General features: G+C 57.7%; 60 protein-coding genes, 1 tRNA gene, 1 other RNA gene and 2 pseudogenes (2 of these 64 cut by a window edge). 49 read left to right on the top strand and 15 right to left on the bottom strand.

The features are described 5' to 3' along the window. From AO240_RS10405 to AO240_RS10380, 6 genes are all read left to right on the top strand, one after another. Window positions 1-743, top strand: the 3' portion of a protein-coding gene (locus AO240_RS10405) for a helix-turn-helix domain-containing protein (protein ID WP_099236464.1). Its footprint begins 61 nt before the window's first position; the window shows 743 of its 804 coding nt (coding positions 62-804); its start codon lies beyond the left edge, outside the window; it ends in the stop codon at window positions 741-743. Beyond that, the gene (locus AO240_RS10400) at window positions 727-1524 is read left to right on the top strand and encodes an ATP-binding protein (RefSeq protein WP_099236463.1); all 798 of its coding nucleotides are present in this window, start codon (window positions 727-729) and stop codon (window positions 1522-1524) included. Before AO240_RS10405 ends, AO240_RS10400 begins: the two co-directional genes overlap by 17 nt. Beyond that, window positions 1521-2894, top strand: coding sequence for a replicative DNA helicase (locus AO240_RS10395; RefSeq protein ID WP_099236462.1), 1374 nt, complete (start codon window positions 1521-1523; stop codon window positions 2892-2894). Before AO240_RS10400 ends, AO240_RS10395 begins: the two co-directional genes overlap by 4 nt. Beyond that, window positions 2891-3178 carry a hypothetical protein gene (locus tag AO240_RS10390; RefSeq protein WP_099236461.1) on the top strand — a complete coding sequence of 96 codons (288 nt, stop codon included), beginning with the start codon at window positions 2891-2893 and terminating at the stop codon, window positions 3176-3178. Before AO240_RS10395 ends, AO240_RS10390 begins: the two co-directional genes overlap by 4 nt. Then, window positions 3175-3561 carry an antiterminator Q family protein gene (locus AO240_RS10385; RefSeq protein WP_099236460.1) on the top strand — a complete coding sequence of 129 codons (387 nt, stop codon included), beginning with the start codon at window positions 3175-3177 and terminating at the stop codon, window positions 3559-3561. Before AO240_RS10390 ends, AO240_RS10385 begins: the two co-directional genes overlap by 4 nt. Before the next feature lie 247 nt (window positions 3562-3808). Beyond that, window positions 3809-4042, top strand: a complete 234-nt coding sequence (locus tag AO240_RS10380; RefSeq protein ID WP_143505355.1) for a hypothetical protein — start codon at window positions 3809-3811, stop codon at window positions 4040-4042. 141 nt (window positions 4043-4183) lie between these two features. Here AO240_RS10380 and AO240_RS10375 read toward each other — a convergent pair whose 3' ends face one another. Then, window positions 4184-4372: a hypothetical protein gene (locus AO240_RS10375; protein WP_099236458.1), complete on the bottom strand. Its 189-nt coding sequence runs from the start codon at window positions 4370-4372 to the stop codon at window positions 4184-4186. A 432-nt stretch (window positions 4373-4804) separates the two neighbouring features. Here AO240_RS10375 and AO240_RS28535 point away from each other — a divergent pair. Then, window positions 4805-4890: transfer RNA gene (locus AO240_RS28535), tRNA-Ser, on the top strand. A gap of 134 nt (window positions 4891-5024) precedes the next feature. Further along, window positions 5025-5240 carry a hypothetical protein gene (locus AO240_RS10370; protein WP_054919610.1) on the top strand — a complete coding sequence of 72 codons (216 nt, stop codon included), beginning with the start codon at window positions 5025-5027 and terminating at the stop codon, window positions 5238-5240. A gap of 96 nt (window positions 5241-5336) precedes the next feature. Here the strand turns inward: AO240_RS10370 and AO240_RS10365 are convergent, their stop codons facing one another. Both AO240_RS10365 and AO240_RS10360 read right to left on the bottom strand, forming a co-directional pair. Next, window positions 5337-5765 (bottom strand): transcriptional regulator, encoded by a 429-nt coding sequence (locus AO240_RS10365; protein WP_099236457.1) that lies wholly within the window; start codon window positions 5763-5765, stop codon window positions 5337-5339. Between the two features lie 53 nt (window positions 5766-5818). Next, window positions 5819-5998 carry a type II toxin-antitoxin system HicA family toxin gene (locus AO240_RS10360; protein WP_099236456.1) on the bottom strand — a complete coding sequence of 60 codons (180 nt, stop codon included), beginning with the start codon at window positions 5996-5998 and terminating at the stop codon, window positions 5819-5821. A 90-nt stretch (window positions 5999-6088) separates the two neighbouring features. Here AO240_RS10360 and AO240_RS10355 point away from each other — a divergent pair, with 90 nt between their 5' ends. The 4 genes from AO240_RS10355 (at window position 6089) to AO240_RS10340 (ending at window position 7794) form a co-directional block, all read left to right on the top strand. Further along, window positions 6089-6460 carry a chemotaxis protein gene (locus AO240_RS10355; protein WP_099236455.1) on the top strand — a complete coding sequence of 124 codons (372 nt, stop codon included), beginning with the start codon at window positions 6089-6091 and terminating at the stop codon, window positions 6458-6460. Beyond that, window positions 6460-6810 (top strand): hypothetical protein, encoded by a 351-nt coding sequence (locus AO240_RS10350; protein ID WP_099236454.1) that lies wholly within the window; start codon window positions 6460-6462, stop codon window positions 6808-6810. Before AO240_RS10355 ends, AO240_RS10350 begins: the two co-directional genes overlap by 1 nt. Next, the gene (locus AO240_RS10345) at window positions 6807-6998 is read left to right on the top strand and encodes a hypothetical protein (protein ID WP_099236453.1); all 192 of its coding nucleotides are present in this window, start codon (window positions 6807-6809) and stop codon (window positions 6996-6998) included. The genes AO240_RS10350 and AO240_RS10345 overlap by 4 nt, the downstream gene beginning before the upstream one ends. 352 nt (window positions 6999-7350) lie before the next feature. After that, complete coding sequence (locus tag AO240_RS10340) at window positions 7351-7794, top strand: proteasome subunit beta (protein WP_099236452.1); 444 nt, start codon at window positions 7351-7353, stop codon at window positions 7792-7794. Here the strand turns inward: AO240_RS10340 and AO240_RS10335 are convergent. Beyond that, the gene (locus tag AO240_RS10335) at window positions 7781-7981 is read right to left on the bottom strand and encodes a hypothetical protein (RefSeq protein WP_099236451.1); all 201 of its coding nucleotides are present in this window, start codon (window positions 7979-7981) and stop codon (window positions 7781-7783) included. The two genes, AO240_RS10340 and AO240_RS10335, sit on opposite strands and share 14 nt — an antisense overlap. 59 nt (window positions 7982-8040) lie before the next feature. Further along, window positions 8041-8250: a hypothetical protein gene (locus AO240_RS10330; RefSeq protein WP_256585919.1), complete on the bottom strand. Its 210-nt coding sequence runs from the start codon at window positions 8248-8250 to the stop codon at window positions 8041-8043. Between the two features lie 75 nt (window positions 8251-8325). Between AO240_RS10330 and AO240_RS10325 the strand changes: the two genes are divergently transcribed. From AO240_RS10325 to AO240_RS10225, 21 genes are all read left to right on the top strand, one after another. Further along, window positions 8326-8781 carry a structural protein P5 gene (locus AO240_RS10325; RefSeq protein WP_099236450.1) on the top strand — a complete coding sequence of 152 codons (456 nt, stop codon included), beginning with the start codon at window positions 8326-8328 and terminating at the stop codon, window positions 8779-8781. Then, window positions 8778-9233, top strand: a complete 456-nt coding sequence (locus tag AO240_RS10320) for a lysis protein (protein ID WP_099236449.1) — start codon at window positions 8778-8780, stop codon at window positions 9231-9233. The genes AO240_RS10325 and AO240_RS10320 overlap by 4 nt, the downstream gene beginning before the upstream one ends. A 39-nt stretch (window positions 9234-9272) precedes the next feature. Further along, window positions 9273-9836: a hypothetical protein gene (locus AO240_RS10315; RefSeq protein ID WP_099236448.1), complete on the top strand. Its 564-nt coding sequence runs from the start codon at window positions 9273-9275 to the stop codon at window positions 9834-9836. Beyond that, entirely contained in the window at window positions 9826-11508 is a 1683-nt protein-coding gene (locus AO240_RS10310; protein WP_099236447.1) for a terminase, read from the top strand. The genes AO240_RS10315 and AO240_RS10310 overlap by 11 nt, the downstream gene beginning before the upstream one ends. Beyond that, a complete protein-coding gene (locus tag AO240_RS10305; RefSeq protein WP_099236446.1) occupies window positions 11505-11858 on the top strand; it encodes a hypothetical protein in 354 nt (117 codons plus the stop codon). The genes AO240_RS10310 and AO240_RS10305 overlap by 4 nt, the downstream gene beginning before the upstream one ends. Continuing rightward, the gene (locus tag AO240_RS10300) at window positions 11851-14184 is read left to right on the top strand and encodes a hypothetical protein (RefSeq protein ID WP_099236445.1); all 2334 of its coding nucleotides are present in this window, start codon (window positions 11851-11853) and stop codon (window positions 14182-14184) included. The genes AO240_RS10305 and AO240_RS10300 overlap by 8 nt, the downstream gene beginning before the upstream one ends. 189 nt (window positions 14185-14373) lie before the next feature. Continuing rightward, complete coding sequence (locus tag AO240_RS10295; protein ID WP_099236444.1) at window positions 14374-15315, top strand: hypothetical protein; 942 nt, start codon at window positions 14374-14376, stop codon at window positions 15313-15315. 47 nt (window positions 15316-15362) lie between these two features. Continuing rightward, the gene (locus tag AO240_RS10290; protein WP_099236443.1) at window positions 15363-16301 is read left to right on the top strand and encodes a hypothetical protein; all 939 of its coding nucleotides are present in this window, start codon (window positions 15363-15365) and stop codon (window positions 16299-16301) included. Window positions 16302-16364: 63 nt separating this feature from the next. Further along, window positions 16365-17045, top strand: coding sequence for a hypothetical protein (locus AO240_RS10285; protein ID WP_099236442.1), 681 nt, complete (start codon window positions 16365-16367; stop codon window positions 17043-17045). 3 nt (window positions 17046-17048) lie between these two features. Continuing rightward, window positions 17049-17747, top strand: coding sequence for a DUF6682 family protein (locus tag AO240_RS10280; RefSeq protein ID WP_099236441.1), 699 nt, complete (start codon window positions 17049-17051; stop codon window positions 17745-17747). Next, window positions 17744-18289, top strand: a complete 546-nt coding sequence (locus tag AO240_RS10275) for a hypothetical protein (protein WP_099236440.1) — start codon at window positions 17744-17746, stop codon at window positions 18287-18289. Before AO240_RS10280 ends, AO240_RS10275 begins: the two co-directional genes overlap by 4 nt. Beyond that, window positions 18286-19902: a hypothetical protein gene (locus AO240_RS10270; protein WP_177445808.1), complete on the top strand. Its 1617-nt coding sequence runs from the start codon at window positions 18286-18288 to the stop codon at window positions 19900-19902. Before AO240_RS10275 ends, AO240_RS10270 begins: the two co-directional genes overlap by 4 nt. Then, on the top strand, window positions 19902-21665 hold the full coding sequence (locus AO240_RS10265) for a DUF1983 domain-containing protein (RefSeq protein WP_099236439.1): 1764 nt from the start codon (window positions 19902-19904) through the stop codon (window positions 21663-21665). Before AO240_RS10270 ends, AO240_RS10265 begins: the two co-directional genes overlap by 1 nt. After that, entirely contained in the window at window positions 21662-21943 is a 282-nt protein-coding gene (locus tag AO240_RS10260; RefSeq protein WP_099236438.1) for a hypothetical protein, read from the top strand. The genes AO240_RS10265 and AO240_RS10260 overlap by 4 nt, the downstream gene beginning before the upstream one ends. Next, the gene (locus AO240_RS10255) at window positions 21940-22776 is read left to right on the top strand and encodes a hypothetical protein (protein WP_099236437.1); all 837 of its coding nucleotides are present in this window, start codon (window positions 21940-21942) and stop codon (window positions 22774-22776) included. Before AO240_RS10260 ends, AO240_RS10255 begins: the two co-directional genes overlap by 4 nt. A gap of 17 nt (window positions 22777-22793) precedes the next feature. After that, window positions 22794-24611, top strand: coding sequence for a GDSL-type esterase/lipase family protein (locus tag AO240_RS10250; protein WP_099236436.1), 1818 nt, complete (start codon window positions 22794-22796; stop codon window positions 24609-24611). A 10-nt stretch (window positions 24612-24621) separates the two neighbouring features. Continuing rightward, entirely contained in the window at window positions 24622-25086 is a 465-nt protein-coding gene (locus AO240_RS10245) for a hypothetical protein (protein ID WP_099236435.1), read from the top strand. Beyond that, window positions 25083-25799, top strand: coding sequence for a hypothetical protein (locus AO240_RS10240; RefSeq protein ID WP_099236434.1), 717 nt, complete (start codon window positions 25083-25085; stop codon window positions 25797-25799). The genes AO240_RS10245 and AO240_RS10240 overlap by 4 nt, the downstream gene beginning before the upstream one ends. Window positions 25800-25801: 2 nt before the next feature. Continuing rightward, complete coding sequence (locus AO240_RS10235) at window positions 25802-26218, top strand: hypothetical protein (RefSeq protein ID WP_099236433.1); 417 nt, start codon at window positions 25802-25804, stop codon at window positions 26216-26218. Window positions 26219-26221: 3 nt separating this feature from the next. After that, on the top strand, window positions 26222-26470 hold the full coding sequence (locus tag AO240_RS10230; protein WP_099236432.1) for a bacteriocin: 249 nt from the start codon (window positions 26222-26224) through the stop codon (window positions 26468-26470). A gap of 44 nt (window positions 26471-26514) precedes the next feature. Continuing rightward, entirely contained in the window at window positions 26515-26733 is a 219-nt protein-coding gene (locus AO240_RS10225; RefSeq protein WP_099236431.1) for a hypothetical protein, read from the top strand. Between the two features lie 94 nt (window positions 26734-26827). On the opposite strand, the gene AO240_RS10220 is transcribed toward AO240_RS10225, so the two are convergent. Next, on the bottom strand, window positions 26828-27199 hold the full coding sequence (locus tag AO240_RS10220; protein ID WP_099236430.1) for a hypothetical protein: 372 nt from the start codon (window positions 27197-27199) through the stop codon (window positions 26828-26830). Between AO240_RS10220 and AO240_RS10215 the strand changes: the two genes are divergently transcribed. From AO240_RS10215 to AO240_RS10205, 3 genes are all read left to right on the top strand, one after another. After that, the gene (locus AO240_RS10215; protein WP_099236429.1) at window positions 27164-28402 is read left to right on the top strand and encodes a hypothetical protein; all 1239 of its coding nucleotides are present in this window, start codon (window positions 27164-27166) and stop codon (window positions 28400-28402) included. The genes AO240_RS10220 and AO240_RS10215 overlap by 36 nt on opposite strands. Beyond that, window positions 28402-31533, top strand: coding sequence for a hypothetical protein (locus tag AO240_RS28925; protein ID WP_099236428.1), 3132 nt, complete (start codon window positions 28402-28404; stop codon window positions 31531-31533). Before AO240_RS10215 ends, AO240_RS28925 begins: the two co-directional genes overlap by 1 nt. A gap of 310 nt (window positions 31534-31843) precedes the next feature. Then, on the top strand, window positions 31844-32353 hold the full coding sequence (locus AO240_RS10205; RefSeq protein WP_099236427.1) for a hypothetical protein: 510 nt from the start codon (window positions 31844-31846) through the stop codon (window positions 32351-32353). A gap of 233 nt (window positions 32354-32586) precedes the next feature. On the opposite strand, the gene AO240_RS10200 is transcribed toward AO240_RS10205, so the two are convergent. Beyond that, complete coding sequence (locus AO240_RS10200; RefSeq protein WP_099236426.1) at window positions 32587-33051, bottom strand: hypothetical protein; 465 nt, start codon at window positions 33049-33051, stop codon at window positions 32587-32589. A 261-nt stretch (window positions 33052-33312) separates the two neighbouring features. Here AO240_RS10200 and AO240_RS10195 point away from each other — a divergent pair, with 261 nt between their 5' ends. Then, window positions 33313-33792, top strand: coding sequence for a MarR family winged helix-turn-helix transcriptional regulator (locus AO240_RS10195; protein ID WP_218244383.1), 480 nt, complete (start codon window positions 33313-33315; stop codon window positions 33790-33792). Window positions 33793-33862: 70 nt separating this feature from the next. Beyond that, entirely contained in the window at window positions 33863-35059 is a 1197-nt protein-coding gene (locus AO240_RS10190) for an FAD-dependent monooxygenase (RefSeq protein ID WP_099236425.1), read from the top strand. 177 nt (window positions 35060-35236) lie between these two features. On the opposite strand, the gene AO240_RS29305 is transcribed toward AO240_RS10190, so the two are convergent. Continuing rightward, a complete protein-coding gene (locus AO240_RS29305) occupies window positions 35237-36292 on the bottom strand; it encodes an aspartyl protease family protein (RefSeq protein WP_371918618.1) in 1056 nt (351 codons plus the stop codon). Window positions 36293-36657: 365 nt separating this feature from the next. On the opposite strand from AO240_RS29305, the pseudogene AO240_RS10180 reads away from it, so the two are divergent. The 3 genes and pseudogenes from AO240_RS10180 to AO240_RS29295 form a co-directional block, all read left to right on the top strand. Next, window positions 36658-37218: pseudogene (locus AO240_RS10180) on the top strand (transposase); the annotation flags it as partial. A 265-nt stretch (window positions 37219-37483) separates the two neighbouring features. Beyond that, window positions 37484-38257, top strand: a pseudogene (locus tag AO240_RS29300) (CHASE3 domain-containing protein); the annotation flags it as partial. Continuing rightward, window positions 38252-39115, top strand: a complete 864-nt coding sequence (locus AO240_RS29295; RefSeq protein WP_371918617.1) for a methyl-accepting chemotaxis protein — start codon at window positions 38252-38254, stop codon at window positions 39113-39115. The pseudogene AO240_RS29300 and the gene AO240_RS29295, both read left to right, overlap by 6 nt. 668 nt (window positions 39116-39783) lie before the next feature. On the opposite strand, the gene AO240_RS10170 is transcribed toward AO240_RS29295, so the two are convergent. From AO240_RS10170 to smpB, 5 genes are all read right to left on the bottom strand, one after another. Further along, the gene (locus AO240_RS10170; RefSeq protein ID WP_099236422.1) at window positions 39784-40062 is read right to left on the bottom strand and encodes a hypothetical protein; all 279 of its coding nucleotides are present in this window, start codon (window positions 40060-40062) and stop codon (window positions 39784-39786) included. A 122-nt stretch (window positions 40063-40184) separates the two neighbouring features. Continuing rightward, window positions 40185-40581, bottom strand: a transfer-messenger RNA (tmRNA) gene (gene ssrA / locus AO240_RS10165). A 103-nt stretch (window positions 40582-40684) separates the two neighbouring features. Continuing rightward, window positions 40685-40963 carry a hypothetical protein gene (locus tag AO240_RS10160; protein WP_099236421.1) on the bottom strand — a complete coding sequence of 93 codons (279 nt, stop codon included), beginning with the start codon at window positions 40961-40963 and terminating at the stop codon, window positions 40685-40687. Window positions 40964-41061: 98 nt separating this feature from the next. Beyond that, the gene (locus AO240_RS10155) at window positions 41062-43908 is read right to left on the bottom strand and encodes an FAD-binding and (Fe-S)-binding domain-containing protein (RefSeq protein WP_099236420.1); all 2847 of its coding nucleotides are present in this window, start codon (window positions 43906-43908) and stop codon (window positions 41062-41064) included. 78 nt (window positions 43909-43986) lie between these two features. Continuing rightward, complete coding sequence (gene smpB / locus AO240_RS10150) at window positions 43987-44469, bottom strand: SsrA-binding protein SmpB (RefSeq protein WP_003235073.1); 483 nt, start codon at window positions 44467-44469, stop codon at window positions 43987-43989. 168 nt (window positions 44470-44637) lie between these two features. On the opposite strand from smpB, the gene AO240_RS10145 reads away from it, so the two are divergent. Both AO240_RS10145 and AO240_RS10140 read left to right on the top strand, forming a co-directional pair. Continuing rightward, on the top strand, window positions 44638-45072 hold the full coding sequence (locus tag AO240_RS10145) for a type II toxin-antitoxin system RatA family toxin (protein ID WP_099236419.1): 435 nt from the start codon (window positions 44638-44640) through the stop codon (window positions 45070-45072). Continuing rightward, complete coding sequence (locus AO240_RS10140) at window positions 45065-45367, top strand: RnfH family protein (RefSeq protein WP_099236418.1); 303 nt, start codon at window positions 45065-45067, stop codon at window positions 45365-45367. The genes AO240_RS10145 and AO240_RS10140 overlap by 8 nt, the downstream gene beginning before the upstream one ends. 63 nt (window positions 45368-45430) lie before the next feature. On the opposite strand, the gene AO240_RS10135 is transcribed toward AO240_RS10140, so the two are convergent. Beyond that, window positions 45431-45970, bottom strand: coding sequence for an outer membrane protein assembly factor BamE (locus AO240_RS10135; protein WP_099236417.1), 540 nt, complete (start codon window positions 45968-45970; stop codon window positions 45431-45433). Between the two features lie 98 nt (window positions 45971-46068). Between AO240_RS10135 and fur the strand changes: the two genes are divergently transcribed. Then, window positions 46069-46473 (top strand): ferric iron uptake transcriptional regulator, encoded by a 405-nt coding sequence (gene fur / locus AO240_RS10130; protein WP_024077449.1) that lies wholly within the window; start codon window positions 46069-46071, stop codon window positions 46471-46473. A gap of 84 nt (window positions 46474-46557) precedes the next feature. Here the strand turns inward: fur and recN are convergent, their stop codons facing one another. After that, the gene (gene recN, locus AO240_RS10125) at window positions 46558-48231 is read right to left on the bottom strand and encodes a DNA repair protein RecN (protein WP_099236416.1); all 1674 of its coding nucleotides are present in this window, start codon (window positions 48229-48231) and stop codon (window positions 46558-46560) included. 253 nt (window positions 48232-48484) lie between these two features. On the opposite strand from recN, the gene grpE reads away from it, so the two are divergent. From grpE to carA, 5 genes are all read left to right on the top strand, one after another. Next, window positions 48485-49045 carry a nucleotide exchange factor GrpE gene (gene grpE / locus AO240_RS10120; protein ID WP_058412561.1) on the top strand — a complete coding sequence of 187 codons (561 nt, stop codon included), beginning with the start codon at window positions 48485-48487 and terminating at the stop codon, window positions 49043-49045. A gap of 104 nt (window positions 49046-49149) precedes the next feature. Beyond that, entirely contained in the window at window positions 49150-51066 is a 1917-nt protein-coding gene (dnaK, locus tag AO240_RS10115) for a molecular chaperone DnaK (RefSeq protein WP_099236415.1), read from the top strand. Window positions 51067-51383: 317 nt separating this feature from the next. Further along, the gene (dnaJ, locus tag AO240_RS10110; protein ID WP_058412559.1) at window positions 51384-52508 is read left to right on the top strand and encodes a molecular chaperone DnaJ; all 1125 of its coding nucleotides are present in this window, start codon (window positions 51384-51386) and stop codon (window positions 52506-52508) included. Window positions 52509-52518: 10 nt separating this feature from the next. Continuing rightward, entirely contained in the window at window positions 52519-53325 is an 807-nt protein-coding gene (gene dapB, locus AO240_RS10105; protein ID WP_099236414.1) for a 4-hydroxy-tetrahydrodipicolinate reductase, read from the top strand. A 259-nt stretch (window positions 53326-53584) separates the two neighbouring features. After that, a protein-coding gene (carA, locus tag AO240_RS10100; protein WP_099236413.1) for a glutamine-hydrolyzing carbamoyl-phosphate synthase small subunit crosses the window boundary here: on the top strand, window positions 53585-53918 show its start. The gene runs 803 nt beyond the window's last position; 334 of the gene's 1137 nt are visible here — the first part of the coding sequence; its start codon is at window positions 53585-53587; its stop codon lies off the right edge, out of view.

The following is a 53918-nucleotide window of genomic DNA, read 5'->3' as shown; positions in this document are numbered from 1 at the left end:
GGCACGTGCTGCTGTGCCTGGCCAACTACGCCGATCAGTCAGGGCGCGCTGCATTCCCTGCCGTTTCGAGTCTTGCACTTGATACCGGTCTGGCCCCGCGCACCGTCCAATACCGGCTTCGTGAACTGGAGACGATTGGGCTGATCAAGCGTGGAAATCAGGCCGTTGCAGCCGCTTATATCTCCCAGCGCGATCGTGTTCCTGTCTGCTACGACATTGACCTTTCACGGGGTGCACAGGATGCACCCCGCTCTGAACGGGGTGCACCTGACGACGCAACGGGGTGCATGCCAGAACAGAACGGGGTGCACGCCACGACAGAACGGGGTGCACCGTGTGCACCCAATCCACCCATTAACCACCCATTAACCATCCTTAACCAAAAAGAAAGCGCCAAGGCACCGGAGAGGGGTGGAAAGGGCAAAGCTCAGAAGTTCGACCCATTGACTGCAAAGCCGGCCAACGCATCGGACCAAGCCTGGGCTGACTTCTGTGAAATGCGGAAGGCCAAGCGTGCGCCGCTGACCCTGCGTGCTTGCGAACTGATCGCCAAGAAGCTGGCCAACCACCCGGAACCCGATGCGGTGCTGGATAAGTCCACTACCAGCAGTTGGTCGGACATTTACCCGGAATCGGTGCTGCCTGGTGCTGGCGCCAAGAACGGCAAGCCATCCGCATTCAACAACCTTCCAAATCACACCCCGGATATGTACCAAGGAGACGGCAATGGCCCAGCGTTCTAATTTCCGCCGCCAACCTGAGCAGCGCGTCTTCGCCGGTGAGTGCCCAGTCCACGGTTCGATTGATCGTTCCGAGGTCGAGCAGTTCGACGGCTCGATGGCTACTCGTCCGTGCAAGCAATGCCAGTACTACGGGCTGCGCGTAGCGCCGCAGGGCAGCGAAGAACATTCGCAGGCGCTGGCTAACATGCAAGCCGAAAGCGTCAACGGCGCGCTTGTGGGCTCTGGCATCACACCTCGGTTTGCCGATAGCACTTTCGCGACCTACAGCGGCACCACCCCGGCGATGGCCCAGGCGCTGGAAACCTGCCAGGCCTACGCCGACAACTTCGGCGAGCACTTCCAAGCCGGCCGCAACCTACTGCTGTGCGGCAACGTCGGCAACGGCAAGACGCACCTGGCCAGCAGCATCGTCCAGCACGTCGTTCGCCAGCACCGGGCCGTGGCGGTGATCACCACCGCCGCCGAGATCATCCGCGTGTTCAAGCGCTCGATGGTAAGAGATGCCGGTTACACCGAGGGTGACGCAATCAACGAGCTGGCCAGCTTTGACCTGCTGGTGATTGACGAGGTCGGCGCCCAGGCAGGCACCCACTACGAGCTGTCGGTCCTGCATGAGGTTTTTGATCGCCGGTACAACCTGATCCGCCCGACGGTGGTGGTGTCTAACCTCAACGCCCAAGGCCTTAGCCAGTACATCGGTGAGCGCGCCCTTGACCGGCTGCGCGAGAACAAGGCGCTGCTGGTCGGCTTCACTTGGGAATCGGCGAGGGGACGCGTATGAACGACTACCGCGAGCTGTACAGCGATGAGGCTGAACACGCGCTGCTTGGGTCGCTGATGCTGGACGGCGAACTGTTCGACTCAATCACCGCGGCTGTAACCACGGCAGACTTTCACGATCCGGAAAACGCGGCGCTGTTCCAGGTGATGCTTGACCTGCACGCCACCGGTGTCCCCGTAGACCCCGTCACCCTTCACGACTTCAAACCGGTCTTGCCGAGTGGCGGCACAACCATTGCTTACGCTGCGGAACTGGCGAAGAACACGCCCAGCACCGCCAACTGGAAGGCATATGCTCGGACAGTGACCGAGCGGGCAGTACTTCGGCGCTTGGTTGACGCCGCCGACGCCGTGCGCGATTCGGCGAACGAAAACCGGCCAGTGGCTGAGATTATCGCCAGCGCCCAGCAGGCCATGGCCGATCTACGCGACCTAGATACCGGAGAGCCCGATTACAAGCGAATCGATGAGGTCGTTAGCCGCAACATTGACATCATCGACGCCAAGTACAACGGGAGCGTGCAGTCGGGACTTTCCACCGGCCTGGTCGATCTGGACAAGCTGATCCGTGGGCTGCGCAAAAAAACCGTGACGATCGTTGCCGGCCTACCGGGCAGCGGCAAGACAACGCTCGGTCTGCAGATCGCCCAGCATATCGCCTGTACCGGTCTTGGCGTCGGCATGGTGTTCTCGTTGGAGATGCCCGAGGAGGAGTTGGCCAACCGCGCGCTCGCTTCACTTGGCAGCATAGACCTGCAGCTGCTCGACAACGGGAAGCTGGAGGACGACGACTGGCCGCGCCTGACCTCCGCAGTCAACAAGATCATGGATAAGCCGCTCTATGTCAGCGACAAGTCGGGTCTGACCGTACCGCGGATCAGAAGCATCTGCCGACAGGTCAAGTGCAAGCACGGTCTCGACGTGGTGGTGATCGACTACATCGGCCTGATTGGCTCCGACGGCAAGGCGTTCAACCGCACCGCGGAACTGGGCAAGATCTCGACGGGCATCGTCAACATCGCCAAGGAGCTTGAAGTGCCTGTGATCCTGCTGGCCCAGCTCAACCGGGATTCAACTAAGCGCCCGGGCAAGAAACCGATCGCCTCCGACCTGCGCGACTCCGGCCAGATCGAGGCTGACGCCCACTGCATCATCCTGGTCCACCGCGACATGGACAGCGAGGAGGGCCAGAACGGTGCCACTGAGTTGCTCATGCCCAAGTGCAGGCACGCACCAGTGGGTTCATGCATCGTTCAGCAGCAGGGCAAGTTCGCCCGCTTCGTCAACTTTGCGGGCCGTGAGCCCACCCAGGAAGAGGTGGAGATCAACCGCCCCTTCGCCGATCAGTACAAAGGGAGGAAGAATTCATGAGTAACGTCACGGCGGCATTACCGCGCAAGAGTATGAGCGACCTGGAGCGGCGCTTTCTGAAGATCGCTGGTGAGGAGCTGGCCAAAGTCAAGGTCGGCGGGCCGAGCGCTCTGGCTTACCTTCTGGATATGGTTGCGAGCTGGCACGGCAGCCGGGCTCAGATCGAGTTCCATGACTTCGGGCAGCGCTGGTTGATTGAGGGCAACGCAAAGAACAAACCTGCTGACCGGTTGCTGCGCGACCTGTTTGGCCTGAGTGATCCAGATCCGAGGAAAGCAGCATGAAGAAGCGCACGTACGTTGATAAACCTCTGGGCGATACCGAGTGGCTGCTGGAGCAGTGGGGCTCTTGGCGGATGGCGGGGATGGGTGTTCCTCGGTACGTCTCTCAAATCGCGGCGGTTATGGACCAATTCAATCCGCAGCCCAGTACTCAAACCTACGTCATCAATGACGATGTCGCACTTATCGTGGATGGCACGCTTGCCAGGCTTACCAAGCGAGAGCAGCAGATGGGGGACTTTGTTTGGTTTTACTTTGGGGCGAAATGGCCAGCCAATCGCATCGCGAGAGAGAGTGGGATGTCTGAGCGCAAGGCATGGGAGCTGATCAAGGCTGGCGTGGCCTGGATCGACGGAGCAATGGATCGTTCTTCCGATGAGGCTTAAAAAGTCTTTCCGTACGGATAAAGACCTGTTTTTATAGCAGCGTGTCCAGCTTGCAACGTCACGAGACACACAATGGCCCCAGCCTGTGTGCTGGGGTTTTTTGTCGGCGACTCTTCGCTTACAGTGATGCTGGAGTGCAATTACCCGCTCATCACTGAGGCTAGAACGCATGGAAAGGAACCTAAATTTAGCGCTGAGTATCTTGCAGACCGTGGCTAAACACCAAGATCTAGCAGGCATTTCATCAATGCTGCTGATCAACTCGTTAATGGGCACCCAAAACGGCATACAGGCTATCCAGTGTGATGGCTACATTGATTTGATTCATCACCTAGATCTACTGGTGGGCGCGGGATATCTTCTTTGCCATGGGCGCAACCCCAGTCTAATCGGCGATGAGGTTGGTTGTTCAAACGAGCCAACGTTTTATCATTTGACATGGGCAGGCCACGATCTTCTGGATGCGCTGAGCTCTAGATAGCGGAATCACCCTGTTAAAACAGCCTTAAAGCCTAGCCATTACGCTGGGCTTTTTGGTTTCTGGAGGCTGTATGGAAAAGCTTGATATGGAAGTGAGCGTAGAGGGTGTTTAGGACCTGGTACGCCCACTCGTCTAAGCTAGTCACTTGAACATTTTCCCGAGTTGCCGCTTCAAGTCTTCCGTGACCTTGTCGCCAACAGCCTTGATGACGTTACCGTAAGTTTCGACGGCGCCACATTTGCCGCAGGTGATTTTCGAGGAGTTTGTCGGTCTGGCCGGAACCTCGAACTGGTCACTGCCGCACTTCTTGCACTTAACGCTTACCTTCATCGCTGATGCTCCCTGGTTCGTTCGGTGTTGAAACTGAACGATAGCATGTGGCCGTTCAGCGATCTGACAGTGTCGCCATCTGTATCAACATACATTGAGCCAGGGTGCGCAGTTCTGCGCAGTTCTGCGCAGTTGGTGCGCACCTGCGCAGTTTGCGCAAAAGCAGACGCTACGCGGGTTGTGTGTAGTTTGCAGGGGATTGGAATTGCGCATATTGCGCAGCTAATGCCCGATCGTTTTATGCAGGTTATCGCCCAGGCAGCTGGGCTAAGTCGGTAGAGGCGTCGTCTAATCCCGTGCGGACAATGGGCGGCTACGCGATGAGAGGGCAGGGTACGTGACCCGGCGATCTGCCCCACCAGAGCTGGAGAGTTGCACCAGCCACCTGCTCCCATTCAAGAGCCCCGCCATCGTGCGGGGTTTTGCGTTTCTGGAAGGCGGCGCCAAGTGGTAGGCGAGCCGGTTTGAACCCGGTGCTGCTGGAAACGGTAGGGGTTCGACTCCTCCGCCTTCCGCCAATCAACGAGTTTTATGTGGGTGAGTGCTCAAGGATGAGCAAAGGCCGGATCAGCAGCATGGATCGCGTCCGGTTGCCCGCGCCTATTCGCTTTATTCGGGATAGTCCCCGTCAGCAAACTCAGTAGGTGAAACCATGCCATATGTAGTGATCCCTCAGCCTTTTCCCAACTCGCCGCTGCAAACGCAGTTCGCGACCGAGGATGAGGCGAACGCCCGTGCTGAACAGATGGTCCAGCAGGCGCCCAAGCAGCCCGTGTACGTCGCGGAGCTGAAAACGATGTACCAAGGCTCAGTGACCGTCACCACCGCGGCGGCAGTTGCTCAGCCACTGAATCCCGAACAGGGGTGATTTCACCGCCACGCCGAGAGGCGTTGCAGCGACGTGCCGTATCGTCGAGATGACGACACATAAGCACAAACCGCCAGGGTTCGCCCTGGCACCTATTCAGGCTGCCTCGACAGACACCGACAGGCGTTTACCGAGAGCGGCCAAGGCGTTTTCCATCTGCTCCATCTTCGATGTGTGCAGGAAGTCGACCAGGCGATCCCCCTGGGCCTGGTGAACGCCCAGCAGCCGGCACAAGTCGGCCTTGCGCATATCCCGATCCATCATCGAGTTCCACAGGACAATCTTTGCCACGGTCACCGCAGGCAAGTGGATGACGTGTTCGCCCGGCTGCGCGGCGGATGCCTCTGGAATAGCCCGGCGCTCGTCGACGTAGATGGACAGCGCGCTTTCAATCGCATCCAGCGCTTCACGGATCGCGTGTTCTTTGTCGTCGCCGTAGCTGTTCAGCTCTGGCAGGTCACGACAGAACACGGCCAGGCCGGGAGCGCTGTCGTCCTGCTCGAAGCGGATTGCGTAGTCGTACATGGTCACTCCTCTGGAGGTGATAGTTCAGCGTGCAGATGTGGTGAAGGGGCTCATCAGAGCCCCAGTTGTTTAATGATCGCCTTGCGGGTCGGATCGGGCATTTCCTTGCTTCCGTGATCCGCGAAGGTGGTCCTGTTGCCGTTTGGGGCGGTTACTTTGAAGTGGCTTCCCTTGCCAGCTTCGAAGGTCACCCCCTGGGCCTTCAACCATCGTCTGAACTCGCTGAACTTCATCACCTCGCCTCGTTGTTGGGGTAAGATCATGATACAACATATTTGTAGTATTACAACACTTTTGTAGTGTTCTTTTTTGTGGAGAGACGGATGGACCCAAACGACCTCGGCCCAGGGACGTTCGCATGGCTGGGCGGTACCGGCACTGTGTTGCTCGGCGGCCTGCTATGGCTGAGGAGATTCCTCTCCAAAGATGCAACCGACCGCGCAATGGATAGCGCCGACATCGGAACGCTCAAGCGTCTAAACGAACTGCTGAATCAGGAGCGCGCCGCTCGCAAAGAGGCCGAGGCCCGGGCTGACCAGTTCGCCAAAGAACGTAACGAGCTGGCTGCAGCGGTTGGGCGGATGGAAGGGAAGGTTGAGGCGCTGACCAGTCAGATCGCCACCCTGACCGAGAAGGTGACCACGCAGAGCGCTGAGATTGCGCGCCTGCGCACGAAACTGGGAGACGACAACTGATGGACAGATGCGCAATGGAATTCATCGCCCGCCACTGGTGGCGTCGGGTCGAGATCTGGCTAATCGCCCTCCTGCTGGTGGTCGGAGGAGCAACCCTGGGCTGGCAAGCCGGCGTGTGGTCAACCACCACTGAACACACCAAGCAACTCACTGAAGTTCGCGCCGCCTACGTAGCAGCCCTGGGCAAGCGTGACTTGCGCCTAGACAACCTGGCCGAGAAGACCCAGGACGCCGCAGTGAAGGTGCAAGAGGCATCACACACTGCCGTCCAAGCAGCTGACACGGCGAGCAAGGCGGCTGACAAGGCCGGTGAAGCCCTGACGCGGGCACAGACTGAGGAGCGGCCATGATCGAACTGACTGACCACAATGGTTACAGCCACTATTTCGCGCCCAGCGCCATCGCTCATGTGCAAGAGACCTCAACCAGCACGCAATACCGGGGCATCCACGCAATTGTCCGCACCTTTGACGGCCGCGAGACAGAAGTGCGGGAGTCTGCCCAATCCATCGTCAGCAAGATAAGGCAGTCGAGCTGAAATCCGCGCCACGTTTTCGAATGCGCCGAATCGTGGCGCGAAATTTGCCAACTATCGTGGCTGGTTCTGCGGTAGCTGGGCGTTCAGTCGGTTGCAAAGCGCTTGGGCTTCAGCCTCGGTATCGAACTCGCCACGGTAGTCGCCAGTTCGGGTGTCGACAGCCTTGTAACATTTTGCTTGGAGCGGAAGTGGCTCTACCGGTTGTCCTGCTCGCTTACCCTGAACTACAGCTCTGACTCGCTGCCTCTGCTGAACGATGAATACGATATCCATGGCTGTTGGTAACTCTTAACGGGTGATCAACATCAATACCGGTATCCACCCGGCATTTCAATCCGAGATAGAGGCATCAATGACGACCATTGCCTACAAAGACGGCGTCATCGCCTATGACGGCCGCCAGGTCCGTAACGATCGCATCGTCTCCGACAGCGCGCCTAAGTGCGTGGTTGTGGACGGTGTGAGCTTCTTCCTGTCGGGTGCCGTATGCGATGAAAAGGCTTTGATCGCTGCTTACTTCGGTACTCCATCGCCAGTTCCTGTGGAGTGCTCAGGTTATACCGTAGACGGCGGCAAACTGATGATGATCGGTCACGACGACACGACCGGGATATGGAAACAGGATCTTGATCCAGCGAACCCGGACGCTATGGGCAGTGGTGCGCCATATGCCTTGGCTGCAATGGATATGGGAGCAAGCGCGGAGGAGGCTATGCGCGCCGCCATGAAGCGAGACATCTACACCGGCGGCACGATTCGCACTGTAGTAGTTGCCGAGAACTCTACAGCCAGGTAACGCAGACGTTGGTAAGGCGCATACGCTCTAGAGACTCCTCAAGACTATCGGTCCCGACGATCTGGCTAGCCTTGCCACCCAGCTTCACATTCATCAGCAGCTCATGAGCATCAACCCGCTCAGGCGCCTCTCCGTGAATTGTCTTTGGTGCATTCATGTGCTCATAGGTCAATTCGTACTTGTGCATTATTCGTCTCGGGGATGGTGAATGGTAGGTGTGCCGCAGGTGAGTGCGGCACGGCTTGATCACTTCGATTTCAACGCTTCTTGGACTTGGTCTGCGTATGTCGAAAGGTTTCCGAATTCGACTTTCAGGCTTGTCGCATCTGCGCCCGAGGCCTTGGCGCAGATAACCTCAAGAGCCGCCGCGACTGCTAAAGCGCGCTTCTGATCATCTGGTAGTGCGCTGTAGCGATGACCACCAAGCTCAGTGAGTTTATCGATAGCTATTGGCATGCGTTCGTCCTTGCGATGAGTTGACATCCATCAATACCGGCATTGCGCCACTAATTCAAGCCTGAGAGATTTGGTATGACTACCACTCCCAACACACGCGGCGTGCGCAACAACAACCCCGGGAACATCGACTACAACCCGCGCAATGCCTGGCAAGGGCAGCTGGGGCTGGAAATCGGCGTGCCATCCCCACGGTTTGCACGCTTTGACAAACCAGAGAACGGCATTCGAGCCCTGGGCAAGCTGCTGATCAACTACCGCGGCAAAGACGGTATGCCCGGCGTGGGCGGCCCAGGCATCGACACCGTGCGCGAAACCATCACCAGATGGGCGCCAGGCAACGAGAACAACACCGAGGCCTATATTGCGGCCGTGGCCCGCCGCCTGGGCGTGAGCGCCAATGACGTGATCGACGTCCGGAAGCCGGCAACGCTGGGCGTAATGGTGTCCAGCATCATCGCCCATGAATGCGCAGGGTTCGCTTATCCAGAGGCCGTTTTAGCGGAAGGGCTCCGCCGAGCGTTGTCATGATCCGCTATCTGATCGCAGCCCTGATCGGCTGCCTGATCATCATCTACGGCGGTTATCAGCGCATCCAGTCTCAGTCTGAGGACTTGGCCACCGCCAAATCCCTGGTTACGACCCTGAACAAAGCGGCAGATTCTCGCCGGAATACTCAGCGACTGCTGGCCCAGCTCGACACCGACCACACAAAGGAGTTGGAGAATGCCCAAGCCGATAATCAGCGTCTTCGCACTGCTGTTGGTACTGGCGCTCGCCGGTTGTCAGTCGAAGCCACCTGTCCCGCAGTGGGAAGCACCACCGCCGCCTCCGGCCTGGGTCATGAAAAAGCGCGAGCCGAACTTGACCCAGCGGCTGGAGAAAGAATTGTCGCCATCGCAAACGACGGTGACGAAGGACTGATAGCGCTCCGCGCCGCCCAGGATTACATCAACACCTTCTGCCAGGCGCCCAAGCAGTAACACCGCACACCACGATACTCACGCAAAGGAAGCGCTCCCATGGCTGCTAAATGTGATTGGGCAGCCGTCGAAAGGGATTACCGGACGGGCTGCTTTACGAACCGCGAGCTGGGCCGTCGGCACAATGTGTCGGAAAGCTCGATCCGCAACCGTGCCGATAAGCACGAGTGGCAGAAAGACCTATCTGAGATGATCCGCCAGCGCGTACGGGAGAAGACCGGGCGCGCCGCCGCTGCTGCTGTCGCTGAGGCAACCAACGACGCCGAGATCGTCGAGCAGGCCGCCGAGGCCGGTGCCCAACTGGTACGTGGTCACCAGGTAGTGATTGCCAGAACTCGCGACCTGACCCAGCAGTACGTCGAGCGTATTCATGAGCAGGTCGCCGCCGGCAAGATCACCGTGATGACACAGAAGGGTGACCCGGTCGAGATTGACATTCCCCTGGACTACGTGGGAAAGAGCATCGGCCACGCTACGCAGTCCCTGGAGCGGCTGATCAAGCTCGAACGCCAGGCCCATGGTCTGGACACCGACAAAGAACGGGAAAGCACAGGCAAATCCCTTGAGGATCTGCTTGCAGAGGCGGCGGGTAATGGGGAATGAAACCGATCGCCAGCGCCTCGTGCGCGAGGGTGACGAGTTCATCGCCCTACACCTCGCCAAGCAGCTCAAGGGCAACGCTTTACTGCTGAAAGCCCTGAGTAACAAGTGGTACAGGCTCAACGCCCTGTACAAGATCAAGGATAAAAACGGCAAGGTTCAGCGCTTCAAGCCTAATCAGCAGCAGCGCGAGCGGTTCCTCGACGAGCATAACCGCGACATCATCCTCAAGGCCCGGCAGTTGGGCTTTACCACCTTCGAGATGATCGACGCGCTCGACGATTGCCTGTTCACCAGGAACTACAGCGCCGGCTGCATCTGCCACACCCTGCCGGACGCCAAAGAGATCTATCGCAACAAGATCAGGTTTGCCTACGAAAAGCTGTCAGGCGACCCGGCGTGGTCGGCAATTTTCAAGCTGATCGGCATGCGCCTGCCGGTACCGCGCAGTGACAAAGACCAAGGCTATATCTTCGACAACGGCTCAAGCATCCAGGTGTCGACCTCATTCCGAGGCGGGACACTCCAGCGCTTGCATGTGTCGGAGTTCGGAAAGATCTGCAAACTGAGCCCGGACAAGGCCCAGGAGATTGTCACCGGTGCTTTTGAAGCGGTGGGCCTGGGCAACCGGGTCACAATCGAAAGCACGGCAGAGGGTCGCGAAGGCTACTTTTTCACGTATTGCGAGTTGGCAAGGGCCATTAAAGACGCCGGCCGCACGCCCACGGTGATGGATTGGCAGTTCCACTTCTTCCCGTGGTTCAAAGATCCCACCTACCGCCTGGAGGCATTTGACCAGGTGGTGGTGCCGCAATGGTTGCAGGAGTACTTCGCCGAGCTGTCTGCCAAGCATGGCATCCGCCTCGATCGCGCCCAGCAAGCCTGGTACGCCAAAAAGGCCGAGGCGCTGCACGACGACATGAAACGCGAATATCCGGCCACGCCGGATGAGGCGTTCGATCAGGGCATCAAAGGCGCTTACTACCTCACGCAGATGCGATTCCTGCGGCAACAGGGCCGAATCACCAAGGCGGTGACTCGCAACCCTACGCTGCCGGTATTCACGGCCTGGGACTTGGGTATGGGGGACGCTATGTCCATCGTGCTGTTCCAGGTGGTGGGCCGCCAAGTGCACATCATCGATTACATCGAGCATTCAGGCGAGGGCATGGAGTACTACGGCGATCTGCTCAAAAAGCTGGGGTATTCCTACGGCGCGCACTACGCCCCGCACGACATCGTGGTGCGCGAGATCGGTACGGGGAAATCCCGAATCGACGTAGCAAAGCAGTACGGGATCACGTTCCAAATCGTTCCGCGCGTCTCCCGCAACAGCGAGGGCGTGCAGGCGGTGCGTAACTTCCTGCCGCTGTGCTGGTTCGCCGAGGATGAGCAGGACACCCGGGAATCAACCGGCGATGCGGACACCGGCAAGCCCAGAACCGCGGGCGTGTCACGGCTGATTGACTGCATCGATAACTACCGCAAGGAGTGGGATTTGAGGTTGGGCGTGTACAAGGATCAGCCGCGCCACGACTGGGCAAGCCACGGGGCCAAGGCATTTGAAACCCTGGCCCGCTGCGGAGTCTTCGAGGCTACGGCAGGGGCAATTCCCTCGACCCCAACAACATCAAACACAGATCGAGCCCGACGCAACTGGAGCGCGCACACATGACCACTATGTTTATTGAATGGAAGCAGGTCGCCGACGTCATAGCCCGCCTGGTTGCCCCGCTCACCGTCCAGAGCTTTCAGCTGCGTCGAGATATCGGTTTAGTCCAAGTCGACGCGGTAGAGATCAAGGAGCCGGATGGCGCGCACCCTGCAGTTCGGGTGCAGTTCGAGATGGCTCACGACCTGGGCGTGACACTCAACGTCAAGTTGGCCGAGTTTGCTGCCGACCCCGTCAACTACATGCAGGATCTGCTGGCCAACCTGCGGAAACTGGAGCACGGCGCGAAACTGCGCCGCTCCGGCCGGCAGGCTGAAATCAACAATGTTCATGAGGCAATGATCCATGGCTGAATTAGGTTTGCTGCAATTCAGGAGCGCCGCAGACCTGCATGCTGATGACGTAGCCGCTGAGGAGCAGGCGCTGCAAAGCCGGCGCGCTCTGCAGGTGCAGTCGTCTTTGGCGGCGCACATCCGCCGGTGTTTTGAGTCTGCCAAAAACGCCAAGCGTGAAATCGATGATCGGCTGCTGGACTGCGCGCGGCGCCAGAAAGGAAAGCATGAGGAGACGAAGCTCCAGGCGATCCGGGAGGCCGGCGGCAGCGAGATTTACCCCAAGCTGACCACCACCAAGTGCCGCGCGGGCGCTTCCTGGATTCGTGACATCCTGATCCCGGTCAACGGTCACCCGTGGGGGCTAGATCCAACGCCGGTGGCGGACATCCCGCCCGAGTTTCTTGCTGCGTTTCAGCAGAAGCTCGCCCAGCAGATGATGCAGGCCCAGCAGGGGGCGCAAGGGGCGCAGGGGCATGAAGCTCCGCAACAGACGATGCCTGACCCGACCGAACTCGAAGTGAAGCTGCGTGAACTGATCCAGGCCAAGGCCAAGGAGGCAAGCGAGGCCCATGAAACGCTTATCGCCGACCAGTTGGCCGAGGGAGGGTGGGAAACCGCGCTCGAGGAGTTCATCGACGACTTCACCATCTATCCGGCGGCATTCGTTAAAGGGCCATTGCTTCAACGTGTGCCGCAGATTGCCTGGGGCCAAAACTGGCAGATGATTGAAACAGAGGAGATCCAGCCCCTGTTTCACCGGGTTTCGCCCTTCGACATCTATCCGTCGCCAGATTCGACGAATACCGATGACGGCGCATTCATCATCGAGCGCGAACGCTACACACGGTCGCGCCTCAACGCTCTCACGGGTGTTCCCGGCTACAGCGACAACGCGGTTCGCGCCGTGCTTACTGAGCATGGCCAGGGTGGCCTACGTGAATGGCTCGCAACGGATTCGCAGCGCGCACGGCTTGAGGATAAAGCCGGCGACTGGATGATCAACAACGGCGAAACCATCGAAGGCCTGCATTATTGGGGCGGTGCCCAGGGACTGATGCTCCTGCAATGGGGCATCGATCCATCGCAGGTGCCGGACGTGCTTGATGAATATCAGGTTGATGCAATCCTGATCGGCAATCACGTTATCCGCTGCGTGTTCAACCGCAACCCTTTGGGCGGTCGGCCATATCACAAGGCTTCTTTTCAGATCGTGCCTGGCTCGTTCTGGGGGATGGCAATTCCTGAGCTGATGAGTGACGTGCAGGACTTCTGTGGCTCAACAGCCCGTGCGCAGGCCAACAATATGGCGTTCGCCAGTGGCCCGCAGGTGGAAGTTGATGAAGACCGCCTGCAGCCAGGTGAAAACCCTAACGAGATGTATCCGCTGAAGCGCTGGCGGGTGAAAAGCGGCCAGACGCCAGGGATGCAGGGTGGAGCGACGTCACCTGTGATTCGCTTTTACCAGCCGGTCAGCATGGCCGGTGAGCTTCAGGCGGTCTATGACTCTTGGGAGAAGCGCGCGGACGACGCGACGAACATCCCGCGATACATCTACGGCGCGGAAAAGGTCGGTGGTGCAGGCAACACGGCCAGCGGCCTGTCGATGCTGATGGAGTCGGCGAACAAGGGGATCAAGGACGCGATCCGTCATATCGACCGTGGAGTGGTTCGTCGCGTCATTGAAGCGCTGTGGTTGTTCAATATGCGCTATTCCGATGACAACGCCATCAAGGGCGATTGCAAGGTCGTGGCCCGGGGTGCAAACGCGATGCTTCAGCGTGAGCAGACGCTTAACGCTCGCACTCAGTTCCTGAGCTTCACCAACAACCCGACCGACATTCAGATCCTTGGCCTTGAAGGTAGGGCCGCGATATTGCGTAAGGTTGCTGAAAGCTTGGATATGCCAGGGCTGATTCCGACGAAAGCCGAGATGAAGGCCCGGGAGGAGCAGCAGCAGGCCCAACAGGCCAAACAGCAACAACAGCAAGCCGCGGCGGTGGGGCAGCAGGTCGAGGCGGAAACCGAGAAAACGGCAGCCCAAACAGCTGAAATCACCGCGAAGGCCGAGAAAACCCGCGCTGAGGCCCAGCGCCTCGGCATGAGTAACGGTGCCGTGGTCGCCCAACTTCAACATGCAGGTGGCGGAGCCAATGAAACCCAGCAACCAACAGTGGCAAGCCCTGGTCAACCTGACCAACAGCCCGGAATGGAAGCACCTCAAGGAGATGCTGAACAGCCATTTGACGGAGGCGCAGCAGAGCCTGGAGGGGGTGAACAACCTGGAGGCTTTATTCAGGGCCCAGGGCAGGGCGAGCCTGGCCAGGGAACTGATCAAGTCGTTTGAAGAATCCCGCGAGATGCTTGAGCGAATCCAGGCAAGCACCTCGCGGCCCACCCAGTAGTTACAGAAAAAGCCGCCCAACTTGAGGCGGCTTTTTTGTGGCCACTCTCCGGTCATTCGGCCAAGTGCCCGGAACCAGTAGCACACCCAGAAGCCCGGACCTGCCGGCTCTACCCAAGGAGAACACGATCAATGAGCACGCTACCCCGCAACGTACAGGCGCAAATCGATGAAGCAACGGCGATTCAGGAAGCACTGAACAAGCCGGCCGAGAACCCCGCACCAGATGCGGCTCCGGCAGCAAATCCCGATGCGCCGGTGATCTCAGACCCACAAGCACCTGCCAAACCGGAGCCGGCCCCCGCCGCCCGCAATGATGGGGCTGACTACTGGGAGCAACGCTTCAAAGTCATGCAAGGGAAATACAACGCCGAAGTGCCGGCGTTGCAACAGGAAGTGTCCCGGCTGACCGCAGAGCTGGCAAAGGCGCAAAAGCCCGCAGGCAATGCCGTGCAGCGCGCAGTGTCGGATCTGACCCCTGAGGAGATCGAGAGCTACGGGCCTGACCTCGTAGCGCTGATCCAGCGAGTGGCTGGTGGGCAAGCATCTGCCGCCAATCCCGCCGAGTTGGAAACGATCAAAACCGAACTTGAAGGGCTGAAGCAAAAAACCCAGCAAAGCGAGCAGGAAAAAGCCGAGCAGGCGCAGGAAGAATTCTTCCGGCAACTGATTCAGCGCATTCCTGACGCTGTTGAGATCAACGGATTGCCCGCGTTCCATGAATGGCTCAGCCACATGGACACGTTCACCGGCAAAGAGCGGCAGCAGCTTTTGATCGAGGCCCAGACAGCCAACGACGCATACCGCGTCGCCGCGCTGTTCCAGGCCTTCAAAGACGCGCAGCCCGCCCCGGCAGCACCGAACCCAGACCGCACCATTCCACCTGAAAACGTTCAGCCGCGCTCCACTCGCACCGATCCTACGCCGCCGGCGGAGGGTAAGTGGTGGAGCAATGCTGAAATCAACGAGTTCTACAAGGATGTGGCGCTGGGCAAGCGGTACACGAAAGCCGAGGCGGCTGCGATTGAACAGGAAATCTCAGACGCGGTAGCAAACGGTCGCATTTCGCGATAGCACGCGCTCTGTAACGCCGCGAGGCGTCAGGAAATAGGAGCTACACCATGGCAGGTCCAGTACGCGCCGCAGGGCATCCAGACTACAGCTCGACCAGTGCATCGGGTTTCATCCCCGCGCTGTGGTCGGGCAAGCTGGTGCAGAAGCTGTACGCCGCAACTGTTTTCGGTGAGATCGCTAACACCGACTACGAAGGCGAAATCAAGAACCAGGGCGACACCATCAACATCCGCACCGTGCCGTCGATCGTCATCAAGGACTACAAAATCGGCGGCGGTGTGGTCTACGAAAAGCCGGTCAGCGACAAAGTCACTCTTCAGATTGACCAGGGCAAGTACTTCGCGTTCGAGGTGAACGACGTTGATGCTTACCAGGCCGATATCAAACTGATGGACGAGTTCAGCACCGACGGCGGTGAGCAGATGAAGGTGGCTATCGACACCCAGCTGCTGAACCGCCACTACGCTGACGCCGATGCGGCCAACCGCGGTGACAACGCCGGCGCCAAGTCGGGTGGCATCAACCTGGGCAAGGCCGGCGCACCCGTGCAGATCACCAAGGAAAACATTCTGGATGTGTTGGTGGACTGTGGCACCGTTCTCGACGAGCAAAACGTGCCCGAGCAAGGCCGCTGGGTTGTTCTGCCGGCCTGGATGAACGGCATGCTGAAAAAGTCCGATTTGCGCGATGCCAGCATCATGGGCGATGCCACCTCGGTATTCCGCAACGGCAAGGTCGGCATGCTCGACCGCTTCACGGTGTACATCAGCAACAACACCACCGCAGTGGATGACGTCGCTGCGACGAAGCGGGCGAGCAATGTGATGTTCGGTCACAAGAAGGGCCTCACCTTTGCCAGCCAGATGACCAAGATGGAAACCCTGCCGAACCCGAACGACTTCGGCAAACTCGTTCGTGGTTTGAACGTGTTCGGTTCCGGCGTCATCGACCCGAAAGCGATCGGCAACCTGTACTGCAGCCGCTGATCACCATCATCTCCACACCATAAGCGGCCACCTGGCCGCTTTTTGCTTTTCTCGGAGAAAACCATGATTCGCGAATTGATTGATAAGGCAAAAACAGCCGACAAAGACGGTTTGCTCGAAATGCTCAAAGATCTGGGCTTGAAGGCTGACCAACGCAAGAGCGAGGACACACTACGCTCCGAATTGCTCGCAGGGCTCGAAAAGGCCCTGGCTGATGAAGCCGACGACGAAAGCGCGCCGAACCCTGATCTGGTGCCTGGCAATGCTGGCACTGCTGGCCTCGCTGATCCCAAGACTACCGGCGATCCTGTCGCCGGTACTGACTCCGCTGCGCACGTGGCATCGGGTGATGGTGCGGATCAAGCAGCGAAGGGGGACCAACCAGCCGGCGACGACGCCGCTGCCCAAACTTCTGCTGTTGAAACTGTGCAGGTCGCTGCCGACCCTGGCCCTGGGCGCCACATTGGGCCTTTCACCGTGAACGGCGAGGACGGCCAGGTGTATCTGCCCGAGGCGCTTGTGCGCGATGCCACCATCCCAGGCATCAACATGAAGTTGGTGGCAGGCGACCCGCCAACAGCCTCTGCTTTGGCAGAGGCCCAGGCGCCTGATCTCGACGACGTCGACGATGAGGAGCGTTCGGTGCCGGTCACCGGCAATCGTCTGCTGCGCAACACCAGGACCGGCTGCGAGTTCGTATGGACTACCGAGCTGGCGAAACTCTCCTACATGCAAGAGGTGTAAAACGTGGCCGTGACGACTGTAGGCAACATCCTGACCCGCGCCAAAAAGATCCTGCAGGAAGTCACTTCCAACGGCACCCGGTGGGCAAACACCGAGCTGCTGGATTGGCTGAATGAAGGGTATGCGGCAATTTGCAACATCAAGCCGAATGCCAGTTCTGTCACGGCCGAAATTACTTGCGCCCCGGGCACCAGGCAATCCATCCCCGAGGGCGGCCTGCGCCTGTTGGAGGTGGTGCGCAACATCACCCCCGCGGGCGGTGGGCTGAGCGTGATTCTCACGACCCGGGGCGCCATCGATTCAACCAGGCGCCGGTGGCACGCCGAGCAACAGGTTGAAGAGATCGAGCAATACATCTTCGACGAAGCGGCACCGCGTCAGTTTTATGTCTACCCGCCGGCGATGGCCACCAGCAAGCTGGAGATCATCTACTCGTCGGTGCCAGACCCGCACGCCCATGCGATGGCCACCGACTCCGCCGCTGAAAAGATCCGCCTGGATGACTCATTTGCGCCGGTGCTGGTGGATTACATCCTCTCCAGGGCCTACGCGAAAGACGCTGAACACGCGGCCAACCTCAACCGCGCAACGATGCACTTCCAAATGTTCCAGGCTGCCCTGGGCATGAAGGTGCAGACGGATCGCATGCTTGGCCCTCTGCCAGTCGCCGCCACATCCCAGCAACAGGTACCGCAGCAATGAACGTGAGCCAGCTGGTCGACCAGATCCTGCCAAACGTGCCGGGGGTGGTAATCGCCTCTATCCGTGACGGTGTGGCCTGGGCGCTGCGCGAGCTGTGCACCGAAGTTCCGGCCTGGAAGGTCAGAATTCAGCTGTCCGATGGTGAGCAGCTGATCACGGCCGGGCCAGGCCTTGAGCCGATCCGCATCCAGGCGCTGTATCAGGATGGTCGGCCTGCACATTACCAAGTGTTCCAGCCTTCGCCGGACACTGTGATTGTCACCGGTGGCCCTTCGGGGCTGACCGCTGATGTGGTAGTGCGGCCCACGTTTGGCTCCACTGTGGCGGTGCCCCCGGACTGGCTGCTGGACCGTTACTGTGAGGCGTTGATGCTCGGCGCCCAGTACTGGCTGCGCAAGATGCCCGAGAAACCCTGGTCCGACATGCAGCGCGCCCTGATGGATCAGGCAGCGTTCTATGCCCTTTGCACCAATGCCCGATCTGAGGCGCTCGCCGGCCACCAGTCCGGCAGCATAAGGATGAAAACACCGAGGTTTCCATGACATCGATTGCGATCACGTCTTTCAAGGGCGAGCTGCCAGCGCTGACCCCGCGTCTTTTGCAGCCGACCAACGCCCAGGCGGCCCGCAACGTCAATCTGCGCAAGGGGTCGCTGCGGGCTGAAAATGCGCCGCTGCCCGTGCTTGGGATTGGCGGCGTGATCAATCCGTCATCTATCTACCGGTACCCATTCGGTAACAACGGCGCCGGGTTCTGGTTTGCCTGGGGCGATGGCCAGCAGGTCAATGCAGCAAAAAGCCCGTTGGCGAAGGATGCATGGTCGCGGGTGTACTGGACCGGAGACTCGTTTCCCAAGATGGCCCCCATCGGTGTCGCCACTCAGGGCGCTGGGCCATACCCATCCGGGTTTTACCGGCTGGGCATCCCTGCTCCGGTCAGCGCGCCATTGGTGACAGAGCCAGCCGGCGGTGAAGCACCGCCCACCACCACCGTGGGCGCGACGTATGTGGTGACCTATGTCTCAGCCTATGGCGAAGAGGGGCCGCCCAGCCCTGCGTCGAACATCATCAACCGCTGGGACGGCGCGGGCGACCAGCTACCTGGGAAAGCCAACGTTCAATTGCCGCCGTCACCCAACGGTCCGTACAACATTGTCACCAAGCGGCTCTACCGGTCGGAAAGCGGCGGTGAGTTCCTGTATTTGGCTGACTTCCCCGTGGCCCAGGGTAGCTGGGTAGACGACGTGAACAGCGATGAGCTGGGTATTGCCTGTCCTTCGCTCACCTGGGATATGCCAGATCCGGCGATGGTCGGCCTGGTCGAGATGCCAAACGGCATATTTGTAGGGTTCTTCGACAACACTCTGTGCTTTTGCGAGCCGTATCACCCGCACGCCTGGCCGGTTGACTACCAAATTTCCTTTCCTGACAAAATAGTCGGGATCGGCGTCACCACCGCCGGGCTGGTGGTTACCACCACCGGACGTCCGAGACTGGTCACCGGCACAACGCCTGCGGCCATGAGCGCTGCTGACCCGGATGCTGACCGTGTGTGCGTGTCCAGGGGGTCGGTGGTCGATATGGGCGAGTACGTCGTCTATGCATCGACCGAGGGGCTGGTGGCGGTGTCCGGAGGGGAGCCGCAGCTGATCACTGACGGGGTGCTGACGCCGGAGCAGTGGCAAGCGCTGAATCCCGCATCGATCCATGCCTGCCGATACGAAGGCCGGTATCTGGCGTTTTACGACGGCGGGTGCTTTGCCCTGGCCCCAGGCGAGGGGATCGAGTTCATCGACGCCCAGGCGGCCAACTCCTACTACGACATTGCGGCCTCCACGCTGTATCTGATCCAGGGCAGCACGATTGCCAAGTGGCGAGGCGGGCCGCCGATGACCTACCGATGGCGCTCGAAGGTATTCGAGTTTCCACCTGGTTCGGCGAATTTCAGCTGCGGAAAGGTGGTGGCGGCAGCGTTTCCGGTCCAGTTCCGGGTGATCGCCGATGGCATCACTGCGCTCGAAGCCGAAATTCGCAGTAACCAGATGTTCAGGCTGCCGCCGGGTTTCGCGGATGCGCGCGAATGGCAGGTGGAAGCGTCCGGCTCGACCGAAGTTTTCTCTATCCAAATTGCGAACACACCCTCTGAGTTGACCTAATGACGACAAAACGCTCAAGCCTTCCTGCACCCAGCAGCAAGGTTTCGGCGGAGTTTCGCCCGTTTTTCAGTGCTTTGACTGAGATCATTGAGACGGGCGAGGGGAATCGCGGGAATGGCCTCGACAAGAAGCTGACCTACCGGGATTTGCTGGAAAGCGGTGCGTTCACGCTCCGGCCAGGCTGGAAGCCAGGTGGTAACGGCGGATTGGTTCCAAGCCCTGGCGTGCCAGACCGGGCAATACCGCCTGCCCCTGTGGGGTTCCAAGGTGCTGGTGTGTTCGGCATGAACACCTTGACCTGGGATAACCCCTACAAGCTCTATCGAAACCACTCACTGACCAACATTTACCGCAGTGAAACCGATAACTTCGGTCAGGCGACGCAGATCAGCCGCGCCACGGGCATGATGTACAGCGACCCAATTCGAGGCGATGCGGTAGACCCCAACGATCCCAAGAAAGGGAAAGTGTATTTCTACTGGATCACCTGGGTTTCCACCTCTGGCATCGAGGGGCCTCCTAACAGCCCGGCTGGTACCGCCATCGAGGCGCAGCTTGATATCGAGTATCTGCTCAAGCTTATTACCAGCCAGACCAGTCAGAGCGAGCTTGCGAAAGCGCTGGCGAAGGCCATCGACCTGGAAGGGCTGAATCAGACGATAGCAATGCTGGATGCGGCCGCGCAGTCGGCGAGGCTTCTGACGTCCGCTGAGCGATTCCTGCGCGATGACGACAACGTCCAGATCCGCCGGCAAATCACCGATATCCGGGTGCAGACCGGCGAGGATGTGAAGGCGGCTATCACGCAGTTGCAGGAAGTCATTACCTCCGATCAGCAGGCAATCGCCCATCAAATCGACCTGATGCAGGTCAGCGTCGGTAAGGCCCAGGCCGATATCGTCGGCGAGCGCTCGGCGCGTATCACCCTGCAAGATGCCGCAACCCAGGCACTGAACGGCATGTCATCCCGCCTTGAAACCGCAGAGGCGGTACTGACCGGGTACAGCGAGACGTTTGCAAGCGCGCTTGAAACCCAAGTTCGCAACATGATGAGCCTGGTCGCTCGGATGGATAACACCGACGCGATATACGTGAGCGATCAGCAAGCCATCGTCACCGAATTTGAAGCGACTACCCGCGCAATCACGACTCTGCAAAGCAACTTGAATGACCAGTCAGCAGCCATTGAGCAGACTCTCAGCACTCATTCCTCGGCGCTTGAGGGGTTGTCGGCTCAGTACACGTTGCGACTCGATGTGAATGGGCTTATCAGCGGGTTTGGTGCTTACAACAATGGCGCAGTGGCTGACTTCTCTATCTTGGCCAACCGCTTCTGGATCGCCACACCTGGTGTTCAAGGCCCCAATTATGTGAACCCTTTCACTGTCGATGGCGAACGGGTCTATATCAACACTCTGCTGGTCAGAGATGCATCCATCCAGCAGGCGCAGATCGGGCCAATAAGTATCGGAAAACTGACGGCCAATGATGGGTTCACGCCAATCACAACCATCGGCGGCCAACTGCGCGCCGAGGCCATCGACGTCGCGAACATCACAATCGGGTTCGGCCAGGTGTACGGGCAGTTGGTCAGCTCGCAAATAGGTGCCGGCGGGCTGCCAAGGTTTGTAATCGACCCGCAGGCCGGGATTTTCATGAATGGCCTCGTGGGCGGGACGCGCATGGTCATGACGGACCAGTATCAACACTGGTACGACGCCGCCGGCGGCCTGCGTATTGAAATCGGGGAGATGATGGTATGACGTCGATCATTCGCTGCCGTGATGCGAATCAGCAGGTCACGTTCGATAGCACGGTTCGAACGATTCGAAAAATGGAATCGATCCGAACCCAGAGTAATGCCGGTGGCAGCCTAGACCTGACCCAGTATGCAGGCTTCAAACTGGACATTAGCCTGATGCCTGCGGAAAACGTGGGGTTCTCCCCTGTGCCCCTTGTGGTGATCAGTGCGGACGGCAATACGCTGACCTGGTCCCCAGCGCCCGTTTCCTGTTTTCTGATCCTTGGGATTTCTTCATGAGCATCGGATTCAGGATCAAAAACGACTGGGGTAACCTCGCCGTCGACGAGAACAATCCGATATTCATCGCGGTCGGTGAGAGCGCAGGGCACGTCGATAACGCCGGCTGGACCGATATCCGCCTTTACAAGGACAGAGACGGCATTCCGCCGGTGGCGATCTTCCTGGAATACACGTTCTACGGTGTATCAACCAGCCCGACGCCGCCGCTGGTGTTCGCCAGGCCTCGCAACGTCGCCTCTCAGGTGAACACCGTCATCGGCTACGTTGCCGCGAAAGGTGCGCCAGGCGCATGGACCGGAATGGTGGTGGTGTTCACCATCACGAACCTCCCAGGCAACCCCCAGAACACCGCGCAGCTTTATCCGCTCCTGCGGGCTTATATGTGCGAGTTCCTGGTGGTGTTCTCCGGCGGGTATATCAGCGGCGAAACCCACGGCGTGCGTGTGTGGGCGCCCGGGTCGTCGACGGTGGTGTTCGACTCCGGAAACAATGCCGTCAGCTACAAGCGATCCAATGGCGTCTGGAACTACAGTCACCGCGACCAGGTGCTCAGCGACCAATACCTCGAGGCTTGGAACGGCTCGGATACGTTCGGGGCTCGCAATGAATGGATGCTGATCAGTTCCATCGGGACTGGCTATTTCATGCGGTACAACGGCGAGGTGGCCGGCAGCAGGATGATTATTCCAGGCCTGATAGGGGAGGCCGTTCAGCGAATCATCCTCACAGGCCGGTCTGGCACGCTGATTCACATGCCATTTCTGTTCATCGAAACCCGCAAGCCAGTGGCTGAAGGTGTCGTTCTACCCACCGGCCCCGGCCCCGCGTAAATTCTTCAGGAAAAATCATGGCTACGACTCATATCTACCGCGCTGGCACGGTCAGCATCGCCGCGGGCGCTGTAATTGCAACCGGCGCGGGCACCGCCTGGCTGTCGAACGCGGCCAGGGGCGACGTGCTGGTGGTTCCAAGCGGTCAATGCTTTGAGCTGGTTACGGTGGAAACCGACAGCCGGCTGACGCTCGATGCGGGCCCTGTGGCGGCGATAAATGGCGCACCCTACGTCCTGCTTCGCTTTGCCACCGCCCAAAATGTGCGCGATCTCCTTGAGAAAGTAGAGGAGTTCCTGAAGGACAGGCAGGTAAGCCTGGCCGAGTTCGCCGACTGGGCTTCGGGGACTGCTACCGGCGGGCCGAACAAAGACGGAAAGTATCCACTCACCGACCGGTACGGCACTGTCACCATGGCCGCATGCCCGGCCAAGCTTGCAGTTATTGCGGGCACTGGCGGCGGCGGAGGTGGTGGGGCTGGAACGGTGAAGCGACTCAATGACGTCACCCCGGATGAAAACGGCAAGCTCACCGTCACCCCGGGCGATATCCAGGCGGCGACGGCGCAGCAGGGTGTGCTGGCCGATGGTGCTGTGCAAAAGGCGTTGGCCAGGATCTATAAGCCCCTGCTCACCGACGTGCTGGTGCTGGGGGACAGTCGTGTTTTCCAATGCACAAAGGGCAACGTCGGGTTTTCTGACTGGGCAGTGTCGGAATCCGGCGGCCTAGCGGCCTTCCCCCTCAACCTGAACAAAGGCATCGACGGCAACACCACCTCCCAGATGCTCGCCCGACTCGAGGCTGACGTCTTGGCCAACAGCGCATCGTTCGACGTGATGGTCCATTTCGGCACGGGCAATGACCGCATCAAAGGCATGTCCCTGGAGCAGACAATCCGGAACGTTGAGTATATGTACGCCGCCCTGATCAAGCGGGGCAAGGTTGTCATTGCCGTCGCAGAGACTCCGATCATCGGTGCGAACGTGGGTTTGCCGGCGCAGCAGACCGCGAACCACTTCGCTATCCATAACTGGTATCTGAACGTCGCTCCAAGCTTGGGCGTCCTGGTGGTGAATCCTTGGGACGAGATGGTCGACCCTGCATCCGGTTCGAATTTCTGGCCCTTGGGCGGCCTGACCGGTGACGGCCTCCACCCAACGCCCGCCGGCGCGCGCATCATCGGTCGCAAGGTCGCCGAGGTGCTGAAACGGCTCTTTACCTTTTCCGCAATCCTCCCTACAGCGAATGTTGCGTTCGACGCAGCGCTGGTGCCCGGCGGAAGCCTGATCCCGAATTCGCTTCTTACCGGCACGAACGGGCTGATGGGGGATGGCAGCAACGCCACCGGCCAGCTGGCTTCGTCATGCACCCTGTTGGGCTCGGATCTCAACGGCCTGGCCGTGGCGGCTTCGAAAGAGGCGGCAGATGTTGGGTTCAAACAGGTGTTGCGGATTACCGGGATGCCCAGCGGCACCACTCCGACACTGACCTTTGAACAGTCGGTGGACGTGTCCAAGGTTGCCGTAGGGCAGAGGCTGCGCGCGGTGGCCGGCTGGGAATTCATCAGCGTGAACACCAGCGTGCTGCAGGTGGCGCTGCAAATCGTAGCGGTGAGCGCGAGCGGTACCACCATTGCCCAGATCGGGCAGAACCAAGAGCTCGTCAACGCAATGCCAATTGGGACCATTGCCGGCACCCTCGTCACGCAAACGCTGGCCCTGGCCGAGGTGCCCACCAGCTTAAAGGTCCGTCTGTCCATCATTTGCAAGAGCGGTACCTGGCAGGACGCAACGATCAAACTCCGTCAGGTCGACCTGGCACGAATTTTCGCGTGAGGGCTTATCAATGAGTGAAACACAAGATCAAATGCTCGCCAGGGTGCTCCAGGGTAATTCCGATGCGATCGCGTTTTGCGAGACGCTTTTCGCTATTTCGCAGACCTTGGATGACATCGTGGACGGTGATAAGCCGCTCACCACCGACGACGTTTACCAGGCCTTCTGGCTGGCGCTGATCGAATTACCCATAAACCCGTTCTATCGGCACTTTGAACACTTCGTGCGCCCGCTCATGGCCGGCGCTCTCCAAGACTGGCGCGATAGCGTCACCCTGGAGCGAGACGGCGACCACCACGGCCGCAGCTTGGCCTTTGTCCTGCGCGACCAGCTCACCGGTCTGGTGGTGCAGTGCGCGTACCTCATCGGCGGGAGTGCCTGGATGGCAGAGGTCTCCGCCGGCATTCGTCGATTTTTCCATGACGAGACCTTTTCTGCCTACAACCAGGAACTGATCAAAGGAGTTGCACGATGAGCGGCGGCGGAAAGAAGGCAGACAACTCAATCCAGGAAACGCCCGAGCAGAAGTTCGCTGCCCAGGTGGCGGCGGAGAAGTGGAACTACGCCCAGGAGCGGCTGGCGCCCGTCGAAAACGCGTACATGAAACGCGTGGATGACATGGATTCGGCCGGCAGCATGGCCTACGTCCGCGGCAAGGCGAACGCGGGGACGCAACAAGCACTGGCGTCGGGCCTGAAGCAGGTCGACCAGGGCATGGCTCAGCAGTACGGTCTGAACCCAAACAGTGGCCGCTCCATCGGTGCCCAGGGAGACTTGGCCGCCAGTGTCGGGGCCGCCGGCGGCGACACAATGGCTCGTGCACAGTTTGAGCAGAAGGGTCAGAAAATAGCCGGGCTCAGCAGCGTGGCGGCCATCGGTCAGGGGCAATCGTCTCAGGCCCAGGCGGGTCTCAACACCGTAGCTAACCAGGCAGCTCAAGATGCTCAAGCTGCCGCGTTCACCAGCTTCAACCGTAAATCGGCGAACCTGCAGCTCGCTGGCGCGGCCATGGGTGCGGTGGCCGGCGGAGCCGCCTACGGGCTCAACAACATGGCCGAGGCGAAGAAAGCGGCTGCGGCCTCGGCAGGTGCCACGAACTCTGGCCTATCTAGTTTCAACAGCGGCTACGGGATGTCCACGGACAGCCTGCAGGGGTTTAAGTACAAAGCAAACTTCGGAGGTGAATAAAAATGCCCTACTACGTAGATCCGAGCGCCGCGTTCGCCGGAAAACAAGGCGCCTCCACGGTGCTTGGGCAGTTGAGCCGTTCCCAATGGGATGACTGGAAGGCTCGCTTTCAACCCTACGTCGGCAAGCTGGCCAACATCGCCACCAGCGACTCTTTCGCCGGCGAGCAAACCGCGACCGCCTCGGAGTCAGTCAACAAAACCTTCGACAGCGCGACCCAGGGCCTGCAGATGCAGCAGCAGGGCATGGGGTTGATGCTGACGCCTGCCCAGCAGGCAGCCCAGGACAGGAAAATGCAGCTGGGTCGAGCTTCAGCAACGGTCGACGCGAGCAACAACGCACGTGTTTCGGCGCGTGACCTGCAAGAGCAAATCATGGCCGGCGGGATGGGCCTCAGTGGACTGAAACCGGGGAGTTAAATCATGGGTTATGGATTGATCGGATTGAAACAGGAAATGCAGGGGGAGGCCATGCAAGGCCTCTCCCAGCTATCCCAGCAGCAGCAACAGGCGAAACTGGCTGAAGACCAGATGAACCAGCAGAACAAGGCCAACACCCAGTCGAGTCAGGTGGGCATGGCCACCACGGGCGCAATGGCAGGCTCTGCCTTTGGTCCGGTGGGTACGGCTATCGGTGCTGGTATTGGATTTATTGCAGGATCGTTCATGTAGATAGCTGCGCTACACTCGAATCATTATTTATTCGAGAACCGCTCTTGGAACTTGCGCTCTGGATTATCGCCATCCTCCTTCTCCTCATTTACCTGCTGCTCCGTCAAGCGGTACAGCTGCTGAGGAAAGACCTACCTAAGCTGATCAAGGTCGCCTCAGATTTAAATGTTGAACGATTAGATCAGGTTGCTGAGCGGGTAGAGGATGTGCGCGGAAGCATCGATACGCTCGCTTCAAACCGCTCTCATCAACTGGAGCGGTGATCACAAATTACCTTTTCCATTGGACTACTGCTGTAAATCAGCCGAATGATGTCCGGGAAATACTATTGTCGGGAGACAACAAATGGCAGGCGGATTAGACACCCGTGGCGGGATGGATGGCTTCACCCAGGGTTTTGGCCTGGTGAGCAATCTCCTCGCGCAGAAGGATCAGCGAGCACTCCAGCAGGCTCAACTCGCCCAACAGGCAGAGGATCGCCAATATGGCCGCGAGATCCAGCAACAGGAAATGGGCCTGCGCAAAGACGATCTGGCATATCGACGGGAAACTGATCAGCGAAACTACACTGACACCCAGGCCCAGCGTCAGTACCTCCACCAGCGCGATGCCGATAACGCTGCGCGCCAAGATCGCCAATTCCAGGCAACCTACGGCCTTCAAGTGGCTGGCCAACGGCAGGCGGCTGCGAGGATGCAGCGCGAGGATCAGCGCCTCGACCTTCAGCAACAGCAGCTGACCCGCCAGATCGGCCGGCAGGACAAGGCGGAGATGCAACAGCAGGATGCGCTCACAGCGAAATCGGCTTATGCCAAAATCGCCGCAGGCGGTGACTTGGATGACAACGACCTCGAAGTCTTCAAGCGCAACCCATGGATGGACCCCCGGCACGTCCTTTCTCCCGCGATGCAAGGCGACGTGGCCACCGCAGGCAAAGTATTCACCGGAGAACTCAACTCCAATGCCCCGGAAGCTCTGGATGCTGTGAACCGGGTGTTCGGTCCCGATATCCAGAAGGGCGGCGGCGGCAAAAAGCGCATTGTTCAGGTAATGCCCGGTCAGACCGAGGGTACAGTGGTATTCGAGCTGGAAGTTACCGGTGATGATGGGAAGAAATACACCGCCCCGATGACGAAGAATCGCGGTACTACAAATGATGCCGACGACGAAGTGCTCGAGGTTCCCATCGAGAAATTGGTTGACCGTGTGTCCGGCTACAAGCTCCTGAGTGGCGTATTCAATACCCCTGAAAACAGGCAGGCCGCGCTGCGCTATGGCCAGCAGATGGGATTGGCTCCGAAGGATCAGATGAGCAAGCCACTTGCTGCCCCGGTTCAAAAAGCCGAGGACAAGGATCTGGAAGCCATCGCCGCTGCGTCAACCATGAACGATCAGCTTTCGAAGGTTGGCGAACAGATATCTTCTGGGAAGCTCAAGCTCGGGCCGGTCAGCAACACGCTCGCATCCGCTCGAAATGCTATGGGCATGAGCACAGAGGAGTCGCGGAACTACGGTTCGTTGAACTCCACGCTTGAGCAGCTGCGCAATGCCAGTTTGCGGCTCAACGCTGGCGTGCAGACGGACGGTGACGCCCAGAGAGCCTGGAATGAGCTCATCACCAACATCAACGACCCCGCGCTCGTGCAGCAACGCCTGACTGAAATCCGCGCCCTGAACGAAAAAGCGATGGATCTGAAAACCAACATGATCCAGCAGCGCCGGCATAACGCCCGTGCGGAGCCTTTGGACATTGGCACGGTCATTCCGCAGGTGGATCAACAGCGCGGTTTGCAAAAAATGCCAAAAGCTCAAGCTGCGCCTCGGCAAGAACAACCTGCGTCGCCTCGTATCGCAAACGACGATGATTACAACCGTCTACCGTCCGGCACGGTTTTCATCGATCCGAATGGAAAACAAAGGGTGAAACCATAATGGCCGCTTGGGAAGATGCTCCGCTCCATCAAGCGGCTGCTGTTGCGAAACCAGAAACCCGCCCTGCCAGATCCGCATGGGAGTCTGCGCCTATCGCGGAAAAAGAAGCTCCTCAAGAAGGTGGTTTTTTCCAGTCAGTGAAGAATTTGTTCACAGGTGAGGATCGGCAAACCCGCGCAACAAAAGAGCTTCCAGAATTGCAAAATTCAGGGCTTTTCAAAGGTCTTGATATTCCAGCCGGGCAGCAAGCTGCATTGTTTGCGGCGCTGCCGACCACCACAGATACTGGCGAAATTGCCAAAATGCTGCGGTCCAGCTCTCCCTATATCGGAATTTCTCAGGACGAGAAAGGCAACCTGATCGCTGCAAACAACAAGACCGGTGTACAGGCAGTGATTAACAAGCCAGGCTTGACTGGCCTCGACGTGGCGCAGGCTGTAGGTATTGGTGCAGCATTCACGCCAGCAGGGCGGGGGGCTGCAATGGCCGGTGGTGGCATGGGTCGTCAGGCATTGGTTTTAGGTGCGGGCTCCGCTGCTACACAGGCGGGGCTTGAGGGCCTGCAAGAAAATGCCGGCGGTAATTTTGACGGCGGCGATATTGCTATTGCTGGCGCGCTCGGCGCGGCAACCCCGTTTGTAGCGAGTGCCGCGGGCGGTGTTGTGGACGCTGGTAGGCGTGCAGTCAGGGCAATGCGAAATCCTGCCCAGGGCGAAAACGCTCAACTTGTTCGAGCAGCCGAGCAAACCAACATCCCATTGATGACTTCAGATGTATTTCCGCCTGAAACGTTCATGTCGCGCAGCGCGCAGGTAGCCGGTGAGCGAATTCCGTTCGCTGGTACGGCTGGTGCGCGGCAAGCGCAGCGAGAAGCACGGATAGCCGCGGTTGAGGATCTCAATAATCAGTACCCGCAGCCCCGGGCTGATCAGATTATGGAAAGCCTTCAGGCAAGGGTGGGCCGCCGGCGTCAAGCTGCTGGTAACAGGATTGGCAGGTACGAGGCCCAGCTGGATCAGTTAGGAGTTGTGCCGTATGCCAGAACGACCCAAGCCGCGGATGATGCTCTTGCCGAGCTAAACCGGCCGGGAATTGTAGGAAGCCCGGAGGCGGCGAACGAAATCCAGCAGTTCATGCAGACGCTCAACGCGGCGCCGCAAACCTACTCCTCACTCCGGGAGAACCGCACAGCATTGCGAGACATCGTTAAGTCTTTCGACGGTGCCGCGAGGAGCCAGTTGCCCACTAGGGCGAAAGCACTACTGACCCGCCTCCAGTCGGCGCTTTATGACGACATGAGCGATGTTGCGCAGGCGAACCTGCCAGTTCAAGACGTTCTCAAGCTTCGTCAGGCGAATGCTATCTACGGCGAAGAGGCCGGAAAAGTAAGCAAGTCACGCATGAAGTCAGTGCTTGATCGTGGAGATGTCACGCCTGAGCTGGCCGAGAGCTTGCTTTTCAGTCGGAAGCCAAGTGAGGTGCGAAACCTATTCCAGAGCCTCGATACTGAAGGCAGGCAGGCTGCGCGTGCGACGATCATTCAAAAGCTTCTCAGAGATTCACATGGCGCCGATGGTCTATCTCCGGATCGTTTTATTAACAACATGAACAAGATGCCGGCCCAGGCCAATATCTTCTTCAGGGATGCTGATCGCCAACAGCTTGAAGGGTTGCGCCGGGTTTTGGATTCGACACGGCGCGCAGGACAGGCAGGCGTGATGACAAATACTGGGCAGCAAAACTACAGTATCGGCGGTTTCGCTGCCGCGACTGCGGCCGGGCTGAAGGCGATACCCATTGCCGGCGCGATCGGTGGTTTCGCACGTCTGTACGAGAGCGCGCCTGTTCGGAACGCCTTGATTCGGCTTGCGGAAAATCCAAGCACTGGCGCCTCATCTGCTGCTGCACAGGCTCTGGCCGTGCGCCTTTCACCTTACCTCCAGGCGATGCAAGCTGGTGGAGGGGATGACGATAATTCTGTGGCAACAGCACCCGTCGACCGGCCTCCGGCTACTGCAGGTCAGCCAATTTTGCCCAAGGTGCAGGGTCAGGCTCAGATCCCATCCTCGGAGTCGACGGAAATCTCGTCCAAGGACCAGCAGAATCTGGAAAACGACATTCCCGAACCAGCAGAGTTGGGTCGACCAAAGCAGCAAGGTCTGCTCACTCCCGGAAACATCGATCTGAACGCCAGGCCCACAGTCAGGAACGCTGACGGAACGATCAGCACCGTTCGGTCAATGTCGATCGGCATCGATGGCAAGGAGGTGCTCATCCCGACAGTCAGCGATGACGGCAGGATCATGTCGGACGACGAGGCGATCCAGACTTATCGGCGCACCGGAAAGCATCTCGGTATGTTCAAAGATCCCGAGAGCGCGAGCGCGTACGCTGAAAAGCTGCACGAGGACCAGGCGGCGCAATATGGCGACAAGAGTGCCGCCAAGCCCGGTGCCATGCTGCCGGAGGCCAGTGACGATCAAGCAGCTTTGCCGCCGGCCCAAGCGCTGGACCTCGCCGCCCGGAGCGCTGCCACTTCTCCGGACAACGATCTGCCTGAGCCTAGCAGTGCCCAGAAGGAAGCTGGCAACTATCGCAAAGGGCATATCAAGCTGCAGGGGCTGAACATCGCCATCGAGAACCCGCGCGGCTCTGAGCGCAAAGGCGTCGATGGGAACGGCAAGGAGTGGTCGCATTCCATGTCCGACCATTACGGCTACATCAAGCGCACCACCGGTGCTGATGGCGACCAGGTTGACGTGTACGTCGGTCCTGAGCCTTTCAGTCAGCGGGTGTTCGTCGTAGACCAGAAAGACCAAAGCTCAGGCAAGTTTGATGAGCACAAGGTCATGCTGGGCTACACCAGCCAGGCGGCGGCGATCAAAGCCTACAAGTCGAACTTCGATAAGGACTGGAGTGTGGGCGACGTCACCGAGATGAAAATGCCGGAGTTCAAGGCCTGGCTCAAGGCTGGTGACACCGCAAAGCCGGTGGCGGCTGGGACTTCGAAGCCAACGGTGAAGGCCATCAACGCCAAAATGGCAGCGGTGCGCCTCGGCGGAATGAGTGCCGAGCGCAAACAGCAGGAGCTGGCCAGGCTGATCCAGGAACGGGAGCAGCTCGCCAGTTGATTGAAAGCGGCCTGCTTGTATAGGGGCCGCACCCCACTTAATCCGGCCGTGAGGCCCCATCCAGTAGGTATTCCAGATGCCTGGACAATCTCCAGACTCGACACTTTTCACCGACCCAGACCGCTTGCAACCAGGTGAGCGAGAGCCAATCCGCGCGCTGAATCCACTTCAGTTGGACGGCCAGGCGCTTTGCTTGTGCAGTTGCGGCTGGTTCGGCTCAGAGGAACAACGCCAGGACCGCGCATGCCCGGCGTGCGGCTCAACCGTAGCGAAGGCTGCGAGCAAGGCTGTGCTACACGTTTACGAGACCATGGCCAAGCTGCTAAACGACAGCAGTGAAAGGCTCAAAGGGGCTCAGATCGACTGTATATCGCTGCGCGCGATGGTGGACCAGTCGGTCCAGAATTGCCGAACGCTTCAGGATGTCCAAACCCCGCTTACCGCAAAGGCGGCAGCATTTGACGCCTCAATGAAGCTGATCGGCCTGCCGGCGGATACGGCGCCTGATGTTTACCCAAGATTCATTCAATCCATTCTGCACGACCAGCTTCGCTACACCATGCACCGCGACGTGTTGCGCCTCGATCAGGCCGCGTGGGATGCGGTGCAAGACTTCCCGCAACACAAAATGTCTGCCTTGGATTACGATCAGGCCGTTGACCGGCAGATCTCGCGCTGGCGCCAGATTCAGCACCAAGCTGAAATGCAGCTTCTGGCCAAGGAAAAAGCCGAGGCCGAACAGGGTAAAAACTCGGGCGAGCAGCAGGTCGACCCAGCCCACGAGGGAGATCAGGGCCAGCCGATTATCGAAGTAGCCTAAACTGACTGACACGCCGGACAAGAATTTGGCCAGCGTGTCATGCAGGCCGTGTTACGAGAAGTTTATTTTCGAGCTGCTTAATGAGGTCAGGACCATGGATTTTGATATTTCAGACGGCTTTGCCGACTGAGTACCGCTTAAGTTTCTCAGTTAGCTGTCAGAGTTCTTCCGCGATTTGCTCGGCAGCGGACCGACGCCTGTCACGCAAACTCACTACTTACCCCTATGACACTTCAATCTTTGGGTGGGGGTAATTTAACCAGCTTTAGAACGCCACCGTCGTACCATGGCATCGCCACGGCGCCAGCTGCGCCTAGGTAGACTGTCATTTGGTCACCAGGCCCCCAGGTCCCCGACCCGCAGCGCAGCATATAGGCTACAGGGTGTCGCATGCCAAGCTGGCGCAATTGTGGTTGCAGTTCTGCCGGCGGCATGGCTTGCAAGCGATCCAAGGTAGGCTCCGCGCACGCGTCGTTTGTAGCCGTGGGCTGATCCCACGCCAGGCGCTGTGGCGTAAAGGTAAGGCGCTTGCCCATCAGACTTGGATCGTTGTCACCGAGCGCCTGTACGCCGTTGGCGGACACGGCGACTCCGGCTACCCGCCAATTACCGATGAAGTTCGAAGGAGCGTCCGCCGCCATCACCGAGGTTGCTACACTTAGCAACAGTGCCACACCCGAATTAAATGTTTTCTTCATGTCTATAGCTCGCTCTGTGGTGATGCCTTTAATAGGCCGCATCTTAGAGGAAGTGGCACTGCGATGCGTGTTGCTTTAGCCGGATTGTAGAGGTAGCACGGACTACGGTGGTCCCAAGACTTGCTAGGGGCACGTCGCCTCTCAGCAGGAGGACATTTTCGGCAAGGATGATGAGGACCCCAATGAGCTGCGAAGCTGGCTTAACGGCTGGAGATAATCAAACGGTTCGCGTGCACGTCGGATTCACATGGCATCTGGCTAGTGATAGCCATCAATTTCGGACAAAATGATGTCATGAAAAATGAAAAAGATATTCATCCCGACGCGGCTGTTGCTCCCAGCTATCTCGCCAAGCACGCAGAGCGCGTATTTCATCGCGCGGTAGAGGCAACGTTAAGATCACGCGGGACATCGCTCACTTTAATCGGCCCATTGCTGTGGCTATCTTGGCGCGGCCCTATGCTTCAGCGCGATCTTGTGAAAGCATCTGCGGTAAAACAACCTGCCATGGTTGCGACTCTAGATAAGCTAGAAGCGGCCGGCTTGGTTGAGAGGGAGGTTGTAGCGACAAATAAGCGTGCTGCGCTTGTAAGCATCACATCACGCGGTAGGGATACTGCAGCGCTAGGACGGCAGGTTTTGCTTGATACTAACGCACAGGGCATGAATGGATTCACGCCTGAGGAAACAGCGACCTTGGTGGCTTTACTCCAGAGATTTATCGCAAATTTAGAAGCCTGATATATTAAATCACGCGTGATGTTATTTTATATCATGCGTGATATTGTGTGCGGATCACAGGAGAATCTGCATGCGTAAAAAAATCCTCATCAGCGGGGCAAGCGTCGCTGGCAATACCACAGCTTGGTGGCTTTCCCGATACGGCTTTGACGTTACTGTAATTGAAAAGGCTCCCGCATTTCGTGATGCAGGCCAAAACGTTGATGTCCGAGGAGCAGGTCGAGATGTACTGCGAATGATGGGGCTTGAGCGCGCGGCTTTAGATCTTCGCACCTCTGAGGTGGGAACTGATTGGGTAGACGAACATGACAACCCAATCGCGCGCTTCACAGTAGATGAAGTTGGGGACGGTCCAACAGCAGAGTTGGAAATAATGCGTGGCGACATTGCTCGATTGATCTATGAGCCTGCGAGTAACAGATCAACCTATTTATTCAATGAGACTATCACGGCACTTGAGCAAGATGCACACGGCATCACCGTGCACTTCCAGAATCGCCCGAGTGCTCTATACGATGCTGTGATTGTGGCGGAGGGTGTAGGATCATCCACTCGCGAATTGATTTTTCCAGGAGAGAACAACCCGAAGTGGATGGACATGACTCTTGCCTATTTCGCAATACCCAAGACTTCCGTCGATGGTGTGTTCGCGCGTCAGTACAATACGGTAGGTGGAATCGGAGCGACGTTAAAACCTGGCCGCGAAAATAGCGTACATGTATACATGGGGATGCAGAGAAAGTCTGAAGGCGAGAATGAGTGGTCTGTAGAGCGGCAAAAAGAGTTTCTGCAAGAGAAATTTTCCGATGCAGGATGGCATTTTCCACGCATTCTTGAGGGTATGAATAAGACTGATAATTTCTATTTTGATGTTCTTCGACAGGTCAGAATGCGCCGCTGGCATCACAATCGTGTCGTCCTTACAGGTGATTCTGCATGGTGCGTTACGCCTTTGTCTGGCATCGGCACCACGCTAGCTATAGTCGGCGGCTATGTATTGGCAGGAGAGTTATCAAAAACGGACGATCTTCCGTCTGCATTGGCCTCTTACGAGCGCGTCATGCGCCCGTTTGTAAGAGAAGGACAAGGCGTTCCTAAAATTCTGCCTCGTATGCTTTGGCCTCATTCTCGTATCGGTCTTAAATTGCTCAGAGAGCTTATCCGCATCGCAGGAAAACCAATATTGCGTAAGATATTCTCCAGTCTTCTGCTTCGGAATTCAGAAAAAATCGATATTCCAATATATGCATTAAAAAGCATAGATTAATATGTTAAATTTAGCTTTGCAGCTTTCCTTGCAGGTTTTGTACTTTATAAGTTTTTAAAGTTTAGTCGAGGGACCGCTAGTTAGGTTAAGAAAAATTTAATAGCTAAGCATCCTAAATTTAAAAGTATGGGCCTCATAGTAGAGGTTGAGGCCCATGCCAATTAAATTTGATTACACTTACTTTCTCGAAGAAGGAAAGTCATGATTTGCAGTGTTAGCACGAACCGCCATTCCTCCTGTCTTCGCATTGTATAACACGTCATAAGAATAATATGGCAACAGCCCCGCTGAGATTTGTACTCCAGGGCGATTGGGTGCAGGGGAAAAATTTGCCCTACCCCTACGCTCAGGATCTCCTGCCCGAAATTCTATTGATGGCAGCGGAGCCCCGGACGCCGAGGTAAATCGCATCTCAACTGGTGCTCCGGGCTGCCAAGCTCTCGGACGTTCGGCATTGCGTACAGTTATAGCTGGTGCACCGGTATCCCAGAGTATCGCGCTACATATTTCCTGAGCCTCCAAGCGCGCTACTTTTATGCAGCCATCAGCCGAGCCCGTAGGATTACTTTTCGACAGCAATGGTACAAAATCCTTAATGTCATGTGAGTCGGGGTTGAGAATGAGGAAGCCATCACCTTCGCCACGCTGAGGTATGTGCACTATCCAGCTATCTACTCCAAGTTTTACTAACGGGTTGGGAGCGAGCTTTGATCCGAAGCGAATGCCTACGATCGCGGGAAACCCTTGACCCGGATACCCCGATCCCATTAGCCCATATTGAGAAGGGGTGAGTTTACCCGCTGGGCAGTCGATGCCTCCTCCGCGGCATCCTGTCATCCGAACGGCCTGTAGGGATATTTCTTTTTTCGAACTACCTATCTGAACTGATGCGAGCGTGTTCGGACCGATTAACGTGACCCCACTTCCGTACCCGTAAGTATCATCCACTCCAGAAGGTGATACTCCCGCTCGTTCGACCGCTCGAGGTAGTAAACGCAATCCTGTAGATCCAGTATCTAATCCCGCCTGTATCGGTTGACCATTTACAATGACATTGATTGTATATCTGGGGACCTTCTTAGGTCCGATCAGTACTTCATGAATGGGCACCACACTTCGTTGACCGAATGTGTTTGTGTCAACGTTGACGAGCGGGGGCTGAGCATTCGCTGCCCACACATTACCCAAGACCAAAGCCAACAGAAGACTACCCTTCGCCACTTTTTTCTTCATCATCGCCGATACCTAAGAATAGAGCACATGCATGTATGTCGCCCCTTAAATGCGATTTATATCACTAGTGATTTAACATTAGCTGAACCAATACTGAATGACTTTGATTTTTATATTTCGCAGCAAATTGAGTGTTGATGTAGCCGGTGTGTAATAACCGAGCCTAGTACATATTTGGTTTCCTCACTTTTTGAGCGGGGAAGCCATCCACTGCGTCGACCTGTTGTATAGCCATAGCTGCGTGTGTTGGCTTATTTTTGTCGACTAGCACGAGCGAAAAGCAGACCTCGTGCGCACCTGGCAGGGCAAGGTGATGGTCAGCATCAACGCCATCCAGATATCCGGCAGGTGTTTGAAGGTCCTGCATCGAGACCATGGATAAGCAAATCGCGCATTACAAGTCGGTCAACGAGAAACCGGCCCACGAGATCGCACTGTTCATGCACGTCAGGTTTGCAAAGTGCAGCGCGGAATTGAGCCTCGATCAAGCCAACCTGCTCGACGCCTTGATCAACGCGGGTATCGCCGGTAACGAGGCCGAACTTGAGGTACTGCAACCGACACCTGTCGAGCCCAAAATGCGCCAGCAACCCAAGTGCGCATCGCTGCCCCCATGGTTTCCTCGCATGCTGATCCCTAACGAGCCGGACAACAGCAACTGCCAGTGTACTTACGCCCTCAAGCGCATCGGCGGAGATCCCAGCGCAAAGCTCGACTACACGCCCGGCATGTTCGCCGTCGAGCGCCACATCCGTGGAAAGTGTGCCTAGGAACAGTGCGAAACGCTGATCCAGGCGCCGGTACTCGCGCACGTCATCGACAAAGGCATTCCGACAGCGGACCTGCTGGCCCACATCATGGTGGCCACGTTCGCCGACCATCTGCCGCTGTATCGCCGAGAGAAAATCTTTGGCCTTGCCGGGCTAATCCCGGCGACCGTCCCCAGAATAACGAGTCCATACCTGCCTCTCCCCGCTCAATCGGACTGAAATGAGAGCGCTCAATATTGATGATTTCTTTTTGAACAGGCGTTGGCCTCTTCGAATCTCACGATCCACTGCAACCAGTGCTGCGAACTTGGGGGGGACGAAGGGTGTGGTGAGGCAAAACTAATTCAAAAGCGTTGCTCAAGCTTTGCGTGAATTTCACGATAACGTGATTGCGCGTTTACCTAATCATGCAGGCCATCCCATGTTTTCGAGATTCACGATTTCTCAAAAGTTAAGCCTCGGCTTTGGCTTAATCATTTTGATTATTTGCATCATGGTTGCAGTGGTTCGTGATGCTTTCAGCAAAATCGACGAAGCTACTAATTGGAACATTCACACGTACACAGTGTTGGAGGCAAGTAACAAACTCCTTATCAGCCTGACCAATATCGAGACGGGTATGCGGGGCTTTGCTCTGAGTGGCGACGATGACTTTCTGGCACCGCTCATTGCCGGCAAAAACAATTTCGGTCAGGTCCATGGAGAGCTTGTAAAGCTCACGTCCGATAACCCAGCTCAGCAGCAGCGATTGGCTGAGCTCAAGGTGATTCAGCAGAAATGGTTTGGCGAAGATATCGAAGGCACGGTGGCGTTGCGCAGATCAATGGTTGCGGGAAAAGCGACCATCGATGATGTCGTCAAACGCATCAAGGATCGCCAAGACAAAGCCAAGATGGATGGCATGCGCAAGTTGATTGCCGACCTGCAACAGGATGAGCAAAAGCTTCTTTCTGGACGTGCCCAGGTACTAACAGACGCGGCGAGCTTTGCCAACCTGAGCATGCTCGTCGGTGGCTTGTTTGCAGCCTTGGCGGCGCTGGCGGTAGCCTTCAGCCTGTCATCGTTAATCCGAAAACGTCTTAATCTAGCGATCAATGCTGCTAAAAATATCGCTGCTGGACGTCTTGACATAAAAATCGAAAACGTCGGCAACGATGAGATCGGCAAGCTGCTCGAAGCATTCAATGAGATGCAAATACGGCTTCGCACCATGATTGCTGCGATAAAGGATGGCGCTGAAAAGCTGCTAAGTTCTGCCACTCAGATATCGCATGCATCCGTTGAGTTATCTTCCGCTGCAGCGGATCAGTCTCAGTCAGCGTCTTCAATAGCTGCCACTGTTGAAGAGCTAACAGTCAGCATCAGTCACGTAGCCGCAAGCGCAAGCGAGGCACATGTAATCTCCTCCGCATCCGGGAAACACTCGATCGAAGGTGGCGCAGTCATTCAAAACACGCTGCAGAGCATGAATCTTATTGCCGGTACGGTGCAGTATTCTGCTCAGCAGATTGCGGAACTGGGTGTGGACATTCAGCAAATCACGTCCATTGTTAACGTGATCAGCGCAATCGCGGAGCAGACTAACCTCCTGGCGCTGAACGCAGCCATTGAAGCTGCGCGCGCCGGCGATCAGGGTCGCGGCTTCGCAGTCGTCGCCGACGAGGTACGACTACTTGCACAACGTACTGGCAAGTCGACGTACGAAATCGGCGAGATGATCCAAAAGATTCAGATCAGCGCCAAAGATGCAGTCAAGCAAATGGAAGTGGGCGTGGAGCAGGTCAATAACGGGGTGCAACTCGCGAATTCTGCGAACACCGCCATAGACCAGATTCGTGGCGGAGCAACCCAGATCGTCAACGTCGTTGATCAGATCTCAGTAGCACTCAACGAACAAAGCGCGGCGAGCCAGGACGTCGCTTGCAGCGTCGAGCGCATCGCTCAAATGGCCCAGACCAGCAGCCATGGCATCTCGGAAACCGCCCGAAATGCAAAAGCTATTGAGCAGTTGGCGCTGATGCTAGAAAAGCAAGTGGCTCAGTTTAAACTCTGAGGATTTAAGGCGGCTGCACAAAAGGTATCTGCAAGCAACGCGGTGCTTTTGGTCGCGGTACGAGAATCGTAAAACTCCGATCTCATTCAGAACGGTAACACACACCTGCTCTACAATCTTTCCCTCAATAGAGTCGCTGCCTATCGGGGGGGGGATTTATAACCGGAACGAAAGCTGGCTAAGTTGTAGACGATTGATCTTGATGTCGGTAGCCACTTGCTGATCACATTGGCGTTGATGCCGTTATGAATGGCTACGACTAGAAGTCGTCGCCCCACGATTCAGGAATTCGTGGACGATCTGGACCTAAAATGGCCTGGGATAAGAGTTTCGTTGACGCATGGCAATCCTGGCGATAATGGATGATCGCGTCCGCATTAAAAATGCGCTGAGACCATCGCCCTTAATGCAGGGATTCTGTGAGCGACTGGGCCGGACGGTTACGAATCGCTTCCATGGGTTGATTTTGCATTTAATGAAAAAGGTTTCACCTGACATTCTCGGACGGATTGTTTCAGTGTCTAAAAATAACTCTCCCTATCTCTGTTTCATTGGGCGAAACAGGCGCTATCTCTTTGGCCATTTTTAGACAGTGAATCGCTGTAAGCCAAGCAGTAAGCGGCGTGCGACCTTCTCCGGCCCATACTGCTGCATTAGGGGCGCGTCAGTCAAAATGAACTCCGCAGATCCACCGCCAGAATTAGGGGCTCAACCTCTGCCAAGGTAAATTTGCTGCCGTCGTAGACGAAGTACAAATACCCTTGTTTTGGAACATTGAGGTAGGACATCCTCGCGAGAACCTCCTTATAGACGGAAAGCACATGGATCACCCGTTTACAGTATGGGACTGCAGAGGACAGGGTTCCCTCAATAGCAGCGTAGCCGTGCCTCTGAACCGAGTCTGCGGCCTTGTAGACGTTTTCGTGGTGCTGGAAAATCCTTGTCATTTGAACTCCCTCATAAAAATGAATGCTGTCATTAAGCTGGCATAACCGAGCCAAAACCACCCATTCAGGCACAAAAAAGGCACTTGCGATATCCGCTAAGTGCCTGATTTGTATAGCTTATTTGGTGGAGCCGGGGGGATTTGAACCCCCGTCCGCCAGTACTCCGCTGTCGGTACTACATGCGTAGCCGTTTCTATTAAGTTAACCCTCAGCGACCCGAAGGGCAGGGTGCTTTGGGCGAGTTGTGTAAGTTTTAGCCGCTTCGTCCACAACGTACTGCACGGCGATTCTGTTCTATATGACAATCACTTTGGGTTTACAGACATCCCCTGGTGATTGCTGGACCCGAAGGTACCAGAAGCTCAGGTCTAAGGCTGCTTACGCAGCGATAGCGAATTCCTGGCCGTAGTTTTCGTCATTGGCAACTATAAGAAGTTGCAACAGTGGATTTACGAGTTCTGTTACCAACTCGGCATGCACCTAAAGTTTCGCGACCGGCGTCGAATCCTAAACGGCCCCGTGCTTGTAACTCGTTGTTTCATAGTGAGTGACAAGCCTGTGCAGTGTACGCCATACGGTCACAGAAGGCCAACCCGAAGGTTGGCCGTGAGCCCAGGCTGGCTTATTGGCCGCCTTTCTCGCTGTTCTGCATATCTTGAAGGGCTTTGGCGGTGATCTCGATGCATTTCTTGTCATCGCCAGCTGCGTGCGCGGCTTTGGCTTGGGAGACCGCTGTGTCGATTTCGCCACTTTTGCCACTGGTGTCGGTGGCGAGCAGGGCTTTACCGTTGTTGATTTTGTCCAGGTTGATCTGGCACAGATCTTTGTCAGCGGCTGCAAAAGCAGGTGAGGCCAGCATGGCAGCGGTAATGAACAAGCCAGCAAGAGCGGAACGCTTCATAGGGTATCTCCTTGCGAAATAGGGCTCGACGCTGCTGGCGTTCAGGTGCTGCCAGCGACATCACTATGAGCCTCGTTCGCCGAGGCCTATGCAGATGACTACGCTGGCGCGCAGGGGTTCTGTTTTTTTGCAGGTTTAATGCGTCGGGCTTGGGTTACCCGGTCCACCAGGTACACCAGCCCGTGGTAATCGATGCCGCCATGCTGGCTCAGGCCAATCTCGCAGGTACGGCTGGTGGAGATGCCTTCGCTGCAAAATTGCACGGCGCCTTTGAGTGAGCGCAGGGCGTGGGCGTTGAGTTGCGGCGTGGTAAAGCCTTTGTCGCCGGCGAAGCCGCAGCAGTGAATGCCTTCGGGGACGATCACGGTTTTCGCGCAGCGTCGCACGAGGTCGATCAGCGCCTGGCTTTCGCCCAAATGTTGGGTGCTGCAGGTGACGTGAACGGCGATGGGCGCTTCCTGGGGCGTGAAGTCGAGGCGCTGCATCAGGTGGGTGCGGATAAAACGCACCGGGTCATAGAGGTCGAGGCGCGTTTCGCCGAGGTCTTGCACAAGCCGCAGGGTGCACGGGCTGGTGTCGCAGTAGATTGGGTCGAGGCCGCCACGGCTGGCATGCAGCAGTGCGCCAAGCAGTTCCTGGCGCTTGTGTTCGGCCTGCTCGGCGTAGCCTTTGGAGGCGAAGGGCTGGCCGCAGCACAGGCTGTCGAGGTTGTCGGGGAGCACAATGTGGTAACCGGCCTTTTCCAGCAGGCCACGGGTTTTGTCGTACAGCGACATCTGCTCGTTATCGCCGGCTGCCGGGCCCATGGCGCGTGAGACGCAAGCCGCCAAATACACGACGCGCGGTCGCTCGTCTGTCGGCGTTGGGCTGAAGCGAATGGCTTTTTCCGGCTGCGGCATGGCGCTGGTCCATTGCGGGATTTGCCCCTTGGACAGCCTGGTCAGCGTGGCTGACAGCTTCGCCAGGCGCGGGGCGCCCAAGAGCATGCGCGCGCCATTGGCGACATGCAGGGTAAAGCGCGCGCCTTGCATGGCGGTGGCGAAATGGCTGGCCAGCCAATCGGCGGTTTTCGTACGGTCGGCATCGCGTGCGCGCAGCTTTTTCACCAGGTCGCCGGTATTAATCCCTACAGGGCAGCGTTGGGCGCATAAGCCGGTGGCAGCGCAGGTGTCGATGCCTTGATAGTGGTAGGCCGCTTCCAGCTCGGTGGTGTCGACGCCCGCACGCTTCTTCGCCTGAATGTCGCGCCAGATTACGATGCGTTGGCGTGGGCTCAATGTCAGGCCTTTGGAGGGGCATACCGGCTCGCAGAAACCACATTCGATGCACTTATCCACAAGCTCGTCGGCTGCGGGCAGCGGTTTGAGGTGCTTGAGGTGAATGTGCGGGTCTTGGCTGAGCACCACGTCGGGGTTGAGAATAGCGTTGGGGTCGAGCAGGCGCTTGAGCTGCCACATCAGTTGATACGCGTCGCTGCCCCATTCCAGCTCGACAAAAGGCGCCATATTGCGGCCAGTGCCGTGTTCGGCTTTCAGCGAGCCGCCGAACTCCACGGCCACCAGTTGCGCCACGTCGTCCATGAACGCTTGATAACGTGCGATTTCTTCGCTGCTGTTAAAGCCTTGGGTGAACACGAAATGCAGATTGCCTTCCAGAGCATGTCCGAAAAGGATTGCCTCGTCATAGTGATGTTTGTCGAACAGCTCGATCAGCCGGTTCACGCCGATCGCCAGTTGTTCGACCGGGAAGGTCACGTCTTCGATGATCACTGTGGTACCGGTTTTGCGCACGGCGCCGACGGCAGGGAAGGTGTCTTTGCGGATCGCCCACAGGCGGGCGTTTTCCAGCGGGTCCTCGGTGAAGTCGACCTGTTTTTCCACCGGGAAGGTCGCCAGCGAAGCCATGATTTGCGCCCGTTGCGCCTGCAGCAAAGCAGGCGACGCGGCGCGGGATTCGATCAGCAGTGCGCAGGCTTTTTCCGATAGGTGCTGTACGAAAGCGGGCATGCCCGGTTTGTTCTGCACCGAGCGCATGCTGCGCCGGTCCAGCAACTCAACGGCCGAGACCGCTTGGGTTTTCAACACAGTGACCGCGTTGCAGCAGGTCTCTACATCTGGAAACACAATCAGCGCCGACGCTTTGTTCGGGTGATCAATCACCGTGTTGTAGGTCACTGCGCTGATAAAACCCAGGGTGCCTTCGGAGCCCACTAACAGGTGGCTGAGAATATCCAGTGGCTCATCGAAGTCCACAAAGGCATTGAGTGACAAGCCGGTGGTATTTTTCAGACGATACTTGTGCCGAATTTTTGCGGCTAATTCAGCGTTTTCGCGTGTTTCGCGGCCCATGGTCGCCAGGCGCTCAAGCAACTTGCCATGCTGTTTGCGAAATGCGCTGACGCTGTCCGCGTCTTCGGTGTCTACGCAGCTGCCATCAGCGAGTACCAGGCGCATGCCTGCCAGGGTGTGATAGGTGTTTTGCGCGGTACCGCAACACATGCCGCTGGCATTGTTGGCGACGATGCCGCCGATTTTGCAGGCATTGATCGACGCGGGGTCCGGCCCTATCTTGCGCCCGAACGGCGCGAGCCAGGCGTTGGCTTGGGCGCCTATTACACCGGGTTGCAGGCGGATCTGAGCGCCTTGCCCGCGAATCTCGCGGCCGTTCCAGTGGTCACCGAGCACTATCAGTACCGAGTCGCTGATGGCTTGGCCGGACAAGCTGGTGCCGGCAGCGCGGAAGGTCACGGGCACGTGGTCACGTTGAGCCAGTTGCAACAGCGTTACGACTTCGTGTTCCGATTCCACGCGAATGACACACTGTGGGATCAGTCGGTAAAAGCTGGCGTCGGTGCCGAATGCGAGAGTGGAAAGCGGGTCATCGAAACGCCGATCCTTCGGGATCAGCTGTGCGACGTCGCTGAGGAAAGCAGCAGGCAGGCTCATGGCTCCTCCGCAGAGGTTCAGCGCGGCTGGAAGCCTGTAGCCCGGGGCAGGTCGCCCAAGGCCACAGCATCACAAGGGCTAGTCTTCCTTGCCCTTGTTGCGTACGGCGCGATGCAACTCACGGTTGGAGTCGCGCTCGCGTTCGGTATCACGCTTGTCGTATTCCTTTTTACCTTTGCCCAGTGCAATCTCGCACTTGACCAAGTGCTTGCTCCAGTACCAGGACAGGCAGATGCAGGCATAGCCTTTCTGCTGTACGGCCGCGGCGAGCTTTTCGAGTTCGCGCGCGTTGAGCAATAACTTGCGCGTGCGCACCGGGTCGGCAATCACGTGGGTGCTCGCGGTGGTCAGCGGGGTAATATGACTGCCAAGCAGCCATGCCTCGCCATCTTTGAGCAATACGTAGCTGTCGACCAGTTGCAGCTTGCTGGCGCGCAGACTCTTTACTTCCCAGCCGGCCAGGACCAGACCAGCCTCGAAACGATGTTCGATGAAGTAATCGTGTCGCGCCTTTTTATTTTGCGCGATGGTCCCTGTGGGGTGTTTCTTTTGTTTAGCCATAGGGGCGGCATTATAGGGAGTTGCGAGCGTGTCGGCTACGGTCAACCTGCGTGCTTGAGCGTGTTGGATGAATCCCGGACAATACCGGCAGTTCTTTGGTTTTTTTCTCTCGCGGATGGGGCTGTTCTTTCGCGATGTTTGCCGCCCAGATGTGGAAATAACGCTCACATGACGACGCATATTCAACGTTCGGCCTTACTGCCTTATCCGGCGCAGGCGCTTTATGACCTGGTCAACGACGTGGCGCGTTACCCGGAATTTCTGCCTTGGTGCTCTACCGCCGAAGTGCTGGAGGGCAGTGATGAGCATATGGTTGCCAGTGTGGGGGTCGCCAAGGCGGGTCTCAGCCAGCACTTTGTAACGCGCAATATTTTGGTGCCTGGGCAATCGATTGAAATGAACCTGCAAGAAGGGCCGTTTACCCAGCTGCATGGGGTGTGGGTATTCAAGGCGCTGACGGACAAGGCCTGCAAGATAAGCCTGGACCTGTCGTTTGATTACGCCGGTCCGATTGTGCGGGCAACATTGGGCCCTCTATTTAACCAGGCGGCCAATACGTTGGTGGATGCGTTTTGCCAGCGGGCCAAGCAACTGCATGGTTGAGGTGGAAGTGGTGTACGCCGCCGAGGATCGTCAAGTCATGTTGGCGCTAACGGTGCCGCCGGGCACAAGCCTGAGGGCGGCCGCGCAGGCGTCGGGCATTGCCGAGCAATTCCCGCAATTGGTGTTGGCCGATTGCCCTTTGGGCATATTCGGCAAAGTGGTTGCGGACGCGGATGTGCGCGCTGTGCAGCCGGGGGATCGGATCGAGATTTACCGACCCTTGCTCGTAGACCCTAAAGAAGTGCGCAGGCTGCGCGCGGCCAAGGCGGCGTTGGCCAAGCAACAAAACGCATAAGCCTGCCAATCTGCAGGCAACAAAAAGCCCGGCATGCCGGGCTTTTTATCGAGCGTCGCAAACTTACTGCGGGCTGGTGTCCAGAGGCTGTGGCGACGGCACCGGAACGGTTTGTACGCCGTCGACGTCCTTCTGGATTTGATCCAGCAAGGAACCTGGCTTGGCCGGCACTTCGGACTTCTGCTGCTCGGTTTCCTGTACCGGCGCGGGCGCAGGTGCAGTTACGTTGCCGCCGTTATCCTTGCCCAGCAAGGCTTCATCGCGGCTTACACCGGGCATGAAGTCACCGGACAGGCTGACAAGCTGGTCATTGCCATTGAAAATGACGCTGACACGCTCCTGTTGGCGTTCACCGCCACCAGGCTGGATGCTGTAGAGATAATCCCAGCGATCGGCATGGAAAGTGTCGGTCAGCAGGGGGTTACCCATGATAAACCGTACTTGCCGTCGGGTCATTCCGGGGCGTAACTGGTCTATCATATCCTGCGTGACGACATTGCCCTGCTGGATGTCGATTTTGTAAACCCCGGGGAATGAACAACCGGCGAGTGCGAGCAGTCCCACAAAGGTGAAACTGGTTAGCAAGAGCTTGGTGTTTTGCATCGGTGGGCGACTTCCACTATCTTGGCTGGGACAACGTAAACGCCGATCATACCCGTATTAAGAGAAGCTGCGAAGCAGCATCCGCGAGAAAGCTAACCATGGTTGAAAATAGCGAACTACGCAAAGCCGGTCTTAAAGTGACTCTGCCACGAGTCAAGATTCTACAAATGCTCGATTCTGCTGAGCAGCGCCACATGAGTGCCGAAGATGTTTACAAGGCGCTGATGGAGTCTAACGAGGACGTTGGCCTGGCCACGGTTTACCGTGTACTGACCCAGTTTGAAGCCGCTGGGCTGGTGGTTCGCCATAATTTCGACGGCGGTCACGCGGTGTTCGAATTGGCGGACGGTGGTCATCACGACCACATGGTGGACCTGGATACCAATGAGGTTATCGAGTTCACCAGCCCGGAAATCGAGAAGCTTCAGAAGGCAATTGCCGAAGAGCATGGCTTCGATTTAGTCGACCATAATCTGGTGCTGTACATCCGTAAGAAAAAGTAAAAACGCTGCAGATTCGCTCTGCACAATGATCGAAGGCGACCTTAAGGTCGCCTTCGTGCTTTCTGAATAGAAGAAATTGTCGGTTTAAGCTTTCGCTGCAACGACCATTTTTTTCGCGTGGGCCAAGGACTCCTTGGTCAGGTCGATCCCCCCCAGCATCCGCGCCACTTCTTCAACACGCTCCGACTTGTTCAGCTTGGACACGGCGGTGTGTGTGGCATCGCTGCCGCGCACCTTGTGAACGAACAGATGTTGATGCCCTTGAGCTGCCACCTGCGGCAAGTGGGTGACGGTAAGCACTTGCCCGCGATCACCCAGCCGACGCAACAACTGCCCGACGATCTCTGCGGTTGGCCCGCCAATACCCACGTCCACCTCGTCGAATACCAATGTCGGTACACGGGAGGTCTGCGCGGTAATCACCTGGATGGCCAGACTGATTCGTGACAGCTCGCCACCCGACGCTACTTTCGCCAGCGCTTTGAGCGGCTGGCCAGGGTTGGCGCTGACCAGCAGTTCAACCTGTTCCAAACCGTGGGGTTGCAGCTCATTGCTGGTGTTGGCGTGCAGTTCGATAGTGAAGCGCCCGCCGGGCATGCCCAAACGCTGAATTTCCAGCTCCACAGCGCCGGCGAGGCTGGTTGCCGCTTGCTGGCGCAGTTCGCTCAGTTCGCGGGCCTTTTCTTGGTAATGCCGGGCAAAAGAGGCGAGTTCGTCGGCCAGTCGCTCGATGGATTCGTCGTTGGCATTAAGGGTTTCGATTTCATCCAGCAATTTTTGCTGCATCGTCGCCACTTCGGTGGGTTGGATGCGATGTTTGCGCGCCAGCGTGTAAATGGTGTCAAGGCGTTCTTCTATTTCCTGCAGGCGGGCCGGGTCGGCATCAAAGTGATCGAGGAAGCGATTCAGCTCGCCCACGGCTTCTTCAACCTGGATCTGCGCGCTGGTCAGCAGCGTCGTGGCTTCGCTCAGCGAACCAGAAGAATTGTTCACGCTGGCCAGGCGATGCAGGCTGGCCGTCAGCGCGTTAAGCACGTTGCCCGAATCGCTCTCGCTGCATTGCTCTACCACTTGGCGGCAAATGCCCAGCAGGGTCTCGGCGTTGGTGAGGTTCTTGTGTTCCTGCTCCAACTGCTCCAGCTCGGTTTCACCAAGGCCGAGGCTTTCCAGCTCTTCAAGTTGATAGCTGAGCAATTGATGGCGAGCGCGCTGCTCGTCACCGGAATTCGAGAGCCGCTCCAGCTCTTGCCGGGTCTGGCGCCAGCGCTGGGCAGCCAGTTGCACCTGGCGGGCCAGATCGGTGGCGCCGGCATATTCATCGAGCAAGCGGCGATGGGTGTCGGTTTTCAGCAGGGACTGATGCTCATGCTGGCTGTGGATGTCGATCAGCAATTCGCCCAGCGCTTTCAAGTCGCCAAGTGGGCAGGGCGTGCCGTTGATATAGCCGCGTGAACGCCCTTCCGCCGTGATGACTCGGCGCAGGATGCACGGGCCTTCATTATTAAGGTCGCGCTCGGCCAGCCAGGCTTCGGCCTCGGGAATGTCTGCCAGGTCAAAGGTGGCGAGGATATCGGCCTTGTCCGCACCGGGGCGCACTACGCCGCTGTCGGCGCGATCGCCGAGGGTGAGGCCCAGAGCGTCGATCATGATCGACTTGCCGGCGCCGGTTTCGCCTGTGATTACGCTCATCCCGCGATCCAGTTCGAGGTCCAGATGTTCAACGATGGCGTAGTTGTGTACAGACAGGTGCACGAGCATGGCGGCCGCTCCCAGGTGTTAGGTCTGGTTATTTATACAGTGTTTTGTTCCGGGCTGACAATCCTGGCGCTTAGCTCGATTTGCTTGAACGAGCGGGTTTGTTAGCGCAATAAAGAATGACCGCGCAGGAATTGACCCAAGCCGGCAGAAAGACTTTTGGTAACGCCTGCGCCCTTGAACCTGGAAATTGTGGCCCCATATACCGGAACAGAAGCGCGAGTTGAGTTCGCGCATGATTTGAAAGGAGAGATCTATGGCTGACGAACAGACGCAGGATACGCAAACTCCGGACGCCAATTCGGCTGTCGGCGATGAGCTGGCGACCCGTGTGCAAGTGCTCGAAGAGCAATTGGCCGCTGCGCAGGATCAATCTTTGCGTGTTGCCGCCGATCTGCAGAACGTCCGTCGCCGTGCCGAGCAGGACGTCGAGAAAGCGCACAAATTCGCGCTGGAAAAATTCGCCTCCGACCTGCTGCCGATCATTGACAGCCTGGAACGTGGCCTTGAGTTGTCCAACGCGGATGACGAAAACATCCGCCCAATGCGTGAAGGGATTGAGCTGACCCTGAAAATGTTCCAGGACACCCTGAAGCGTTATCAGTTGGAAGCGATTGATCCGCAAGGCGGCGAACCGTTCAACGCTGAGCATCACCAGGCAATGGCTATGCAAGAAAGCCACGACCTGGAGCCCAACAGTGTTTTGAAGGTGTTCCAGAAGGGTTATCAGCTCAACGGTCGCTTGCTGCGCCCGGCAATGGTGGTAGTGAGCAAGGCTCCTGCACCTGTTGCACCTTCTATTGATGAGCAGGCTTGAAATCAGTCGCAACGGCCCCATCTATAAGTCAAGCGTTTAAGTGCTACCGCAGTTAGCCACCACTGCTGCGGCAACCAAATTCAAGTTTCGGGAGAGTAAAAAACATGGGCAAAATTATCGGTATCGACCTGGGGACCACCAACTCCTGCGTCTCCGTTATGGAAAATGGCAAATCGAAAGTTATCGAGAACGCCGAAGGTGCACGCACCACCCCGTCCATCGTGGCTTACGCCAACGACGGCGAAATTCTGGTTGGCCAGTCTGCCAAGCGTCAGGCTGTGACCAACCCAAATAACACCCTGTATGCGGTGAAGCGTCTGATCGGTCGCAAGTTCGACGAAGAAGTCGTGCAAAAAGACATCAAGATGGTCCCTTACAAAATCTCCAAGGCTGACAACGGTGACGCCTGGGTTGAAGTAAACGGCCAGAAAATGTCGCCGCCGCAAATCTCGGCTGAAATCTTGAAAAAGATGAAGAAGACCGCTGAAGACTACCTCGGTGAAGCAGTGACTGAAGCGGTGATTACCGTTCCTGCCTACTTCAACGACAGCCAGCGCCAGGCGACCAAAGACGCCGGCCGCATCGCGGGCCTGGACGTAAAACGGATCATCAACGAACCTACCGCAGCTGCGCTGGCTTACGGCATGGACAAGGCCAAGGGCGACCACACTGTGATCGTTTATGACCTGGGTGGCGGTACGTTCGACGTCTCGGTCATCGAGATCGCTGAAGTGGATGGCGAGCACCAGTTTGAAGTGCTGGCCACCAACGGTGACACCTTCCTGGGTGGCGAAGACTTCGACATTCGTCTGATCGACTACCTCGTTGACGAATTCAAGAAAGAAAGCGGCATGAACCTTAAAGGTGACCCGCTGGCCATGCAGCGCCTGAAAGAAGCCGCTGAAAAAGCCAAGATCGAGCTGTCGTCTGCTCAGTCGACCGACGTGAACCTGCCGTACATCACTGCAGACGCTACCGGTCCAAAGCACTTGAACGTGAAAATCTCGCGCGCCAAGCTGGAAGCGCTGGTTGAAGACCTGGTTCAACGCACCATCGAGCCTTGCCGCATCGCGCTGAAAGACTCCGGTATCGACGTTGGCGCGATCAACGACGTGATCCTGGTCGGCGGTCAGACCCGTATGCCACTGGTTCAGAAGTTGGTAACCGAGTTCTTCGGTAAAGAAGCGCGTAAAGACGTGAACCCGGACGAAGCGGTTGCCATGGGTGCTGCTATCCAGGGCGCTGTACTGGCCGGCGACGTTAAAGACGTGCTGCTGCTGGACGTCAGCCCGCTGACCCTGGGTATCGAAACCATGGGTGGCGTGATGACTGCGCTGATCGAGAAAAACACCACGATTCCTACCAAGAAATCTCAGGTGTTCTCGACCGCTGACGACAACCAGGGCGCTGTGACCATTCACGTGCTGCAAGGTGAGCGTAAGCAAGCAGGCCAGAACAAGTCCTTGGGCAAGTTCGACCTGGCAGAGATTCCACCAGCACCGCGTGGCGTGCCACAAATTGAAGTGACCTTCGACATCGACGCCAACGGCATTCTGCACGTAGGCGCCAAAGACAAGGCCACCGGCAAAACTCAGTCGATCGTGATCAAGGCCAACTCCGGCCTGTCCGAGGAAGAAATTCAGCAGATGATTCGTGATGCTGAAGCCAACTCCGAAGAAGATCGCAAGTTCGAAGAGCTGGCCGCTGCCCGTAACCAGGGTGACGCACTGGTGCACTCGACGCGCAAAATGATCGCTGATGCTGGCGACAAAGTGACCGCAGAAGAGAAGGTTGCCATTGAGGCCGCCGTGGTCGCCCTGGAAGCCGCTGTTAAAGGCGACGACAAGGCTGCCATCGAAGCCAAGGTTGAGGAGCTGTCGAAAGTCTCCGCACCGGTCGCTCAGAAAATGTACGCCGAGCAAGGCCAGCCGGCAGACGGTGCTGCGCAACACGCAGAGCCTGAAGCCAAGCACGACGATGTTGTGGATGCCGAGTTCGAAGAAGTCAAAGACCAGAAGTAAGTTGGTCGCCCGGTTGACCGCTATCAAGCGGTGACTGGTAGGATGTCGCCGCGCGGGAGCTTGCTCCCGCGTTGGCGTGTCTGGGGTATGCGAATTTTTACAACATGCGACAGCGTTCGTGTGTTGGCGGTGTGATCGGGAATGCTCCTGCTTCCTTGGCGACAGTCACCGCGTTTTTGGCCGGGTTGCTGGCTGAAAACAGTAACGACCAGGATCGTTGAATTGACGTGAGTTGGGTCCGGGCCTGTATTGGGGCTCAGCGAGTTTGGCCAGGCTCAGGAGGGCCTGGCTGAACGTCCTTAAGAGTGCAAAGACTTATGGCAAAGCGTGACTATTACGAAGTATTGGGTGTGGAGCGCGGCTCCAGCGAGGCGGACCTGAAAAAGGCCTACCGCCGTCTGGCGATGAAGCACCACCCGGACCGTAATCCGGATAGCAAAGAATCCGAAGATCTGTTCAAAGAGGCCAACGAGGCCTACGAATGCCTGAGTGATCCAAACAAGCGCGCGGCCTACGATCAGTATGGCCATGCTGGCGTTGACCCAAGCATGGGTGGCGGCGGTGCAGGTTTTGGCGGTCAGAACTTCTCCGATATTTTCGGTGATGTATTCAGCGACTTCTTCGGCGGTGGCCGGGGTGGTCAGCGTGGCGGTGCCCAGCGTGGCAGCGATTTGCGCTACACGCTGGAACTGAACCTGGAGGAGGCCGTACGCGGCACCACGGTCAATATCCGTGTGCCGACGCTGGTCAATTGCAAGCCGTGCGATGGTTCGGGTGCTAAAAAAGGTTCTGCGCCGATTACCTGCCCAACGTGCGGCGGTATCGGCCAGGTGCGTATGCAGCAGGGCTTTTTCTCCGTGCAGCAGACGTGCCCGCGTTGCCATGGCCAAGGCAAGATCATTTCCGATCCGTGCGACTCGTGCCACGGCGAAGGCCGTGTCGAAGAGTACAAGACGCTGTCGGTGAAAGTGCCGGCGGGTGTTGACACCGGTGATCGCATTCGCCTGTCGGGCGAAGGTGAGGCGGGCGTTCAGGGTGGGCCTACCGGCGACCTGTACGTGGTGATCAATGTGCGCGAGCACTCGATCTTCCAGCGCGATGGCAAGCACCTGTTCTGCGAAGTGCCGATCAGCTTTGTCGACGCAGCCTTGGGTGGTGAGTTGGATATTCCGACCCTTGATGGCCGGGTAAAACTCAAGATTCCCGAAGGTACGCAAACCGGCAAGCAGTTCCGCATTCGTGGCAAAGGCGTTGCGCCGGTGCGGGGTGGCGGTGCGGGCGATTTGATGTGTCGTGTGGCGGTCGAAACGCCGGTCAATCTGGGCCGTCGTCAGCGTGAACTGCTTGAAGAGTTCCGCAGCTCGCTGGAAGGCGATGACTCCCATTCGCCGAAAACCACCGGCTTTTTCGACGGTGTGAAGCGCTTCTTTGGCGACCTGTAAGGACGTGAATATGCGACGTATAGCCGTAATGGGCGCTGCCGGGCGCATGGGCAAGGCGTTGGTCGAGGCGGTGCAGCAGCGCTCACCTGCCTCGGGGCTGACGGCGGCGATCGTCCGGCCAGGCAGCACGTTGATCGGTGCAGACGCTGGTGAGCTGGCCTCGCTGGGGCGCATCGGTGTTTCATTGTCGAGCAGCCTGGCGCAGGTGGCTGACGAATTTGACGTGCTGATCGATTTCACGCTGCCGGACGTGATGCTGAAAAACCTGGCGTTCTGCCGCAAAGCGGGCAAGGCCATGGTGATCGGCACCACGGGCTTGAGTGCCGAGCAGAAACAGTTGCTGGTTGAGGCGGGCAAGGATATTCCGGTGGTGTTCGCGGCCAACTTCAGTGTCGGCGTGAACCTGTCCCTCAAGCTGCTGGATCTGGCGGCGCGGGTGTTGGGTGATGAGGCGGATATCGAAATCATCGAGACGCATCATCGCCATAAAATCGATGCGCCGTCGGGCACTGCGCTGCGCATGGGCGAGGCGATTGCCGATGCGTTAGGGCGTGACCTGTCGAAAGTCGCGGTGTATGGCCGTGAAGGTCATACCGGTGAGCGTGCGCGTGACACCATTGGTTTTGCGACCGTGCGCGGTGGTGATGTGGTCGGCGACCATACGGTGTTGTTCGCCACCGAAGGCGAGCGCCTCGAGATCACACACAAGGCTTCCAGCCGCATGACGTTCGCCAAAGGTGCGGTGCGTGCCGCGCTGTGGTTGGAAGGCCGTACGCCGGGTCTGTATGACATGCGCGATGTGCTGGACCTGCACTAATCAGTAGCTAAAACAGGGCCTTGGGATTATCCTGAGGCCCCGTTTTTACCCGCTAAGCGATGTTCTGTCGCATTCCCCTGCCTTTAAGGCTCATTAGCGGTGGACCAAAAAAGCCTTTTTCTGTAAGCTACAGCTTTAGTGTGTCCACTAAAAGCGCGCAGAATAATTCAGTGAAGAAGCGGGGTGACGTGTCCATACGTCACTCCGCTTTTTTACAACCTGCGATCGCCCTTTCAGGCTTTATTTACGGGAGGTCTTCTTGACTAAGCCAGCCATACTCGCCCTTGCTGATGGCAGCATTTTTCGCGGCGAAGCCATTGGAGCCGACGGTCAAACCGTTGGAGAGGTGGTGTTTAACACCGCCATGACCGGCTATCAGGAAATCCTTACCGATCCCTCCTACGCCCAACAGATCGTTACCCTGACCTATCCGCACATCGGCAACACCGGTACTACACCGGAAGACGTCGAGTCTGATCGTGTCTGGTCGGCGGGCCTGGTGATTCGCGACCTGCCACTGGTTGCGAGCAACTGGCGTAACACGATGTCGCTGTCCGATTACCTGAAAGCCAACAATGTGGTGGCAATCGCCG

It is taken from the genome of Pseudomonas sp. ICMP 460 (assembly GCF_002723595.1).
GTDB lineage: Bacteria > Pseudomonadota > Gammaproteobacteria > Pseudomonadales > Pseudomonadaceae > Aquipseudomonas > Aquipseudomonas kitaguniensis.
Note: the sequence above shows the minus strand (reverse complement) of the source record. Positions and strands in the feature narration are given on the sequence as shown.

Excerpts from the sequence above, each read along its gene's own strand:
- AO240_RS10265 (WP_099236439.1), top strand. The coding sequence starts at position 19,902 with ATGACGACAAAACGCTCAAGCCTTCCTGCACCCAGCAGCAAGGTTTCG.
- AO240_RS10275 (WP_099236440.1), top strand. The coding sequence starts at position 17,744 with ATGAACGTGAGCCAGCTGGTCGACCAGATCCTGCCAAACGTGCCGGGG.
- AO240_RS10285 (WP_099236442.1), top strand. The coding sequence starts at position 16,365 with ATGATTCGCGAATTGATTGATAAGGCAAAAACAGCCGACAAAGACGGT.
- smpB (WP_003235073.1), bottom strand. The coding sequence starts at position 44,469 with ATGGCTAAACAAAAGAAACACCCCACAGGGACCATCGCGCAAAATAAA.
- AO240_RS10345 (WP_099236453.1), top strand. The coding sequence starts at position 6,807 with ATGATCGAACTGACTGACCACAATGGTTACAGCCACTATTTCGCGCCC.
- AO240_RS10390 (WP_099236461.1), top strand. The coding sequence starts at position 2,891 with ATGAGTAACGTCACGGCGGCATTACCGCGCAAGAGTATGAGCGACCTG.
- AO240_RS10375 (WP_099236458.1), bottom strand. The coding sequence starts at position 4,372 with ATGAAGGTAAGCGTTAAGTGCAAGAAGTGCGGCAGTGACCAGTTCGAG.
- AO240_RS10200 (WP_099236426.1), bottom strand. The coding sequence starts at position 33,051 with ATGAAGAAAACATTTAATTCGGGTGTGGCACTGTTGCTAAGTGTAGCA.
- AO240_RS10135 (WP_099236417.1), bottom strand. The coding sequence starts at position 45,970 with ATGCAAAACACCAAGCTCTTGCTAACCAGTTTCACCTTTGTGGGACTG.
- AO240_RS10305 (WP_099236446.1), top strand. The coding sequence starts at position 11,505 with ATGACCACTATGTTTATTGAATGGAAGCAGGTCGCCGACGTCATAGCC.
- AO240_RS10380 (WP_143505355.1), top strand. The coding sequence starts at position 3,809 with ATGCTGCTGATCAACTCGTTAATGGGCACCCAAAACGGCATACAGGCT.
- AO240_RS10215 (WP_099236429.1), top strand. The coding sequence starts at position 27,164 with ATGCAGCGCGAGGATCAGCGCCTCGACCTTCAGCAACAGCAGCTGACC.
- AO240_RS10340 (WP_099236452.1), top strand. The coding sequence starts at position 7,351 with ATGACGACCATTGCCTACAAAGACGGCGTCATCGCCTATGACGGCCGC.
- dapB (WP_099236414.1), top strand. The coding sequence starts at position 52,519 with ATGCGACGTATAGCCGTAATGGGCGCTGCCGGGCGCATGGGCAAGGCG.
- AO240_RS10140 (WP_099236418.1), top strand. The coding sequence starts at position 45,065 with ATGGTTGAGGTGGAAGTGGTGTACGCCGCCGAGGATCGTCAAGTCATG.
- AO240_RS10310 (WP_099236447.1), top strand. The coding sequence starts at position 9,826 with ATGGGGAATGAAACCGATCGCCAGCGCCTCGTGCGCGAGGGTGACGAG.
- AO240_RS10315 (WP_099236448.1), top strand. The coding sequence starts at position 9,273 with ATGGCTGCTAAATGTGATTGGGCAGCCGTCGAAAGGGATTACCGGACG.
- AO240_RS10205 (WP_099236427.1), top strand. The coding sequence starts at position 31,844 with ATGGCCAAGCTGCTAAACGACAGCAGTGAAAGGCTCAAAGGGGCTCAG.
- grpE (WP_058412561.1), top strand. The coding sequence starts at position 48,485 with ATGGCTGACGAACAGACGCAGGATACGCAAACTCCGGACGCCAATTCG.
- AO240_RS28925 (WP_099236428.1), top strand. The coding sequence starts at position 28,402 with ATGGCCGCTTGGGAAGATGCTCCGCTCCATCAAGCGGCTGCTGTTGCG.
- AO240_RS10170 (WP_099236422.1), bottom strand. The coding sequence starts at position 40,062 with ATGACAAGGATTTTCCAGCACCACGAAAACGTCTACAAGGCCGCAGAC.
- AO240_RS10330 (WP_256585919.1), bottom strand. The coding sequence starts at position 8,250 with ATGCCAATAGCTATCGATAAACTCACTGAGCTTGGTGGTCATCGCTAC.
- AO240_RS10240 (WP_099236434.1), top strand. The coding sequence starts at position 25,083 with ATGAGCGGCGGCGGAAAGAAGGCAGACAACTCAATCCAGGAAACGCCC.
- AO240_RS10250 (WP_099236436.1), top strand. The coding sequence starts at position 22,794 with ATGGCTACGACTCATATCTACCGCGCTGGCACGGTCAGCATCGCCGCG.
- AO240_RS10290 (WP_099236443.1), top strand. The coding sequence starts at position 15,363 with ATGGCAGGTCCAGTACGCGCCGCAGGGCATCCAGACTACAGCTCGACC.
- AO240_RS10320 (WP_099236449.1), top strand. The coding sequence starts at position 8,778 with ATGATCCGCTATCTGATCGCAGCCCTGATCGGCTGCCTGATCATCATC.
- AO240_RS29295 (WP_371918617.1), top strand. The coding sequence starts at position 38,252 with ATGCAAATACGGCTTCGCACCATGATTGCTGCGATAAAGGATGGCGCT.
- AO240_RS10160 (WP_099236421.1), bottom strand. The coding sequence starts at position 40,963 with ATGAAGCGTTCCGCTCTTGCTGGCTTGTTCATTACCGCTGCCATGCTG.
- AO240_RS10395 (WP_099236462.1), top strand. The coding sequence starts at position 1,521 with ATGAACGACTACCGCGAGCTGTACAGCGATGAGGCTGAACACGCGCTG.
- AO240_RS10270 (WP_177445808.1), top strand. The coding sequence starts at position 18,286 with ATGACATCGATTGCGATCACGTCTTTCAAGGGCGAGCTGCCAGCGCTG.
- dnaK (WP_099236415.1), top strand. The coding sequence starts at position 49,150 with ATGGGCAAAATTATCGGTATCGACCTGGGGACCACCAACTCCTGCGTC.
- AO240_RS10255 (WP_099236437.1), top strand. The coding sequence starts at position 21,940 with ATGAGCATCGGATTCAGGATCAAAAACGACTGGGGTAACCTCGCCGTC.
- AO240_RS10190 (WP_099236425.1), top strand. The coding sequence starts at position 33,863 with ATGCGTAAAAAAATCCTCATCAGCGGGGCAAGCGTCGCTGGCAATACC.
- AO240_RS10350 (WP_099236454.1), top strand. The coding sequence starts at position 6,460 with ATGGACAGATGCGCAATGGAATTCATCGCCCGCCACTGGTGGCGTCGG.
- AO240_RS10325 (WP_099236450.1), top strand. The coding sequence starts at position 8,326 with ATGACTACCACTCCCAACACACGCGGCGTGCGCAACAACAACCCCGGG.
- AO240_RS10385 (WP_099236460.1), top strand. The coding sequence starts at position 3,175 with ATGAAGAAGCGCACGTACGTTGATAAACCTCTGGGCGATACCGAGTGG.
- AO240_RS10400 (WP_099236463.1), top strand. The coding sequence starts at position 727 with ATGGCCCAGCGTTCTAATTTCCGCCGCCAACCTGAGCAGCGCGTCTTC.
- fur (WP_024077449.1), top strand. The coding sequence starts at position 46,069 with ATGGTTGAAAATAGCGAACTACGCAAAGCCGGTCTTAAAGTGACTCTG.
- AO240_RS10295 (WP_099236444.1), top strand. The coding sequence starts at position 14,374 with ATGAGCACGCTACCCCGCAACGTACAGGCGCAAATCGATGAAGCAACG.
- AO240_RS10235 (WP_099236433.1), top strand. The coding sequence starts at position 25,802 with ATGCCCTACTACGTAGATCCGAGCGCCGCGTTCGCCGGAAAACAAGGC.
- dnaJ (WP_058412559.1), top strand. The coding sequence starts at position 51,384 with ATGGCAAAGCGTGACTATTACGAAGTATTGGGTGTGGAGCGCGGCTCC.
- AO240_RS10145 (WP_099236419.1), top strand. The coding sequence starts at position 44,638 with ATGACGACGCATATTCAACGTTCGGCCTTACTGCCTTATCCGGCGCAG.
- AO240_RS10230 (WP_099236432.1), top strand. The coding sequence starts at position 26,222 with ATGGGTTATGGATTGATCGGATTGAAACAGGAAATGCAGGGGGAGGCC.
- AO240_RS10355 (WP_099236455.1), top strand. The coding sequence starts at position 6,089 with ATGGACCCAAACGACCTCGGCCCAGGGACGTTCGCATGGCTGGGCGGT.
- AO240_RS10260 (WP_099236438.1), top strand. The coding sequence starts at position 21,662 with ATGACGTCGATCATTCGCTGCCGTGATGCGAATCAGCAGGTCACGTTC.
- AO240_RS10365 (WP_099236457.1), bottom strand. The coding sequence starts at position 5,765 with ATGTACGACTACGCAATCCGCTTCGAGCAGGACGACAGCGCTCCCGGC.
- AO240_RS10245 (WP_099236435.1), top strand. The coding sequence starts at position 24,622 with ATGAGTGAAACACAAGATCAAATGCTCGCCAGGGTGCTCCAGGGTAAT.
- AO240_RS10335 (WP_099236451.1), bottom strand. The coding sequence starts at position 7,981 with ATGCACAAGTACGAATTGACCTATGAGCACATGAATGCACCAAAGACA.
- AO240_RS10370 (WP_054919610.1), top strand. The coding sequence starts at position 5,025 with ATGCCATATGTAGTGATCCCTCAGCCTTTTCCCAACTCGCCGCTGCAA.
- recN (WP_099236416.1), bottom strand. The coding sequence starts at position 48,231 with ATGCTCGTGCACCTGTCTGTACACAACTACGCCATCGTTGAACATCTG.
- AO240_RS10360 (WP_099236456.1), bottom strand. The coding sequence starts at position 5,998 with ATGAAGTTCAGCGAGTTCAGACGATGGTTGAAGGCCCAGGGGGTGACC.
- AO240_RS10155 (WP_099236420.1), bottom strand. The coding sequence starts at position 43,908 with ATGAGCCTGCCTGCTGCTTTCCTCAGCGACGTCGCACAGCTGATCCCG.
- AO240_RS29305 (WP_371918618.1), bottom strand. The coding sequence starts at position 36,292 with ATGAAGAAAAAAGTGGCGAAGGGTAGTCTTCTGTTGGCTTTGGTCTTG.
- AO240_RS10300 (WP_099236445.1), top strand. The coding sequence starts at position 11,851 with ATGGCTGAATTAGGTTTGCTGCAATTCAGGAGCGCCGCAGACCTGCAT.